At 44.0% G+C, this 57,671-nt stretch carries 61 protein-coding genes and 1 tRNA gene (2 of these 62 cut by a window edge); 6 read left to right on the forward strand and 56 right to left on the reverse strand.

Annotated features, from left to right (window positions below; translation table 11 throughout):
• Both ESE_RS0108045 and ESE_RS0108050 read right to left on the reverse strand, forming a co-directional pair.
• A protein-coding gene (locus ESE_RS0108045; protein ID WP_010373710.1) for an ABC transporter permease/substrate binding protein crosses the window boundary here: on the reverse strand, positions 1-1,104 show its 5' portion. It extends 615 nt beyond the left edge of the window; only the first 1,104 of its 1,719 coding nucleotides appear in the window; its start codon is at positions 1,102-1,104; the stop codon falls past the left edge of the window.
• Between the two features lie 3 nt (positions 1,105-1,107).
• Positions 1,108-2,295 (reverse strand): quaternary amine ABC transporter ATP-binding protein, encoded by a 1,188-nt coding sequence (locus ESE_RS0108050; RefSeq protein ID WP_010373711.1) that lies wholly within the window; start codon positions 2,293-2,295, stop codon positions 1,108-1,110.
• A 301-nt stretch (positions 2,296-2,596) separates the two neighbouring features.
• Between ESE_RS0108050 and ESE_RS0108055 the strand changes: the two genes are divergently transcribed.
• The gene (locus tag ESE_RS0108055) at positions 2,597-3,217 is read left to right on the forward strand and encodes a GntR family transcriptional regulator (protein WP_010373712.1); all 621 of its coding nucleotides are present in this window, start codon (positions 2,597-2,599) and stop codon (positions 3,215-3,217) included.
• A 66-nt stretch (positions 3,218-3,283) separates the two neighbouring features.
• On the forward strand, positions 3,284-3,844 hold the full coding sequence (locus ESE_RS0108060; protein ID WP_010373713.1) for a hypothetical protein: 561 nt from the start codon (positions 3,284-3,286) through the stop codon (positions 3,842-3,844).
• Positions 3,845-3,896: 52 nt separating this feature from the next.
• Here the strand turns inward: ESE_RS0108060 and ESE_RS0108065 are convergent, their stop codons facing one another.
• Positions 3,897-4,823 (reverse strand): manganese-dependent inorganic pyrophosphatase, encoded by a 927-nt coding sequence (locus tag ESE_RS0108065; protein WP_010373714.1) that lies wholly within the window; start codon positions 4,821-4,823, stop codon positions 3,897-3,899.
• A gap of 265 nt (positions 4,824-5,088) precedes the next feature.
• Between ESE_RS0108065 and plsY the strand changes: the two genes are divergently transcribed.
• Positions 5,089-5,718 (forward strand): glycerol-3-phosphate 1-O-acyltransferase PlsY, encoded by a 630-nt coding sequence (gene plsY, locus ESE_RS0108070; protein ID WP_010373715.1) that lies wholly within the window; start codon positions 5,089-5,091, stop codon positions 5,716-5,718.
• A 40-nt stretch (positions 5,719-5,758) separates the two neighbouring features.
• Here plsY and ESE_RS0108075 read toward each other — a convergent pair whose 3' ends face one another.
• The 26 genes from ESE_RS0108075 to rimP form a co-directional block, all read right to left on the reverse strand.
• Positions 5,759-6,640, reverse strand: a complete 882-nt coding sequence (locus tag ESE_RS0108075) for an aldose 1-epimerase family protein (protein ID WP_010373716.1) — start codon at positions 6,638-6,640, stop codon at positions 5,759-5,761.
• A 164-nt stretch (positions 6,641-6,804) separates the two neighbouring features.
• On the reverse strand, positions 6,805-7,722 hold the full coding sequence (gene xerC, locus ESE_RS0108080) for a tyrosine recombinase XerC (protein ID WP_010373717.1): 918 nt from the start codon (positions 7,720-7,722) through the stop codon (positions 6,805-6,807).
• A 2-nt stretch (positions 7,723-7,724) separates the two neighbouring features.
• Complete coding sequence (topA, locus tag ESE_RS0108085; protein ID WP_010373718.1) at positions 7,725-9,854, reverse strand: type I DNA topoisomerase; 2,130 nt, start codon at positions 9,852-9,854, stop codon at positions 7,725-7,727.
• Between the two features lie 130 nt (positions 9,855-9,984).
• Complete coding sequence (dprA, locus tag ESE_RS0108090) at positions 9,985-10,854, reverse strand: DNA-processing protein DprA (protein WP_029237497.1); 870 nt, start codon at positions 10,852-10,854, stop codon at positions 9,985-9,987.
• A gap of 68 nt (positions 10,855-10,922) precedes the next feature.
• Complete coding sequence (locus ESE_RS0108095; protein WP_010373720.1) at positions 10,923-11,687, reverse strand: ribonuclease HII; 765 nt, start codon at positions 11,685-11,687, stop codon at positions 10,923-10,925.
• Positions 11,680-12,552, reverse strand: coding sequence for a ribosome biogenesis GTPase YlqF (gene ylqF, locus ESE_RS0108100; protein ID WP_010373721.1), 873 nt, complete (start codon positions 12,550-12,552; stop codon positions 11,680-11,682). Before ylqF ends, ESE_RS0108095 begins: the two co-directional genes overlap by 8 nt.
• A 43-nt stretch (positions 12,553-12,595) precedes the next feature.
• Positions 12,596-12,817: a YozE family protein gene (locus ESE_RS0108105; RefSeq protein WP_010373722.1), complete on the reverse strand. Its 222-nt coding sequence runs from the start codon at positions 12,815-12,817 to the stop codon at positions 12,596-12,598.
• The gene (locus ESE_RS0108110; protein WP_010373723.1) at positions 12,817-13,431 is read right to left on the reverse strand and encodes a YpmS family protein; all 615 of its coding nucleotides are present in this window, start codon (positions 13,429-13,431) and stop codon (positions 12,817-12,819) included. Before ESE_RS0108110 ends, ESE_RS0108105 begins: the two co-directional genes overlap by 1 nt.
• On the reverse strand, positions 13,432-14,319 hold the full coding sequence (locus ESE_RS0108115) for a GDSL-type esterase/lipase family protein (RefSeq protein WP_010373724.1): 888 nt from the start codon (positions 14,317-14,319) through the stop codon (positions 13,432-13,434).
• 112 nt (positions 14,320-14,431) lie between these two features.
• The gene (locus ESE_RS0108120; protein ID WP_010373725.1) at positions 14,432-15,283 is read right to left on the reverse strand and encodes a DegV family protein; all 852 of its coding nucleotides are present in this window, start codon (positions 15,281-15,283) and stop codon (positions 14,432-14,434) included.
• Between the two features lie 176 nt (positions 15,284-15,459).
• Positions 15,460-16,326: a DegV family protein gene (locus ESE_RS0108125; RefSeq protein ID WP_010373726.1), complete on the reverse strand. Its 867-nt coding sequence runs from the start codon at positions 16,324-16,326 to the stop codon at positions 15,460-15,462.
• 24 nt (positions 16,327-16,350) lie between these two features.
• A complete protein-coding gene (locus tag ESE_RS0108130) occupies positions 16,351-17,583 on the reverse strand; it encodes an MFS transporter (RefSeq protein ID WP_010373727.1) in 1,233 nt (410 codons plus the stop codon).
• Between the two features lie 3 nt (positions 17,584-17,586).
• Positions 17,587-18,882, reverse strand: a complete 1,296-nt coding sequence (locus tag ESE_RS0108135) for an alkaline phosphatase family protein (RefSeq protein WP_010373728.1) — start codon at positions 18,880-18,882, stop codon at positions 17,587-17,589.
• Positions 18,883-18,895: 13 nt separating this feature from the next.
• Positions 18,896-19,312, reverse strand: coding sequence for a MarR family winged helix-turn-helix transcriptional regulator (locus ESE_RS0108140; RefSeq protein ID WP_010373729.1), 417 nt, complete (start codon positions 19,310-19,312; stop codon positions 18,896-18,898).
• Between the two features lie 76 nt (positions 19,313-19,388).
• Complete coding sequence (locus ESE_RS0108145; protein ID WP_010373730.1) at positions 19,389-20,042, reverse strand: copper homeostasis protein CutC; 654 nt, start codon at positions 20,040-20,042, stop codon at positions 19,389-19,391.
• 167 nt (positions 20,043-20,209) lie between these two features.
• Positions 20,210-21,916 carry an NFACT RNA binding domain-containing protein gene (locus tag ESE_RS0108150; RefSeq protein ID WP_010373731.1) on the reverse strand — a complete coding sequence of 569 codons (1,707 nt, stop codon included), beginning with the start codon at positions 21,914-21,916 and terminating at the stop codon, positions 20,210-20,212.
• Positions 21,917-21,942: 26 nt separating this feature from the next.
• Positions 21,943-22,884 carry a riboflavin biosynthesis protein RibF gene (ribF, locus tag ESE_RS0108155; protein WP_010373733.1) on the reverse strand — a complete coding sequence of 314 codons (942 nt, stop codon included), beginning with the start codon at positions 22,882-22,884 and terminating at the stop codon, positions 21,943-21,945.
• Between the two features lie 154 nt (positions 22,885-23,038).
• A complete protein-coding gene (locus ESE_RS0108160) occupies positions 23,039-24,238 on the reverse strand; it encodes a DNA/RNA non-specific endonuclease (RefSeq protein WP_010373735.1) in 1,200 nt (399 codons plus the stop codon).
• A gap of 76 nt (positions 24,239-24,314) precedes the next feature.
• Positions 24,315-25,538: an NAD(P)/FAD-dependent oxidoreductase gene (locus ESE_RS0108165; RefSeq protein WP_010373737.1), complete on the reverse strand. Its 1,224-nt coding sequence runs from the start codon at positions 25,536-25,538 to the stop codon at positions 24,315-24,317.
• A gap of 182 nt (positions 25,539-25,720) precedes the next feature.
• Positions 25,721-26,632, reverse strand: a complete 912-nt coding sequence (gene truB / locus ESE_RS0108170) for a tRNA pseudouridine(55) synthase TruB (RefSeq protein WP_010373739.1) — start codon at positions 26,630-26,632, stop codon at positions 25,721-25,723.
• A 73-nt stretch (positions 26,633-26,705) separates the two neighbouring features.
• Positions 26,706-27,062: a 30S ribosome-binding factor RbfA gene (gene rbfA / locus ESE_RS0108175; protein ID WP_010373741.1), complete on the reverse strand. Its 357-nt coding sequence runs from the start codon at positions 27,060-27,062 to the stop codon at positions 26,706-26,708.
• A gap of 25 nt (positions 27,063-27,087) precedes the next feature.
• On the reverse strand, positions 27,088-29,331 hold the full coding sequence (gene infB / locus ESE_RS0108180; RefSeq protein WP_010373743.1) for a translation initiation factor IF-2: 2,244 nt from the start codon (positions 29,329-29,331) through the stop codon (positions 27,088-27,090).
• A 12-nt stretch (positions 29,332-29,343) separates the two neighbouring features.
• On the reverse strand, positions 29,344-29,649 hold the full coding sequence (locus ESE_RS0108185; RefSeq protein ID WP_010373745.1) for a YlxQ-related RNA-binding protein: 306 nt from the start codon (positions 29,647-29,649) through the stop codon (positions 29,344-29,346).
• Positions 29,639-29,938: an RNase P modulator RnpM gene (rnpM, locus tag ESE_RS0108190; protein WP_010373747.1), complete on the reverse strand. Its 300-nt coding sequence runs from the start codon at positions 29,936-29,938 to the stop codon at positions 29,639-29,641. Before rnpM ends, ESE_RS0108185 begins: the two co-directional genes overlap by 11 nt.
• A 12-nt stretch (positions 29,939-29,950) precedes the next feature.
• Positions 29,951-31,090: a transcription termination factor NusA gene (gene nusA / locus ESE_RS0108195; protein ID WP_010373748.1), complete on the reverse strand. Its 1,140-nt coding sequence runs from the start codon at positions 31,088-31,090 to the stop codon at positions 29,951-29,953.
• A 19-nt stretch (positions 31,091-31,109) separates the two neighbouring features.
• A complete protein-coding gene (gene rimP, locus ESE_RS0108200) occupies positions 31,110-31,796 on the reverse strand; it encodes a ribosome maturation factor RimP (protein WP_010373750.1) in 687 nt (228 codons plus the stop codon).
• Positions 31,797-32,052: 256 nt separating this feature from the next.
• On the opposite strand from rimP, the gene ESE_RS0108205 reads away from it, so the two are divergent.
• Entirely contained in the window at positions 32,053-32,421 is a 369-nt protein-coding gene (locus tag ESE_RS0108205) for a hypothetical protein (protein WP_010373752.1), read from the forward strand.
• A gap of 48 nt (positions 32,422-32,469) precedes the next feature.
• Here ESE_RS0108205 and ESE_RS0108210 read toward each other — a convergent pair whose 3' ends face one another.
• The 3 genes from ESE_RS0108210 to ESE_RS0108220 form a co-directional block, all read right to left on the reverse strand.
• Positions 32,470-32,865, reverse strand: a complete 396-nt coding sequence (locus ESE_RS0108210; protein ID WP_010373754.1) for a GNAT family N-acetyltransferase — start codon at positions 32,863-32,865, stop codon at positions 32,470-32,472.
• 8 nt (positions 32,866-32,873) lie between these two features.
• Positions 32,874-33,980, reverse strand: a complete 1,107-nt coding sequence (locus ESE_RS0108215; protein WP_010373755.1) for an alpha-hydroxy-acid oxidizing protein — start codon at positions 33,978-33,980, stop codon at positions 32,874-32,876.
• A 147-nt stretch (positions 33,981-34,127) separates the two neighbouring features.
• On the reverse strand, positions 34,128-35,336 hold the full coding sequence (locus ESE_RS0108220) for an MFS transporter (protein WP_010373756.1): 1,209 nt from the start codon (positions 35,334-35,336) through the stop codon (positions 34,128-34,130).
• A gap of 156 nt (positions 35,337-35,492) precedes the next feature.
• Between ESE_RS0108220 and ESE_RS12280 the strand changes: the two genes are divergently transcribed.
• Both ESE_RS12280 and ESE_RS0108230 read left to right on the forward strand, forming a co-directional pair.
• A complete protein-coding gene (locus tag ESE_RS12280) occupies positions 35,493-35,663 on the forward strand; it encodes a hypothetical protein (RefSeq protein ID WP_010373759.1) in 171 nt (56 codons plus the stop codon).
• 72 nt (positions 35,664-35,735) lie between these two features.
• Positions 35,736-37,241, forward strand: a complete 1,506-nt coding sequence (locus ESE_RS0108230; protein ID WP_010373761.1) for a helix-turn-helix domain-containing protein — start codon at positions 35,736-35,738, stop codon at positions 37,239-37,241.
• A 188-nt stretch (positions 37,242-37,429) separates the two neighbouring features.
• On the opposite strand, the gene ESE_RS0108235 is transcribed toward ESE_RS0108230, so the two are convergent.
• The 24 genes from ESE_RS0108235 to ESE_RS0108350 form a co-directional block, all read right to left on the reverse strand.
• A complete protein-coding gene (locus tag ESE_RS0108235; protein WP_010373763.1) occupies positions 37,430-37,903 on the reverse strand; it encodes a hypothetical protein in 474 nt (157 codons plus the stop codon).
• A gap of 294 nt (positions 37,904-38,197) precedes the next feature.
• On the reverse strand, positions 38,198-38,347 hold the full coding sequence (locus ESE_RS12375) for a hypothetical protein (protein ID WP_010373766.1): 150 nt from the start codon (positions 38,345-38,347) through the stop codon (positions 38,198-38,200).
• Between the two features lie 149 nt (positions 38,348-38,496).
• Positions 38,497-39,675, reverse strand: coding sequence for a chorismate synthase (aroC, locus tag ESE_RS0108245; RefSeq protein ID WP_010373769.1), 1,179 nt, complete (start codon positions 39,673-39,675; stop codon positions 38,497-38,499).
• Position 39,676: 1 nt separating this feature from the next.
• On the reverse strand, positions 39,677-40,870 hold the full coding sequence (locus tag ESE_RS0108250) for an MFS transporter (protein ID WP_010373771.1): 1,194 nt from the start codon (positions 40,868-40,870) through the stop codon (positions 39,677-39,679).
• Complete coding sequence (locus ESE_RS0108255) at positions 40,867-41,637, reverse strand: shikimate kinase (protein ID WP_010373773.1); 771 nt, start codon at positions 41,635-41,637, stop codon at positions 40,867-40,869. The genes ESE_RS0108250 and ESE_RS0108255 overlap by 4 nt, the downstream gene beginning before the upstream one ends.
• Position 41,638: 1 nt before the next feature.
• Positions 41,639-42,442: a prephenate dehydrogenase gene (locus tag ESE_RS0108260; RefSeq protein WP_010373775.1), complete on the reverse strand. Its 804-nt coding sequence runs from the start codon at positions 42,440-42,442 to the stop codon at positions 41,639-41,641.
• Entirely contained in the window at positions 42,435-43,730 is a 1,296-nt protein-coding gene (gene aroA / locus ESE_RS0108265; protein ID WP_010373777.1) for a 3-phosphoshikimate 1-carboxyvinyltransferase, read from the reverse strand. Before aroA ends, ESE_RS0108260 begins: the two co-directional genes overlap by 8 nt.
• Before the next feature lie 387 nt (positions 43,731-44,117).
• Positions 44,118-44,339, reverse strand: a complete 222-nt coding sequence (locus ESE_RS11570) for a hypothetical protein (protein WP_010373780.1) — start codon at positions 44,337-44,339, stop codon at positions 44,118-44,120.
• Positions 44,340-44,461: 122 nt separating this feature from the next.
• Positions 44,462-45,700 carry a glycoside hydrolase family 32 protein gene (locus ESE_RS0108275; RefSeq protein ID WP_010373782.1) on the reverse strand — a complete coding sequence of 413 codons (1,239 nt, stop codon included), beginning with the start codon at positions 45,698-45,700 and terminating at the stop codon, positions 44,462-44,464.
• Entirely contained in the window at positions 45,697-47,634 is a 1,938-nt protein-coding gene (locus tag ESE_RS0108280; RefSeq protein ID WP_010373784.1) for a sucrose-specific PTS transporter subunit IIBC, read from the reverse strand. The genes ESE_RS0108275 and ESE_RS0108280 overlap by 4 nt, the downstream gene beginning before the upstream one ends.
• A 226-nt stretch (positions 47,635-47,860) precedes the next feature.
• Positions 47,861-48,706: a PhzF family phenazine biosynthesis protein gene (locus tag ESE_RS0108285; protein WP_010373785.1), complete on the reverse strand. Its 846-nt coding sequence runs from the start codon at positions 48,704-48,706 to the stop codon at positions 47,861-47,863.
• Positions 48,707-49,672: 966 nt separating this feature from the next.
• Entirely contained in the window at positions 49,673-50,293 is a 621-nt protein-coding gene (locus ESE_RS0108290; RefSeq protein ID WP_010373787.1) for a LysE/ArgO family amino acid transporter, read from the reverse strand.
• A gap of 419 nt (positions 50,294-50,712) precedes the next feature.
• A tRNA-Arg gene (locus ESE_RS0108295) sits at positions 50,713-50,785 on the reverse strand.
• A 129-nt stretch (positions 50,786-50,914) separates the two neighbouring features.
• Positions 50,915-51,679, reverse strand: a complete 765-nt coding sequence (locus tag ESE_RS0108300; protein ID WP_010373789.1) for a CPBP family intramembrane glutamic endopeptidase — start codon at positions 51,677-51,679, stop codon at positions 50,915-50,917.
• Between the two features lie 8 nt (positions 51,680-51,687).
• On the reverse strand, positions 51,688-52,419 hold the full coding sequence (locus tag ESE_RS11915; protein ID WP_010373791.1) for a DUF975 family protein: 732 nt from the start codon (positions 52,417-52,419) through the stop codon (positions 51,688-51,690).
• A 192-nt stretch (positions 52,420-52,611) separates the two neighbouring features.
• On the reverse strand, positions 52,612-53,046 hold the full coding sequence (locus ESE_RS0108310; protein ID WP_010373793.1) for an iron chaperone: 435 nt from the start codon (positions 53,044-53,046) through the stop codon (positions 52,612-52,614).
• A 106-nt stretch (positions 53,047-53,152) separates the two neighbouring features.
• Entirely contained in the window at positions 53,153-53,461 is a 309-nt protein-coding gene (locus tag ESE_RS0108315) for an ArsR/SmtB family transcription factor (protein WP_010373795.1), read from the reverse strand.
• A 15-nt stretch (positions 53,462-53,476) separates the two neighbouring features.
• Positions 53,477-54,370 (reverse strand): cation diffusion facilitator family transporter, encoded by an 894-nt coding sequence (locus tag ESE_RS0108320; RefSeq protein ID WP_010373797.1) that lies wholly within the window; start codon positions 54,368-54,370, stop codon positions 53,477-53,479.
• A gap of 101 nt (positions 54,371-54,471) precedes the next feature.
• Positions 54,472-54,879, reverse strand: coding sequence for a type II toxin-antitoxin system death-on-curing family toxin (locus tag ESE_RS0108325; protein WP_010373799.1), 408 nt, complete (start codon positions 54,877-54,879; stop codon positions 54,472-54,474).
• 67 nt (positions 54,880-54,946) lie between these two features.
• Positions 54,947-56,107, reverse strand: coding sequence for a DUF2075 domain-containing protein (locus ESE_RS0108330; protein WP_010373802.1), 1,161 nt, complete (start codon positions 56,105-56,107; stop codon positions 54,947-54,949).
• Between the two features lie 36 nt (positions 56,108-56,143).
• The gene (locus ESE_RS0108335) at positions 56,144-56,671 is read right to left on the reverse strand and encodes a GNAT family N-acetyltransferase (protein WP_010373803.1); all 528 of its coding nucleotides are present in this window, start codon (positions 56,669-56,671) and stop codon (positions 56,144-56,146) included.
• A 17-nt stretch (positions 56,672-56,688) separates the two neighbouring features.
• Complete coding sequence (locus ESE_RS0108340; protein ID WP_010373804.1) at positions 56,689-57,141, reverse strand: MarR family winged helix-turn-helix transcriptional regulator; 453 nt, start codon at positions 57,139-57,141, stop codon at positions 56,689-56,691.
• A gap of 93 nt (positions 57,142-57,234) precedes the next feature.
• Positions 57,235-57,642 carry a cupin domain-containing protein gene (locus ESE_RS0108345; protein ID WP_010373805.1) on the reverse strand — a complete coding sequence of 136 codons (408 nt, stop codon included), beginning with the start codon at positions 57,640-57,642 and terminating at the stop codon, positions 57,235-57,237.
• A protein-coding gene (locus tag ESE_RS0108350; RefSeq protein ID WP_010373806.1) for a carboxymuconolactone decarboxylase family protein crosses the window boundary here: on the reverse strand, positions 57,642-57,671 show its end. 294 nt of this gene lie beyond the right edge of the window; the window shows 30 of its 324 coding nt (coding positions 295-324); the start codon falls outside the window, past its right edge — the gene reads right to left on this strand; the stop codon is at positions 57,642-57,644. The genes ESE_RS0108345 and ESE_RS0108350 overlap by 1 nt, the downstream gene beginning before the upstream one ends.

Raw genomic sequence — 57,671 nt, forward strand, 5'->3', positions numbered from 1 at the left:
CGCTTGTCCATTAGCCACAGATTGCCACATAATCGAATTATCAAGTGGCGTTAACTTAACGTTATAGCCATGTTCACGCATTGCCTCGGCTAAAACATTGCTTGAGGCAACTTCCGAATCCCATTGTACATAAACCAAATTAACAGATTCTTTGGCTGACTTAGTTGAAGTAACTGCATTGATAACGCCGGTTCCAACCATAGCCACAGCAACTGCTAATGCTGTCCACATCTTCCAACGACCCTTTGACGCTTGTTGTTTAGCCGCTGGGTCAACATTCAACTTCTGTGTAAAGCGATCAATAATAATGGCCAGAATAACTAAGGCTAGCCCATTAACGAATCCCTTACCAATATCAGCGTTTTGAACCGCTGACAATACACCACGACCAAGTCCTGGTGCACCAATCATTGAGGCAATCACAACCATTGACAATGCCAACATAATCGTTTGATTAATACCAGCTAAAATCGTACCAGTCGCCAAAGGTAACTCTAACTTAAATAATTTTTGCTTAGGTGTTGAACCGTAAGAATCGGCCGCTTCAACCAAGTCTTTCGGTACCTGTCGGATACCCAAATTTGACATTCGCACTGTTGGTGGTAATGCGAAAATAACTGACGCAAATACACCAGGCACTACCCCAATTCCAAAGAAGGCAACTGCCGGAATTAGGTACACAAATCCAGGCATGGTTTGCATAAAGTCCAAGACCGGTTGCACAATCTTAGCAACTGTTTCCTTTTTAGCCATCCAGATTCCCAATGGCACACCGATAACAATTGATACTAAACTTGATACCACAACCAAAGTCAATGTGTTCATCAAATCAGACCACAAATTTTGATTGGCAATAAACAATAACCCTAGGAATGTAAAGGCCGCAAAGCCCCACTTTTTCCCAGAAGATAAAATGGCAAATATGGTAACGCCAATAATAACTGCCCAAGATGGCATAGCAATCAAGCCATTTGTCATCCCGTTCATCAAATGATTACCACCGGTTTGAATGGCGTCAAAGAAGCCACTCAGGTTTGACGTTAACCAATTAACGGCCGACTCGACCCAACCCGCGACGGGAATTTTTCCAATTAATAATGTCATAAATTAGTTGTCCTCCGTTTCCGATGTCTCTGCCAGCGCTTCAAGCACTCGACCACGGATGATAACGCCTCGTAGACGTCCTTCATCAACCACCGCTAATGGGGTTGGTGAATCATAAATAAGTGGCATAATATCTGCCACAACCATGTCCTTCGCAACCGTTGGCATTTCAGTCGCCACTTCAGATAATGGCAAACCTTCCGCACGAGCACGCAAGGCATCTTCACTGGTAACAAAGCCACGGAAATGACGGCCACGATCAATGGCAACTAAGCCACTGACTTCTTCAACACGCATCTTCTTAAGCGCCACGTTTGGACCATCAACTTCGATGTTCGTATAAATTGGTGGAATCATAATGTTTTCAGCCGTCAAAACCTTTGAACGGTCAACATCTTCAATAAACTCACGCACGTAATCGTTCGCTGGGTTCGTCAGAATTTCTTCTCCCGTACCAACTTGTTGGACTTGTCCGTCCTTCATAATCGCAATGCGATCACCAATACGAAGCGCTTCATTCAAATCGTGGGAAATAAAAATAATTGTCTTTTGAAACTTTGCTTGTAAATCAAGCAATTCATCTTGCATATCACGACGAATCAACGGATCCAAAGCCGAAAACGCTTCGTCCATCAGCAAAATTTCAGGGTCGTTTGCCAAAGCGCGGGCCAATCCAACACGTTGTTGCATCCCACCTGATAGTTGCTTAGGATATTGATCCTTGAAGGCCAACAAATTTGCGTTGTCCAGCGCTTTCTCAGCGCGTTCACGACGTTCGGCCTTTGGCACGCCCTGCACTTCTAGACCATACTCAGTATTTTCTAGAATCGTTCGATGCGGGAATAACCCGAAACTTTGGAAGACCATGCTCATCTTCTTGCGACGAACATCCAATAATTGTTCCTTGTTTAGTTTAGAGACATCTTGTCCATCAAGGAAAATTGAACCTGAAGTTGGTTCAATCAAACGGTTTAATAAGCGGATTAACGTTGACTTACCAGACCCTGAAAGTCCCATAATCACGAAAATTTCACCTTCCTCAATTGACAAGTTAGCATCATAAACACCAACTGTCGCACCAGTACGCTTTAATATTTCTGTTTTTGGTACTTGTTTTTCTACCAACTGCAATGCTGGTTTGATTCGCTTACCAAAAATCTTGGTTAAGTGCTCTATTTCTACCTTAGCCATAACTCTCCTCCTACTTGATCGAATACTCTCACTTTCGCTAAGTGACAACTCTATTGTAAACATAAAGTTGTCACTTAGGTCAAATTTAAACGCCTGTACCGCCGTGTTGCATATACGGTACAAATGCTATCATTAAGCTAACGCTTTGATGGTATACCAATTTTATTTATCGCACGGGAAAAGTTGTCCAATAGAAAACAAGTGTGCTATTCTGAAAGGGCGAAGGCAACATATAAATGGTAAAGGTTCTAGATCTTCGCCAATTGTTGCAGTGATAAACAGTTAAATTCGAGGTAAATCCATGGCAGCAATTAAACAACCGCGATATCGCGTTATTGCATTACGAATTGCAGAAAAAATCAGCACCAATCAATTGAAGGTGGGTGATAAAATTCATGCTCGCTCAACTCTGGCCACAACTTTTGGTGTGTCAGCTGAAACGGCTCGACGTGCGATTAGCGTATTAGTGGATTTGGGCATTGTTGAAACACGTCATGGTAGCGGCGTGGTTGTGACATCCCGTCAAAAAGCCCAAGACTACGTCAATACTGAACAAGAAGTGAACGGCTTACAATCGCTACAACAAGACCTCAAAAATCAAATTAAAGCCCAACAAGCAGCGCTAGCTACTTTAGGCACTTCCCTACAATCATTTATCGATCAGTCACAACATTATCAACAGCACAATCCCTTAACACCTTTTGAATTGGCTTTAACCGTACCATCGGCCATGTTTGAAAAAGAGCTACGTGAACTAAATTTTTGGCACAAAACGGGCACAACCTTAGTGGGAATTATGCATGAAGATAAATTAACAATCTCACCCGGTCCTTATGCGAAAGTATTCCAGGGAGATACACTCTACTTCGTCGGTGATCAAAACAGTGTTCAGAGTGTTTCAAACTTCTTTTATCAAAACTAAAATAGCTGGCTCGAATTTAGGAATCCTTGAACGAGCCAGCTATTTCTTATCTAGGAGAACAATGTGATGCGAATATTAGTCAGGTTAGCCGTTATTGGACTATTACTATTTGGCACTTTTCTGTTCAGTTACGAGGCAGAAAAACCAGTGACAACCAAAAAAACAACAACCACCGTACCCAAATCAACACAGTCCCACCGCACCCCGCTTACAACCAAGCAACTACACGATAACCAGTTGCTTTACTTTGCCGCAATCATCAACTATGCAACGTCAAACATTACCGATGGCCGTTGGCAAGAAGTCAAGCACCCGTCAAACGGTTGGCAAATTGAACCGCACCTCGTTTCTGGCACAACACGCTACTTTGTTTGGCCAGATAAGCAAGCAACTGCCGATCAAAAAATGGTCATGCCGAATTGGTTTAGTGTGTCTGACAACGTTGTGACACTACACTCATTCATCATTCATTCCGGGGGCCAAGATGTCGTGCATGAAATCTCCGTCCAAGAGATTATCCACTGGCACAACCAAAGCCAGGTACGTCTCCAACATCTCGAGAAAATCCAAGCAAACAGTCGCTTATTAACTGAAATGACAAAAAAGACCTCATCGACAAACCGATGAGGTCTTTTTAGGCAAACTATCAACGCAACAATTTGCCATACTATCATTCATATTAAGCGTTAAAAGCGTCAGTCAATGGTGGTACCACTTGCTTCTTACGTGATACAACACCAGGCAATGATGCACGACCGTCTGCCAACTTAACGTCAAAGGCAGCTTCAACCTTATCCAGGTTATCACCCAAAACCAAAATATCTGAATCTGAGTCCAAAATGTTCGTCACAACGAAAACAAAAGTGTTATAACCATCTTCAGCCAACTCAGCTTCCATCGCCGCAACCACTTCATCACGACGTGAGAAGACATCCTCAACATCAACTGTGTTTACTTGACCGATGCGAACCGTTGAACCATTCAACTCAAATGACTTTGCATCGCCATCAATCAATTCCTTGGCTGAACGTGATGACAAGTCAGTACCTGCCTTCAACATCTCCAAACCGTAAGCCTCATAATCTGCCAAACCAGCAATCTTAGCCAAGGCTTCCAAAGCAGGCTTGTCCATTGGCGTTGTCGTTGGGCTCTTCAACAACAACGTGTCAGAAATGATAGCTGATGCCATCAAACCAGCAATTTCAGCAGGAATCTCAACGTTGGCTGTTTGGAACTCATAGTACAAAACAGTTGCAACAGAACCCCATGGCTTGTTGATGAAGTACAAAGGAGCAGCTGATGAGAAGTTAATCTTGTGGTGATCGTACACACCGTAAACAGTTACGTCTGCAATGTTCGCAACTGATTGCGCAGCTTCATTGTGGTCAACCAAGAAAACTTCTTCTGTGTCAGCACTTTCAATTACACGAGGTGCGTCAACCTTAAAGTAATTCAATGCAAATTGCGTTTCTGCATTTGGTGTTCCCAAAGCCACAGCCTCAGTATCTTGGTTGTATGCCTTGTTCAAAAAGTATGATGCAGCGAATGCTGAAGCAATCGTGTCTGTATCAGGGTTTTGGTGTCCGAAAACCAACATCTTAGCCATCAGATAAATCTCCAATTTCTTTGTTTTTTCAATGATTTAATCATACACCATTTCCGACAGTTAGGCACGCAAATTAGTCAAAATTCCAACCGGCTAGTATCGACTTAATCATGAATAATTAGTGCCATACCAAGAATCTGCACGGATTTAGTTAAAAATTATTAAAGGCCGGCCGACTAAAATCATGCTAAAATTGAAACTGTTCTGTTTTTCAGAACATGCACTTATTCACTTTTTAAAATTGCATATCAAAGGAGTGTTAATCGTGACGATTACGCATTTTATTATTAGTTTCATTTTAGCCTATGTTTTCGGTTCAATGCCGTTTGGCTACTGGATTGGACGTCTTTTTTTTAAAAAGAACATCTTGCAACTCGGCTCTGGTAATATCGGAACCACCAACACCTTTCGTGTCCTAGGTACAAAAGCCGGTGTGGCAGTCCTTATTCTGGATATCTTGAAGGGATCTGTGGGTGCGTCAATGGCAATGATTTGGGGACCGGCTCCTGCTTGGACCCACATGGTAGTTGGCCTTGGTGCCATTCTCGGTCACACTTTCTCAATGTGGATTGGGTTCAAAGGTGGCAAAGCAGTTGCCACTTCAATGGGTGTTTTATTGACTTATAACCCACTGCTATTCGTCGTTGCCTTTGCTATCTTTTTGACAGTTATCCTGTTAACGTCGATGGTTTCAATGGCCTCAATGATCGGCTTCACGCTCGTCAGCTTGATTTCAATCTTCTGGCTCCATGATTGGCTGCTATCTGTTATTGCGGTTGCCCTGACCATTTTCGTGTTCTATCGGCATCGTGAAAATATTGTCCGTATCAAAAATGGTACAGAATCATTGGTTCATTTTGGTTTTGGCTATTGGCGTCAGCAAAATAATAAGTAAACAAAAAGGAGAGCCGTTTGGCTCTCCTTTTTGTTGTTCGTTAGAAAAATGTCAGTGAATATGAACCGGTAAATGTTTGAGCTGGTGCTAGTGTGTTGATGCCATACTTGTGGTGCAACTCACCATCTGCGTCAACTGTGTCGGCGATTCCCCACCAAGGTTCAATTGCCACAAATGGTGCCTCTTTAGCATATGGCGTCCAAATACCAACGTACTTCGCGTTTTGGATATGCATGGTAACACCGTGTGACTCACTCAACTTGGCCAAAACAATCGACACTGGATTTTGGTCCAATCGCAGAATGATTGCATCGTCCTTATAATCATCTCGACGAAGACGCAATGGAATGCGCGTGTCAAACGTTGATTCTAAATTATTGTCCAAGTACGGACCGACTAACTTGGCACGATTGTACTTACGTTGTGGTTCAACGTTGATGTAGTAATCCGTAAACTTTTCGCCCGCTTCTAGTGGCGCACGGAACCCTGGGTGACCACCAACGGAGAAATAAATGTCATGCGTGTCGGTGTTTGTCACCACATAGGCAATGCCCAACGTATCTTGCTCTGTCAGACGGTACAACACGTCAAATTGGAAATGAAAGGGATAAATCGAAAACGATTCATCATTATCAACCAAACGGAAGCGTGCTGTATTAGCAGTCTTCTCAACTAAATCAAATTCATTATCTCGTGCGAAACCGTGTTGGGCCATAAAGTACGTCTTATCACGATACTTGTAACGATCACCCTTTAAACGCCCAACAATGGGGAAAAGGTTCGGTGCGTGGCGGCCCCAAAAATTAGGATCGGCTTCCCACATATATTCTAGGCCACTTTCTTTATTAGTCACACTGACTAATTCAGCACCCATTTCTGAAATGACGACGGTGATACTGTCATTTTCTAGCTTGACTGACATGCTCTTCTTCCCCCAGTCCGTTCTGTAAACGTTTTCTTCAATATTTTTATCATAGCAAATTTTTTACATAAAATCTATGCACGAATTGTAAATGATTTTCATAAATAATCGACAGGTTTATGAAAAAAAGAGGTCCATGCCAAGTAACATGAACCTCAAAGTAATTATTCTGTTGCTCGTGGAAAAAAATCACGGTAACTTTTTTGTAAAGCATCCGTTGTCACGTGCGTATAAATCTGAGTTGTACTTAAACTGCTGTGGCCCAATAGTTGTTGCACCGTTCGCAAATCAGCACCGTTATTCAGCATATCCGTTGCATATGTGTGGCGGAACATGTGCGCGGAAATCATCTGCGTCAAGCCAGCCTTCTTGGCCAATTGCTTCAGAATGTATTCAATCCCGCTAGCCGTTAATGCCTGACCACGTTGATTAACGAATAGTTTGTCATGCATAACCGGACTTTTGGCAAGCAACTGTGGGCGGGCATCACGTAAATAACTCGCTAGCGCATCAGCCGCATATTGACCATATGGTACAATGCGCGTCTTATTCCCCTTACCAGTTATCGTGATTACTCGGGCAGCTTGATCTAGCATGCCTAACGTTAAGCCTGCTGCTTCCGATACACGGGCCCCCGTGCCATATAAAATCTCGAGTAACAATCGATTGCGCAATCCGAGCAGGCTCGTATCAGCCATGACGACGTCAAAAAGTTTGTTCAATTCTTTCTCATAAAAGTATCGTGGCAAATGTTGCCCAGCCTTTTTGAGTTGTACACCTGCAAACGGGTTTGTCGTAACAACTGCGTTGCGCTCTAAAAATCGATAAAACGCCCGTAAAGAGCTCACTTTGCGCGCAATCGTCCGGCTGACGTCACCTTTTTCGTAAAGCATCGACAGAAACACACGTGCATCATACTGATCGATGGTAGTTAAATCAACTGGTTTACCATCCCCAGAATCCGTCAAGAATGCAACAAATTCAGTAATATCCGATTGATATGCTTTTTGGGTATCCTCAGAATATTGCCGCTCAACCCGCAAATAGTCCAAAAACAAGCCCGTCAACGTTGCCGTATCCATCTTTATTTTGCCTGCTCTGTTTCTTTTTCAGCCTTAGTATCTGCAACTTCTTCGTCGTCCTTTGGTGTCGTACCATCAGCACGCGTCTTCTCAGTTGGCTTGTCCCATGAGACAAAATCACAATCTGGGTAACGTGAGCAACCATAAAATGTGCGACCACGCTTCGTCTTTCGCTCAACAATTTGTCCGATACCACACTTTGGGCAACCAAGTCCAATTTCTTCAACAATCGTTTGTGTGTTACGACAATCAGGGAATCGAGAACAAGCGTAGAACTTACCATAGCGTCCCATCTTTTCAAGCATCGGTGCCCCACAGACGTCACAATTGAAGCCAGCCAAACGGTCCTTTAATACAATCTTTTCCATTTCCGTTTCGGCTTTCGTTAACTCCTTAGAAAACGGCTTGAAGAAATCGTCTATCACTTTGACCCAATTTTCTTTGCCTGCCTCAACGTTATCTAAGCTCGTTTCAACTTCAGCTGTAAATTTAATGTTTGTCACATCTGGGAAAAATTCTTGCACTGTATTTTGGACCAACTCACCTAGTTCGGTTGGCACAAATTTCTTCGCATCAATTCGGACGTAGCCACGCTTCTGAATCGTTTCAATCGTCGCAGCATACGTTGATGGTCGACCAACGCCATTCTCTTCAAGTGCCTTAACTAAGGCCGCTTCAGTATAGCGGGCAGGCGGTTGGGTAAAGTGCTGTTCAGGTGACATTTTAGCCAACTGAACCAAGTCGCCAACCGTTAACGTTGGTAGCTTGTTATCCTTTTCCTTCGCAGCCGGATACGCCTTCGTAAATCCAGCAAACTTCGTCTTTGAACCATTGGCACGGAACATCACCCCGTTTTGCTCAATCGTAACTGCCATGGTATCCAAAATTTCAGGCGTCATTTGACTTGCCACAAAACGTGACCAGATGAGTTGATACAACTTAAACTGGTCATTCGTCAACTTATCCTTAATCGACGCTGGTGTCCGGAAAACCGACGTTGGTCGAATTGCTTCGTGGGCATCTTGGGCACCTTCTTGTTGCTTACCTTGGACTGGCTTAGTTGCTGCGTACTCAGCACCATATTCTTCATGAATAAACGTTGACGCATCAGCCTTGGCGATTTCAGAAATTCGCGTTGAATCGGTACGCATGTAGGTAATTAATCCAACACTACCCTCTTTACCCCCTAAGTTGATACCTTCATACAACTGTTGTGCCGCCATCATTGTTTTCCGGGTGCGGAAGTTTAACTGGGTGTTCGCAGTTTGTTGCAAAGTTGATGTCGTAAAGGCCGGCTGTGGATTACGCTTGCGTTCCTTAGCTTCAACCTTGGTAATATCAAAATCACTCTTTTGATTAAGGCGTCGTAAGATATCTTGAACAGCTTCATTATCGGGCAATTCCAATTTCTTACCGTCAACGCCATAAAAAGTGGCTTTAAAGGTCGTTTTGTCCTTCTTGAACTCTGAGTCCATTGTCCAATACTCATCCGGTTGGAAGGCCTGAATTTCATTTTCACGTGCAATAACGAGCCCTAGTGCGACAGATTGCACACGGCCAGCAGACAAGCCTTTTTTAACCTTCTTCCACAAAATTGGTGAAATTGAGTAACCAACCAAACGATCCAAGACACGTCGAGCCTGTTGGGCATCTACAAGATCCATATCAATCTTACGTGGCTGCTTAAAAGCGTCCTTAACCGCATCTTTGGTGATTTCGTTGAACACAACTCGGTTTTCACCAGACTCTAAATCCAAATCTAAAATGTGTGACAAATGCCAAGCAATGGCCTCCCCTTCACGATCCGGGTCGGATGCCAAGTAAACATGTTTAGCGGCCTTTGCATCTTTCTTTAGCCCCTTGATCACATCTCCTTTACCACGAATATTAATGTACTTTGGTGCGTAATCATTCTCGATATCAACACCCATGGTTGACTTTGGCAAATCACGAATGTGGCCAATACTAGCAACCACCTTATATGTGCTACCTAGATACTTTTCAATCGTTTTCGCTTTCGATGGAGACTCAACGATTACCAAGTTTTTCTTTGGCTTCGCCTTAGACTTTGTTTTGGCTTTCGTAGTCGTCGCACGCTTTTTAGCTGGCTTTTTTTCTGTTTCTGTTGCCATGGCGTGGACCTCTTTTCTGTTAGTTTTTTGTTTTCTTCTATATATAGCAGTTAAAATGCTCTATCACTAAAGTACTATACACTACCTGTCTAGAATTTGACAAATGCTAACTAGGTCATCTGTGAAACATTTACCAAGCGTTAACGTACTCTGCCAAAATCTGGGCTGGCGAAATAAGCGGTATTGCGCCTGCTACAATTAATGCGTTAGTCCCTGCCGAAAGTGGGTTAGTCACTGGACCTGGCACCGCCATCACAACCCGATTTTCATCAAGAGCTACATTGGCCGTAATTAACGATCCCGATTTTTGGCGTGCTTCAACGATAACAGTTGCTTGGGCTAACCCGGCAATAATGCGGTTTCGTTCCGGAAAGTGATGCTTTGCCGGGGGCTCCCATGGTAAATACTCACTTAAGATGAGTCCCTGCTGACTGATTTGGGTTTGCAAATTATCACGCCGCTTTGGATAAGCCACGTCAACGCCGGTTCCAATCACAGCGATTGTTTGCCCACCATGCGCCAGGGTGCCCCGATGGACAGCTTCGTCTGTACCTCGTGCTAAACCTGATACGGTGACCAATTGCGCGCTAACCAAGTGCGGTAGCCATGTCGCCAATACTTGCTGACCATACGGCGTCAATTCACGTGCCCCCACAATGGCCACACATGCCCGATTTACCAAGGTAAAATCACCTTGAAAGAAAAGACAAAGTGGTGGTTGGGCAATTTCTCTTAGTAGTTCTGGATAGGCATCATCAGCCAAGGTGACCACTGAGTATTGTTTGACCAAATTGTAAACACGACGTAGTTCTCCCGACCGTATCGCGTCTCTAATTTTAGTTTGGGCATCAGCAGACAATTCCGTCAATGTAAATATTTCTTGCAACGTCAATCGCTGGCGCTGTGTTTCTTGCAAAAATTGCCAAATTTTATGACGCCCCATTAAACCAATTCCCGGTAATAATCGAACCCATAATAAAAAATCACGTCGTGTCATCATATCCCTCCTAACCAGGAAAGACGTTACACAACGTGATTTTTCTTTTTTACAACGGTTTCTAAGTCCGTTTATGCCAAGTATTGTTTCACCGGCGCAAACGTTCGTCGGTGGATTGGTGTGACACCGTAGGCAGCTAGACCTGCCAAATGCTCAGCTGTACCATAACCAGCATTGTGATCAAAGCCATATCCAGGATAGTCAACCGCATACGCCGCCATTAAGTCATCACGGAAATTTTTAGCCAAAATTGACGCTGCTCCGATTGAAATGCTCCGATCGTCACCTTTAATTAGCTTCTCTTGTGGCAACGGTAAATCAACCGTCATCGCGTCAATCAGTAAACCATCGACCTGAACGGATAAATTCTCAATGGCCTGTTTCATCGCCACCCGTGACGCCTCATAAATATTCAATGTGTCGATAGCAGCAGCATCAACAACACCAAACGCGAAGGCAACTACTTCTTCTTTAATTGCCGCATCCAAGGCCAATCGGGCTTTCTCGGACAATTGCTTTGAATCATGAACTGCCAACAAATCAAATTGATCATCAATTACAACCGCTGCCGCCACCACTGGACCAGCTAACGGGCCGCGACCAACTTCATCAACCCCAGCTAAGACAAGGCCCTCCGACCAAGCATCTCGTTCAAACGAAAGTCGGGCCTGAAAGGCTGCCAACTTTTCAGCTTGTTTCTGTTGCTGCTTTTCGTAACGATCAAGTAATTTTTGCACACCGATTCGGTCATCCTGTCGCCAGCGTACTAAATCAGCTGCCGTTGGCTGCGCTGCCAGGGCTAGCTTAATGGCCGAAATCGTCTCAGCTTTAGTCATCAACCACTTCTCCGATGTGATCTTCTGGCATTTCAACCGTGTATGTGCCTAACTTACCACGACGCAAATCAAGCAACATCCGTTCAGCTGCGCGATCATAATCATCCTTAAAGCCTAACTTTTGGGTAATCAGTAATAACAGTTCAACGTCGGTGTTCGTTTCCCAAGCGTCGTCTGCCAAATGATAACGTGCCACGATAGCATCTGGATTATATGTCCGCATAAACTTTAAAGTCGCCAACGCAATATCATCTTGGTTAATCAATTGGTCCTTAATTGCCCCAGTCATCGCCAGGTGCTCACCAACGCGTTGATCTTCAAACTTTGGCCATAACACTCCCGGCGTGTCCAAAAGCTCCAAGTTGGTCGGTGTCTTCAACCATTGCAACTTCTTTGTTACACCAGGACGATCACCTGTAATCGCAACATTCTTCGTGACCAAGTGATTCAACAACGTCGACTTACCAACGTTCGGAATTCCTGCAACAAGGGCACGAATTGGCTTATCTTTGACGCCTTTTTCTTCAAGGGCGGCCCACTTATCGGCTAATACCTTGCGCGCAGCCTTCGTCATAATTTGTGGCGTTTTGTGACCACGAGTGTCTAATGCAACGACTTCAAGGCCTTGATCCACGAAATACTTAGTCCAAGCCTTAGTTCGCTCAGGATCAGCCAAGTCTGTCTTCGTCATCACCAACAAACGCGGCTTGTTCCCCAACACCTCATCCAGTTCAGGGTTACGTGATGAAACTGGGATACGAGCATCCACCAATTCAAACACAATATCAACGTACTTTAAATTCTCACGCATTAAGCGGAAGGCTTTGGCCATGTGACCAGGGAACCATTGAATAATTTGGGCCATAATAGACTCCTTTCTATGTATGGTGGTAACCCACCAATTCGTCCTATTCTTCTGATGCCAAGTAACGAGACCAAGCTTCATCAAAAATCGACATACTATGCAAGTAACTTGCATTTTCTTCTAAATAACGAGACAAGCTTTCAAAATCTTCCGCTTGTTTTGGAAATTGATGGTCGTAAAACGCGGCATTGGCAAACGTTTGCACTTCGTCAAACGTTACCGGATTGCGTTGCGTCATCAACCATGAAAAAAATGGACGTCGCATTATCGTGTAAATCCTCCGCGGAAAACAAATTTGTTCTGGGCCGGCTCGATTGTCACCGCTTTAAACCGCATATCATTAACCTTCGGCGTCTTACCGAGATCGATGAGAATGGTTTGCTTTGACGTGTTAATGTTTAGCCAGTCTGGCAAGTTCATCATGTTGCCGATATAGCCCATAACGTACTTAACAGGCAATGGTAGTTGTCCAACGGCGACCGAATCAGCATGCAATAGAATGCCACCGTGTTTTGTTACTTCTGGCGTCATCTTCATACCAAAATCGACATTTTGACCCAAGAGCTTGTATGTACCATACACCATCATGCCAGTTTTTGTCATTTCAAAACGGAATTTATTTTTTAATGACGGATCATCATTTAAGTATTTTTCAACAATCGCATTAAGCTCAGTGCGATCGACGCTGACTTCAAAAGCCGCCTGACTGAGTTGTGGTTGCGTATCTACCGCTTGTTGTCGGTCCTGTGGTAATAAAAGCAAGCCAATCACAATCAATACCATCACAACAATCGTGGCACCTACACCTGTAATGATACCTTGTACGCGATCACGACTAGGCATAACAAAACCGAATCGTGTTACCTTACGTCGTTGCATCTACTTCACCAGCCATTCTGATTCTTTTTCTGCCATTCGCTTCACAAGCAATTTACTCATTTTGTCATACCCTTTATTATTCGGGTGATAGTGATCAAGTGTTGTAATATAAGCATTTAATTCCTTATCACTTTTACCATTCAACGTATCCTGCACCATTTTGTTGTTAAGCGAGCCCCGGTTTGCCTGTTCTGATTCCTTAACTAATTGCTGTCGCGCAGCACGCGTTTGGTACTGCCCATAAGTCAATGTTTTAAATGTTGACACATAGTACACCTGCGAATCAGTGGCCGCAATATTCGCATTGATGCCGTTGTAAATTTTAACATCCGCATTTAAGTCTTGGCGGTTTGCCAAATAGACATAGAGAGGATTGTAATTACCAAACAAAAAAATGGGTGCATCTGGATTCTTTTGCTGGATGAACTTCATGAGTTTCATAAGTTTTTCAGTGTAGGTCGGCATGCTCTTAACAACTTCTTTCGTCACAGCCGTATCTGATTTTGCAAAAATCGCTTTAAACAGCGTTTGTTGTAAGTCGTTGCCCCCCACAGTCATGACAATCATATCGGCCTTTTTTATATCACGGACCGCTTTTTTATCAGACTTTACCCGCCGCAAAATCTGATCAGACCGATCACCAGCCTTACCATAATTAGCCGTTTTTACCCGAACGCCGTAAGCTTTGGTTAATAACTTTGCTGTGCGTTTTGTATAGCCTTGCTGTTTTGTCGTATCGCCAATCCCCTCGGTTAGGGAATCGCCAACTGCAACCAACCGAATATTTGATTTCTCAGCCGCGTTGACCTGGCCAACGTTTAGGAGACTCGTCGCAACCGATACCACCAAAAGTCCTAAAATAAACCGTCGATGTTTTGATTGTTTCAACTTGGTTCGCCTCCTCGATATCATTATTCTGACTTACTATTCTACCATATTTCGTGACACAAAAAATGAGTGAACCCACAAAAACGTGAAATCACTCATTTTAAACACTATATTACTTTAATAAATAACTGAAACCAATTGCACCTGCACCAGTGTGCGTTGAGACAGTTGGTGAAGTTTGCTGAACCACAATCTTAACGTCTGGGAAAACTTCATTAACCTTGTCGGCTAGCTCCTGTGCTTCAACTGGGATACCTGCGTGTGAGATACCAATTGCTGCAACCCCATTAGGGGCTGCTTGCATTTGCTCAACAATCTTTTTCAGATAAGCTTTAGTTGACTTCGCCCCACGTCCCTTAACCTCAACGTTGATATTACCTTGCTCAATGTGAGCACCAACCTTGATATTTAAGACACCGGCAATAAACCCAGCTGTCTTCGATAGACGACCACCAGCTACTAAATTATCTAAATTAGAAACTGTCAGATACAGTTGCGTGTTATCACGAACGCGTTGTATTTCAGCCAAAACCGCTTCTTTCGAAGCGCCGGCCGCAGCCAACTTCGCAGCTGCCAAAACTTGGAATCCTTCCGCACGGTCGATAAATTCAGAATCTAGCGTTGTAATATCACCTTCAACCATTAATGCAGCTTGGCGTGCCGCGTCGGCTGTACCAGACAACCCCTTAGTCAAATGAATTGAAATAATCTGGGTCTCTGGATCGGCCGCCATAATTGACTCATACACTTCAGTAAAGTAACCAAGCGCTGGTTGTGATGTTTGTGGCAAATTCTTTGCCTCCGCCATCTTATCCATAAATTCGACACGAGATAGCGTCACACCATCCTGGTAAGACGTGCCATCAATTGTAATGCTCAATGGTACGATTTTAACATCAAATTCTGCGGCTTCTTCAGGTGTCAACATTGCTGTTGAGTCAGTAACAATTTTTACTTGGGCCATGTGATATAATCCCCGTTTATTTTTTATTAAGTACTTCCATTATGCCATTTTTATGGCTTTAGTTCAAGTTAATAAGGTTTAATAACCTGACAACTAGTATTTAAAACCATATATTTTAGTGTATAAAACAAAGGAGCATCAAATGATGCCCCTTCTTAATAAATGCAAAATATAAATTAGAGTGAATCTGGTTCACGAATCCAAGCCAGAGCCAATGCCCCAGCTCCCAGGTGAGTACCAATCACCGGTCCAAAATAAGTTAATTCAAATGGCATATCAGGGTGACGTTGTTGTAACTCATCGCGCCACTTTGCACCTGCTTCAGGTGCATTCGCATGAATTACCATGGCACGCAAGGGATATTTTGCCTCCGCGCGAGCCTGGTCAAACAACTCTTCTGCGCGGGCCATGGCTTTCTTCATTGAGCGTACCTTCTCAAAGGGCACAATATAATTTGAATCGTTATCAAACGTTAAAATTGGCTTGACCTTCAACATCGTTCCGATGATAGCAGAAGCATTTGACAAGCGACCACCACGTACCAAATTCTGTAGGTCATCCACAATAAAGTATTCATCCATTGTGGTAGCCATTTCATCCATCGTCGCAATGATGTCTGCAGGTTCAGCACCATTTTGAGCCATCTGAGCTGCCTTCATCACCAAGTGCCCCATTAAGCGCACTGTGATCTTTGAGTCATAACCAAACACTTGGAAGCCTGGCACAGCATCCGTTAGTCCAGCAACCGTATTCACAGTTCCTGAAATCGTTGCAGCTAGGTTAACAACGATTGCACCGTCATAACCATCCGCTTGCAACGACTCAAATAACGTAATCCATTCACCAACCGCTGGTTGTGATGTTGATGGGAAACTTGCGGACGTGGCTAGTTTCTCATAAAATTCGTCAGTCGTTAAATCGATACCTTCACGATAAACCGTTCCATCAATAATAACTGGAATAGGCATTACCTTGATATCAAGTGCAGCGACCTCGTCGTGGCTCAAATAAGCCGTCGAGTCCGTTACAATCGCAATTTTCATCTCAATAATCCTCTCAATTGTGTTTTAATCTGTTGTCTTCTTAGGCAATCGTAGGAAAATAACCAATCCAATCAAGAAAAGGATTGATAATGATCCAGCCGCGTATTGGACGCGACCCGTCGTTTGTGACACGATTCCAAAAATAGCAGGTCCGATAATCGCCGAGAACTTACCAAAAATATTGAAAAAGCCAAAAAATTCGCTACTTCGTTCCTTAGGTACAAGCTGACCAAGATATGACCGTGATAACGCCTGCATACCACCTTGTGATGAACCAACACCAAAGGCGAGTAACCAGAATTGATTAGGGTGATTAATAAAAATAGCAAATAATGTAATTCCGATGTAAATCAGCATCCCCATAATCAAAACATTTCGGTTACCAAACCGATTTGCCAACCATCCGTAGACAATTGAGAATGGAAAGGCAATTAGTTGTACAACTAGCAATACCACAATCAACTGGCCACTTGGAATTCCGATAGCCAAAGCAAAAGATGAGGCCATCGTAAAGATTGTATTAACTCCGTCGATATAAAAGAAGTAAGCAATCAGGAAGCCTGCTAACGCTGGATACTTTGGCAAAACGCGTAAGGTATGCCAAAGTCGCTTAAGTGACGCTTTAACCTGATGTTCAACCCGTGGCAACGCATAGGTTTGGCGCACATTTTTCATAAACGGTATTGTAAACACCGCCCACCAAATCGCTGATAGCACAAATGCGAACTCAACTGAGCCATAGCTCGAGAAAAAGCTACGTCCAAACATAAAAATGATGAACGGTACTAAGCCACCTAAATAGCCAAAGCCATACCCAGCTGAACTCACCATATCCATGCGTTTATCGGTCGTTACATCGGTAATGTAGCTATCGTAGAAAACATTTGCAGATGAGTACCCGATAAATGATACCACAAAGACAGCTAGCAAGAGAAACAGATTGTCACTCGGAACTGCTGTCAAAGCGAACGTGCCAAGCACACCCAAAGCCGTAAAGAAGTAGAACAACCGTCCCTTCATTCCTTGGAAATCTGCCAACGCACCTAATATTGGTGCCAACACCGCGCCAGCTAAGGTTGCGATGGAATTGGCATAGCCCCAATACGCCGTCGCGTGTGTCGCCGAAATACCGTTGTTGGCAGCCACCGATGTTAACCAAATCGGCAAAACCGCCGTTATCACGATAATGCCATAACCTGAATTCGCCCAATCATAAAAGATCCAGCTCCATTCAGTCTTACTAAATAATTTGCGCATCCATTACTCCTTAAACGCTTGATCGATTGTGTGACCAGCAATTGGGGTTTGGAACCGCAGATTTAGCAAGTGCGCCATTGTTGGCCCTTCGTCTGTTAAATCAACATCCAAGTCCAAAACTTGACCAGCCTTGATATCTGGCCCGTTTAAAATCAACGTCGTCGTATAGTCATCATTGTCTGGGTGGTAGCCATGTGTTCCCTTATAACGATCCACTTCGCCACGTTCCAACATCTCGTTTGTCACTTCTTCGACAACAGCCGGGCGACGCGTTTCATCGGTAAAGTAGTAACCCTTCTCACCTTCAATCATCAGCGCTGCCGCTGGATCGGCACCAAATGTCACAATATCATGATGGTCATAAATTGCTTTAACACCCGGTACGTCTTTCACAACATCCTTCACTTGATCAAGCAAAGTGCTATCCTTCAAATAAATGTAAGTCGCACCATCAGTGTGCTTCGCAATAACCTGCCAATTGCGGGCAACACGACCATTCCGTGTTGCCTTCAACCAACCACGATTAGCAAATAACATGTTTAAGTGAATCATCTTTGAGACGTTCTGTTGATAGTGATCACCAAGAATCATGAAGTCTGTCTCTTCAAAAATGCCCGCATCTTTAGTTGCTTGAATCAAGTCACCAACGTGCTTGTCCAAGCAATCTAAGGCATCCCACGCTTGTTGCGTCCGAACCCCATAACGGTGCCGGTGTGAATCCATGTCAACCAAGTGAACCAACGTAAGATTTGGTTTCTTGGTCCGAATAGTATCAGCCGCCGCTGCCGTAATAAAGTTATCCAACTCTGGCTGTTGAATACCATTGCGTAAATGACCAAACTTACGGTCCATTTGTAGTAAGAACAATGGCGAACTTGCTCGCAATGACGTTGTGTACTGATTAGTCCAAATGCGGTTTGGGAAAATCTCAGCAATATTCCAGTTGATATGTGCACCAGCGGTGACAGGCCACAAGAAAGCAGCTGTCGTCATACCAGCTTCGCGTGCCAAGTCATACACCGTCGGTACCTTAATATGCTTTGCATACCAATACCAATCTGGTGAGACTCGTTCAGGTTGCATAAGGGTCGCATTCACAACGCCGTGCGTTTTTGGATAGGTTCCCGTGATAATTGACGTGTGTGATGGATAAGTAATTGACGGATAAACGCCTTTTACGTCACGCACCCATGTTCCTCCAGCGACCAATGCTGATAGGTTTGGCAAAAATTGTAAGCGCGCCTTCAAATCGGCGCTACCCATTGCATCTAACGAGATAACAACTGCGTGCTTTGCCATTAAACTAATCCTCCTATATTTGCTTACTTAATGACTTTTCAAGACGGTTAAGTAAGATTTGAACCATGCTTTTTTCTTCAGCGGACCATAACTTAAATGCAGTCTCTTCATAGATCATATGCTGTTCGTTAACAGCCGTCAGTACGTCATTACCCTTGACTGTGAGCTCATAGATTAATTGGCGTCGATCGCGACCAACGGCAATATTTGAAACCATTTCTTTCTTGAGTAATGAACTTAGCTGCCGTGACAATGTCGAATTATCAAGGCCCGTTTCATCGGATAACTTATCTTGAGTATCAAACCCAGCGGCAACATGACTCAACAACTGCCACTCGGCAATTGTCAGTCCGTTGCTTTTTGTCATCTTCGTCAGCACGGTCTTGTACTGTTTTTCAGTATCGCGTAACGCTTCTAAGACGGTTTTCATCCCAACCTCCTGACATAACTTATAGATTATACGCTTTTTGTATTACACAATTAGGACAAAAAGGTTTTCCTTACCATTACAAAGCATTATTAACCGGTAATGGGACAATTTTTGATCCATGTAATTCACTAACATGGAGTTGTTGTGCTAACCACCCTGCATTCTCAAATGTCACCCCACCGCCTGGCAGAATCGTGAGACCCGTTGGTGCCATTTGGACAATCTCTTGTAAATGAGACACTGTTTCTGTGATTGGCACAGTTAACTTACCACCGTGCGTCAACACACGTATCACCCCGTAATTCGCCAACCAGCGTAAAGCTTGTTGTTGGCAACGCTCTGCAATATCATCAAAAGCCATGTGATAAACCACTTGCATGGGCTTTGCAGCTTCTAGCAACTTGGTCATGCGATCCCGAGCTAGATGCTTTTTGACGTCGACCACCCCAAACGTCACCGTCTTTACCCCTAAAGCCCGCATGCGGCGTAACGAACGGCGCATATCTTCAATTTCAGCCTCAGAATAGTCGAAGTCACCACCCCGTGGGCGAATCATCACGACCAAATCAATTTGCGCTTCAGCCGCCAACGCCACAGCTTCGGCAACTGTCTGGTCGTCTGGGGTTAGTCCTCCCAAATCCAAACGACTATTTAATTCCACGCGATCGACGCCATTACGAATCGCAGCACGCATTGTGTCGATGTCAGCCAGTGCAATTTCCTTGATCATGATGAACCCCCTAAAATTTCTAATTTAAGCTTATTTTACTAAATTTCAGACACGGGCTGTTAATTGAACCATTTTGGTTAATGAGACTTTAATATTTTAACCACGGCAAAACAAAAAACGACCAGCAACACCACGTTGGTACCGCTAGTCGTTTTAACGATTTGTTATTACTGTTGTGCTGGCTTATTTTGACGTAACCGTTGCACCAGTGCAAAATCAGGCGTCACTGCCATGGTCGTTTGTCCCTCGAAAATTACGAAACCAGGTTTAGAACCGTTTGGCTTTCGCAACCGACGGACTGGCAAATAGTCCACTGGCACATTCGCTGAATCTCGAGCCTTCGAAAAGTACGCTGCTAACATCGCCCCTTCAAGTAACGTGTCATCAGATGGATTGGCATCGTGAATAATAACGTGCGACCCAGGAATATCCTTGGTGTGTAGCCAGATATCTGATTTAGCAGCCGTCTTCATTGACAGTCGCTCATTTTGCAAATTGTTCTTACCCACTTCAATCAACGTGCCATCAGTTGCGTAGAACTTTTCTGGCTGGCTGACCTGAGGCTTTTGCTTCTTCTTACTCTGCACCCGCATGTAACCTTCTTGAATCAATTCTTGACGAATTTCTTCAATATCCTTTGGCGAGGCAATATCAATTTGCGCAAGCAAGTTTTCAAAATAATCGACTTCCTCTTGCGCCATTGCAATTTGCTCATTCAAATACTTCACAGACGTCTTCAATTTGTTGTACTTCGTGAAATACTTCTGGGCATTTTGTGATGGGCCGATTTGGTTAGACAACGCAATTTTGAGTGGCTTATTATCGTCATAATAATTTGGCAACTCAATTTCAGTCATACCACGCTCCACTTGGTGCATGTATGTCGTCAACAACTCACCTTTAACCTTAAATTCATCCGCATTATCAGCTGCATCTAGTTCAGCTTGTTGCTTCTTAATCTTAGTTTTATTCTTCTTTAATTCATTTCGAACAACACGCAAAACAATGGCCGCCTGTTGTTGCACACGATCACGTTCTGATTTTTCAGCAAAATACGCGTCCAACATTTCACTGAGCGTTGGATAGGTTAGCACATTCCCCTGTACTGTTAACCACTCAAATGGGGTGAAATTAACACCCTTCTCAGTGGAAATCAAGCGTGGATCTGGCTGGTCAAAGCGATCGAACCAATCTTGTGCTAACTTCATCGCATCACCGGATTGTTGCAACACCGCTGCTAGTTCTTGCGCTGAATCACGGGCAAACCCTTGGAACGTGGTTTGAATACCCTTCGCCAAATCGTTCACATCTGGGTTATCCAAAATCAAGTTAGCTAGTCCGTCAAGTGACTCATACGGATTAATCACATCTTGCTTCGGTGGCATAACATAAGTACCACCGGGCATTAGCGTCCGTACACGATTTTGGTCAGCAGGAACGTGCTTAATCAAATCCAAAATACGTTGTGTCGGTTCGTCAATCAAAAACAGATTAGAGTGACGTCCCATCATCTCCAGGATAAGCGACGTCTTCTCTTCGTCACCAAGCTCATTACGGCCAGAAGTGGTGAACTTAATCATACGATCATTTGCCACCTGCTCAACGCGCAGCAATTGGGCGCCTTCTAGATGCTTACGAAGCATCATGGCAAAATTAGGTGCCGTTTGCGGGTTCGCATACTTAATGCGAGAAATCTGTGCCCGCGCAAACGAAGGATGCGCACTCAATAACACTGGATAATTCGTACGATTATTACGAATCACCAGGAAAATTTCATTAGGGTATGGCTGGTGAATCTTCATGATTCGGCCACCAGCCAATGTTTCATTCAACTCACGCACCATTGCGTGCGTAAAGAGACCATCAAAAGACATGATTTGTCTCCTTTCTTTTTCTTAGACTACACTTCTGCTAAAAAGCGTCGTGACACAGATTCATCTTCTTGGAGCTTTGCAATCAAAGCATCCATACCAGTGAATTTTTCTTCACCACGAATGTAATGATGCCAACGAACGTTCACACGCTCGCCGTAAATTTCTTGTGCAAAATCAAACAGGTTAATTTCAACTGTCTTTGGCCGGTTTTCACCAAAGGTCACATTGTAACCAATCGATGCCATCCCACCGTACCATTTACCAGCGATTTCTAATTCGACCACGTACACCCCAACTCCTGGTAACCGCTCACCTGGCGTAGTTTCAATGTTGGCTGTTGGGTAACCCATTTCACGCCCACGGGCCTCACCGTGCACAACTACGCCACTAGTTTGGTAGGGCTGCGTTAACAACTCATTCAACGCATCAACCTGACCGGCATCAACCAGTTGACGTGCACGTGTTGACGCACTCTCTTCTCCGTCAACATCAACACGTGAAACTTCGATGACGTCAAAGCGACCAGCCGCGTAGCCGGGCAAGTGTGACATATCGGCTTGGGCGTCGCTAGCACCATAGGTGTGATCAAAACCAGCTACAACGGCTGTTGCACGTAAACCAATCATATACTGTTCAACAAAGTCAGCTGGCGCAAGTTTCGCCAAAGCAGACGTAAAGTTAACGACGTAAGCCACGTCAACCCCCATCTCTGCAAGCAACGTTAATTTACGTGGTAATGTCGTGAGATACGTCAAAGGGTGTTGGTGTGCAGTAAATACAACCGACGCATGTTGATCATACGTAAGCACTGCCAATTTCACACTTCGTGCCGTCGCTTCAGCTTTCGCACGATTAATCACAGCGCGATGTCCTGCGTGAACTCCGTCAAAAAAGCCCATGGCTAACACAACTGGCTCGTCGGCAATTGTGGCAGCGTCAAAAGGATGATGTAATGTGATGACTTCCATTGTCAGCGCCTCTCGTTTCAAAAATTCAATGCTTTCATAATAACATAAAACCCCGCGCAAGGCGGGGTTTAGTCAGAATATTCGCGATATAACAGCTTTTAAAAAAGAATGAGCGTTCATTTATTAAACGTGTTAGCACCCGTGTTCATCTGGTTTACCTTTCAGTCATACTGTGACGCTTACCCTGTTGAATGGCCTGACTCTCAGGCATTTGTACCAAATTTGCCTTATTTGTATTGGCTGGCATACTATCCGTACCATACCAATACACAGCGCTCGATCCACCACCCGTTACGTACACAGTGGGGTCATTCGTTGTCGCTGGTGCTTGTGCGGCAGGTGCCACACTTGATTCAGATGATGCGACAGGCGCACTACTACTTGCGGCCGGGGCTGATGCCACCGGGGCCGCTGGTGCAGCATTTACTGTATTTGTAGCTGTGCCATCGGCATAGTTGATTGTGGCATTTGGGCTTGTATTGTCAAGATATACGACCGTTGCATCATCATCCCCAGATTCTTCGCGTCCACCACCAACTTTAATCTGGATTCGCTTACCGGCGTCGTCATAGCCAACATACGCTAATCGCACTTTGCGGGGAATTAACTCGTCTTGTGCATAAAGTGGTGTCACTTGATAATCCAACCGGAAATTAGGATGTGTCGCTAACCAACTATCCAAATGGTTCTCATAGTAAAGCATGCTGGCGGTATTGCCTTCATCCATACCACTATAATTTCCTGAGTTCATCCAGGCTGTCTCAGGAACCAAGTTTCGTGCTTCATCATTTAATCCTGAGAACTGATAACCTACCAAGTGTCCACGTGCCATTAACCAAGCTTGTTTCGACCCTGTTTGTTCACCAGACTCTGAGTACCAAAACTTAAAATTGTGCCAACCAACTGGATCATACGTCAGTCGTTCGGAACGTTTCGCAGTTGGTTCTTCTGCGTTTGATAATTGAATATGACTATCACGCGCCCGGCCCAAATGATCTAGGCTAGCCATAACCATTTGTCGCTGACTAGCATAAGGCAGTGGCTTTTGCACCGTCCCGTTTAGCCCTTGAACTTGAGTTTCTGGATTTCCTGTCGCAGCGGTAGAACTCGAGGCTGCAACCGCTTTAGACGATGCACTTGATGACGTTACAGAAGTGGCCGCTTTCTTTTCACTCGAAGTCTGACTACTTGCAGCATGACTAGTTGCCTGTGATGAGGCCTTTTTTTCAACATGTGAACTAACCTGTGATGATTGGTTCTTTGCATCATCGTGTGACCCACCAGATGCGCCAACACCGACAAACAACAATAAGACCAGGCCAACCAAGCCGGTCGCTTTTAATTTATTACTCATAACGTACCTACTAAGAATTTTTTCTTAGTTTAGTATACAGAAAAACACCAGTTTTAGCTGGTGTTTTTACAAGTTCTTAATGATACAAATCAAAGCGTCCCTTAGCCATGACTTGCTTAATCCCGCCAGTTTCTAATAACGATTTATTCATAATGACCTTCTTGAGCATCGATGCCGGATAGCCACGGACTTCATGTTCGTCGCCAACCACCCCAATTGCACTCGTATTACCAATTGAACAAACTGTACCGAGTGATTTATAAGTAAATGGTGTTAATTCATAGCCCGTGACTGCAGCCAAGACGTTTTTGCCCGCAATTTCCCCCATGACTAACGCTAATTGTGCAGTCGTTGGTAAAATTTGGCCGGTTTCCGAATCCGTGGCCGCTGCAACATCACCCACAATATAAATGCGATCATCTGCTGGATCTTGCAGATATGGTGTAACACTCATGCGGTTTCGCTTTGCTTGATACCCCGACGCCGCCATAACGCTTGACCCACGTACACCGGTGGTCCAGATAATCGTGCCAGCAATCACCTCACCACTTTCGCCAGTCTCACGGTCGGCATAGTGCATCACATCTGGCTCAATCGCATTAATGCCTTTCCCTGATTCAATAACTGCCCCACGCCCTCGCAAAACCGCCAAACCATAGTCAACTAGATGCTGAGAAAAAACACTTAGTGGCCGTTTAGCGCCATCAACTGACATAATTTGAATTTGGTTAGGTGCCACGCCTGCCATTTCAGCATAGCGCTCACGGTTTTCAGAAAGTGCCCCCAACAATTCAACCCCCGTAAAACCAGCTCCTGCCACCACGATATGCAAATGGCGCGGATCATTATCTTGGCGATACGCAAACATCTCATCCGTGATGTGTTGTTGAATTCGTTCTGCTGAATCAACGGAATCCATCGGCAACGCATATTCTTGAACACCTGGAATCCCAAAATCTTCAGATTCAAATCCCAACCCAATAATTAGATAGTCAAACCCGATTGATTCATGATTAGCTAGTTCAACCCGATGCTGGGCACGATCCACCTTCGTTACCCGATCTTCAATAAATTCCGTCATCTCTGGATTTACGACATCTGCAATCGGATAAGTAATGCGATCAGCCGTCAACGCACCCGATGCCACTTCATGTAAATCCGTGGCTTCGTAGTGATAAGGATTTTGATCGACCAGCGTGATGCTCATGAATGACGCATCTGCCCGCTTTTGTAAGACCTTCAGCGCCATTAGGCCCGCATAGCCAGCACCTAAAATTACCACGTTTGTTTTCTCTGCCATATCTATTGTCTCCTTTTACACGATTTCTTAGCATGTTCCCAATCATGCCAGACTGCTTTAGTCTGTATTGTAGGTGGTGAATTTGAAGATTTTTAGGTACGACACTTACACAGTACTTAATCTAACGAAAAAAGGCGTCGAATTACCGATCAAAACTGGTAATTCGACGCCTTAAACAAGACCTATTCAATTGAAAATGTTCGATAAGGCCGGTACTGATTACGATCTGCCCGCCATTCAAAGACTGATTTCACATCACCCTGGTAGGTAATAACAATCTTATCCGCCACAGGAATCAAGGCCGTTTTAGGCAAACCAATCCCGTTCTTCACTTTTGCCCATTGCTCGTCAGTTAATGCAACATGTGGATATTGGGCCACAGCGCTATCTAGCGGTTGCAACCAAGCGTCCACATTCCCGTTAGTTGTCATCATTTCAGCAATATCAGCCAACGAATGAGCTTGACTTAAGTCATAACCGCCAGCCTTTTGGCGCGTAAGTTGACTCATGACCGCTGGTACGCCAAGCTGTTTACCCAAGTCAACAGCTAGTGTGCGAATGTAAGTCCCCTTGGAAACCTCCGCAACAAATGTAAACTTTTGCGTTCCAGTTGTTTCATCAAATATTGGCTCAGACGTACGTTCAAATCGATAAATAGTCGCTTGGCGCTCAGGTCGCTCGACAGTTTCGCCAGCTCGAGCGTATTCATATAAACGACGGCCATTGACTTTAACTGCCGAAAACATCGGTGGAATTTGGGTAATGTCACCCGTCAAGGCCTTCATGGCAACCGCAATTTCGTCAGTCGTAAATGGCCGTGACAATGGTTGAGATTCGACTATCTCGCCATCCAAATCCTCAGTTGTTGTGGCAAACCCAAATGTTACTTCACCCGTGTAAATCTTACCGGATTCTTGTAAAAATTCAATTGTCTTGGTCGCTTTTCCAAGCGCCACTGGCAGAACCCCGTCAACTGATGGATCTAACGTCCCAGCGTGACCAATCTTTTTCATGTGTAAAATTTTACGTAATTTGAACACAACGTCGTGTGACGTCATGCCTGCTTCTTTGTATACCGGTAAAATACCATCCATGATGTAATCCTCTTATCATTTTTAGCTATGTATGAAAATAGCGACCCAAAGCAGGTCGCCATTCTCTAAATTATTAGTCGTTTTGGTGTAGTTGACGAATCAAATCATCAATCTTGTTACCATATTGGACAGATTCATCCTTAACGAACTTCAATTCTGGCGTCTTGTAAATTGCCAAACGTGATCCCAATTCCTTGCGAATCAAACCAGTGGCGGCTTCCAAACCAGCAGCTGCCTTTTGATTAACAGATGCCAATTCTGACAAGACACTGTAGTAAATCTTAGCTTGTTGCAAATCACCAGTAACTTCAACACCGGTAACCGTTACACCTTCGACCCGAGGATCGCGGATGCGTTTTAGCAACAAATCGTTGACTTCACGTTGGATTTCTTGTTCAAGACGTCCAACACGGAAATTTTGTTGTGCCATTTTAGCTCTCCATTTCCTTTGTTAATTAGCGAGGAATCTCAACCATTTCGTAGGCTTCGATTACATCACCAATCTTTTCATCATTGTAGTTTTCAATCGTCAAACCGAAGTCGTAACCGTTCTTAACTTCCTTAACGTCATCCTTAAAGCGACGCAAAGAAGCAAGCTTACCGTCAAAGATAACGATACCATCACGAATCAAGCGAACTGAAGAGTTACGCGTAATCTTACCTGATGTCACCATACCACCGACAATCGTTCCAATCTTAGAAACCTTGAACAACTCACGAACGTCAGCTGTACCAACAATTTCTTCCTTGAACTCAGGATCCAATTGACCCTTCATCGCAGCTTCAATTTCATCGATTGCGTTATAGATAACGTTGTGCAAACGAATATCAACCTTGTCTGAGTCCGCTTGTTGACGGGCTTGTGGCGTAGGACGCACGTTAAATCCGACGATAATCGCACCAGAAGCTTCAGCCAAAGTGACGTCCGATTCGTTAATTGCACCAACGGCCGTGTGCAAGATATCAACCTTAACACCGTCAACGTCAATCTTACGGAATGAACCAGCCAATGCTTCAACAGAACCTTGCACGTCAGCCTTGATGATAACTGGCACAGACTTCATTTGCTTTTCAGCCATCTTGTTAAACAAGTCTGAAACAGAAACGACGTTGTTACGGTTACGATCAGCAATCAAAGCACGCTTAGCACGCTCTTCACCAGCTGCACGGGCAGTCTTTTCATCTTCAAAGACGACGAAACGGTCACCAGCAGATGGCACATCATTCAACCCAGTAATCTCAACTGGTGTTGAAGGAACAGCTTCCTTAACACGACGACCACGATCGTTCGTCATCGTACGAACACGTCCGTATGTGTTACCCACAACAATTGGGTCTCCAACGTGCATCGTTCCTTGTTGAACCAAGACCGTCGCAATCGTTCCACGACCCTTGTCCAAACGAGCTTCGATAACAGAACCAGCCGCACGTTGATCAGGATTTGCCTTCAACTCCAACACGTCAGCCGTCAACAAAATCATCTCCAACAATTCTTCGATGTTTTGACCAAACTTGGCTGAAATGTTGACGAAGATTGTGTCTCCACCATACTCTTCTGGGATCAATTCGTATTGCATCAATTGGTTGATAACGTTTTCTGGGTTTGCACCAGGCTTATCAATCTTGTTAACTGCAACGATAATTGGCGTCCCAGCTGCCTTGGCGTGGTTAATCGCTTCAATTGTTTGTGGCATAACACCGTCATCGGCAGCCACAACCAAAATCGTGATATCCGTGATATCAGCTCCACGGGCACGCATCGCCGTAAAGGCCGCGTGTCCAGGCGTGTCCAAGAACGTAATCACACGACCTTCATCAGTCTTAACTTGGTAAGCACCGATGTGTTGCGTGATTCCACCAGCTTCACCTTCCGTAACGTGTGAGTTACGCAAGTAGTCAAGCAAAGTCGTCTTACCGTGGTCAACGTGTCCCATGATCGTAACGACTGGGGCGCGAGGAGCCAAGTTTTCTGTATTTTCTTGCTCTGCTTCAAAGAACTTGTCGATGTCGGCAATGTCGACTTCAACCTTTTGCTCAGCTTCAATACCGTAATCGGCAGCCAAGATTTCGATTGTGTCAGCATCCAATGATTGGTTTTGATTAACCATCACACCCAACATGAACAACTTCTTGATGATTTCCGTGGCATCACGGTGAATCAACTTGGCAATATCTTGCACGTTCATACCAACTGAGTAAACCAGAGTTTCTGGTAATGGTTGGTCCTTACGTACTGTTGGTGCTGGTCGGTTTTCGTTGTTACGGTTACGACCAGGCCCCTTCTTACCCTTCTTGTTGTTACGGTTATTACCGTTCCAGTTGTTGTTTGGGCGACCGTTGTTTCCACCGCGGTTGTTCTTGCGGTTGTTGTTACGGTTACCACCTTGGTTACCGTTACCATTGTTTGAACGGTTTTGGTTACCTTGGTTGTTGTTACGGTTTTGGTTATTACCACCGTTGTTTTGGGCTGCCTTAGGAGCGTTGTTTTGGGCAGGCTTCTTAGGTGCCTCGGCCTTCTTTTCGGCCTTTGGTGCTGTCTTAGCAGCTGGTTTTACGGCATTCGTCAACGTCTTCACCGCCTTATCGTCAATTGTTGACATGTGGTTCTTAACGTCCAAACCAGCCTTTTCAGCTGCTGACACTAAGTCCTTTGATGAAACATCTAATTCCTTCGCCAATTCGTAAATGCGCTTGGTCATGTGTCATCCTCCCTAGATTTCTAAGTATTCCCGCATCTTTTTCGCAAATCCTCGGTCAGCTACTGCAATGACAGTACGCGCTAATCCGGTTGCGTCAGCTAATTCTTGTCGTGTCAAAGCGGTTGTAAATGGCACGTTATAGCTGGTTGTCTTATCTGTAAATTTTTTCATACTACTTGCACCGCCATCGTTAGCAAAGAAAACTAAACTTGCTTTACTGTTTCGAATTGAGCCAAGTACCATATCCTCACCGGTCACTAGTTTGCCAGCACGGCGCGCTAATCCCAATAAGTTTAAAAGTTTTTGCTTATTTTGCATCGCCAAACAATTCCTTCCGTGCAGCTTGGTGATCGACGTAGGCCATCAACTCATCATAGAAGTTATCGTCAAGCTTCGTTTCGAAAACACGATCAAACGTGCGCTTCTTCTTCGCCATCTCGGCAACTTCAACTGATAATGAGATATATGCCCCACGACCGTTTGCACGGTTGGTTGGATCAAGTTCAACGTTACCTTCGGGGGTACGTACGATGCGCACGAGTTCCTTCTTCGGTACCATTTCACCGGTTACGATGTCTTTTCGCATTGGAATCTTACGTGGCTTCATGAGCACACCTCCTTAGGCTTCTTCTGATGCCTCGAAATCGTCGGCCACATCAGCTTCGATAACTGGTGCGTTAGCGGATTCGTTTTCCTTGTTTGCCATGTCAGCAACAACAGCGTCACGTTCGCTTTCAGGCTTAATATCAATCTTGAAGCCTGTCAAACGAGCAGCCAAACGAGCGTTTTGTCCACGCTTACCGATAGCCAATGACAATTGGTAATCAGGAACCAACACCGTTACAGCACGGTCGTTTGTTGGATCAAAGATAACATCCACGACTTCAGCAGGGTTCAAAGCATTCTTGATAAATTGGGCTGGATCTTCTGTCCATTCCACAATATCCATGTTTTCGCCTGACAATTCAGTCACAACGGCTTGCACACGGGCACCGCGTTGACCAACCATCGTTCCAACGGCATCCAAGTTGCTGTTATGTGAATAAACCGCAATCTTTGAACGATCACCAGCTTCACGAGCGATTGACTTAATTTCCACCGTACCATCAAATACTTCAGGTACTTCGGCTTCGAACAAACGCTTAACCAACTCAGGGTGCGTACGTGAAACGAACACTTGAGGTCCCTTTTGTTCGTTTTGAACTTGTGACACCAATACCTTAATTTTGTCACCCATTCGGTATGACTCATTTGGCATTTGATCACCTTGCTTCATGGCAGCCTCTTGGTTACCGGGCAAGATAATGTACAAGAAACGTGAATCTTGACGTTCAACTTCTCCCGTAATGACTTCGTTCTCATAACCGATAAACTTGTCATAAACAACGCCACGCTCAGCTTCGCGCACCTTTTGCATAATGATTTGCTTAGCTGTTTGAGCAGCCAAACGGCCAAAGTCAGCTGGTGTTACTTCGAAACGGATTTCATCCCCAATTTCGTAAGCCTTGTTCAATTCCAAAGCTTCTTCCAAAGTGATTTGCTCATAAGGCTCGTCGATTTCTTCAACAACCGTCTTAACTGAGTAAACCTTGATGTTACCCTTCTTTTGATCGAATTGAACCTCAACGTTTTCTGATTCGTCGTAGTTCTTTTCGTAAGCCTTCTTCAACGCTTCTTCGATCGCTTCTACCAAGACTTCAGCCTTGATACCCTTTTCTTGCTCCAAAGCGTCAAGGGCGTTTACTAATTCCTTACTCATTTGGATTCTCCATATAAAATTAGAAGTTATTTGCTTGACGAGCTTGCGCAATTGCGTCACGTGGGACATCAACTGCAGTTTCATCTTCCAAAGTGATTGTCAACGCTTCATCAGAAACCGCCGTCAACTCACCCGCAAAGTCTTTCTTACCATCGATTTTTTGATATGTTGACACACGAACCATCTTGTTCATCGCCCAGTCGAAATCTTCCGGTGTCGTTAAGATGCGTTCCTGGCTAATCGTCAAGTTTGCTTGCTTAATCGCTGTACGTGGTACATCAATACGCTTACGCTTACCCTTGACTGTAATTGCCAATGTCAACATATCGTCAGTGACGGCAAGTAATTCACCGTCAAATTCATTTTCTCCGTCCACCTCTTGGTTTAAGGCAACGTGAATATATTTTTCGAGCGCCCACTCGTAATCTTGTGGTCGCTTTAATTCACGTTCTGCCCCAGGAGATGAGACATCCATCAAGTATGCCTCAGGGAATGGATCTGGTTCGATCTGGTCCATACGCTCACCAATTGTTTCAGTTAGCATAACCAAATCGTCCATGTTAATTGCACCGTCAAGACGATCAACTAACACACGGAGCACCATATCTGATCCTTGTTTCTCGTAAATCACATCCCAGAGATCAAACCCTTGGTCTGCCAACTCAGGCGCTAGGACAGCTTGCACTGTTTCTACAACGTTTGCCATATTATTCCCTCCCTTCGTTCCGTAAAATCATCTATGTCAGAGGTAAAACCCTAAAAAAATGAGCGGCCAAGGAATTTCGTTCCTGGCCACTCAATTAAGAGCTTATTCATTAACAGTTATTATAGTAACACCATTCTGGTGGAATAGCAACTTATATCACACTGTATATGTGTTGGCACCCTATTTCAAATCTTTCTAACAATTCGTCTGTATAATGATGGTATCTATCCGAGGAACACAGTACAGGAGGCTACCCATGCAAACAGAACAACTTATTTTAACGGCCATCAACACCGTTCGCCAGGCGTTTGGTCACGGTCGCTTCATCGACCCTACCGATTTGTCTACACCGGCGGCCGTAGCAGCCATCCAAAAATATCTTGCGGCTGCACCAAGCATTAACGACGACACAGTTGCTATTGATGTCTATCAAGGTGCCGAACTGCCATTGGTCGTCTTTTCATATAATCATGACGGTCAAATCATCGCTGGCGAGACTTGGACCTGGATTATGTTAGACGAAGCCTTGGTGGCAAATGGTACCGCCTTTCGTCTGATGAGTACTGATACTGTCGAACGCCTAAATATGTCACTTGGCCAATCAATTGTTCACTATGCAAAATAACGCAAAACGTCTGGTAAGTTCACATTACTTACCAGACGTTTTTTACTATTATAAGCGACGTTGCAAGTAAACACGCGTTCGTCCCATTACAGGCACGTCAGCTAGTTCACCAAATACCGTAAACCCGTTCGCTTCATAGAATGCTTGCACCGCATCGTTGTCGGCATATGCCGTTGCCACCTTTGCACCACGCTGGCCACTACGCATAAAGACTTCACGCAATAGCGCCGCATCAACGCCAACCGCCTGCAGACCTTCCGATAACACAAGCTGCTTAATGTGCACCTCTGCACCCATAAATTCAGCGATTATCCCACCAACTGGCATTTTTTGATCGTTTAACACAGCAACCGCAATGTCAGCGTCTTGCGTCGTTATTTCACGACCCAGAATTCGATTCAGGTGGGCGTACAGTTCAGTTACGGTCGTCTCTTTTAATTCCATGGTTATCCTCAAAATTTTGCATTGATAATTTTGGCACGTTGCAACTCAGCTACCGTGTGGGCGCCCGTCAATTGCATCACACTCCTTAATTCCGTTGCCAAATGCTCATACACTGATTGTACACCAGCCGCCCCACCTTGGTTCAACCCCCAAAGCATTGGGCGACCAAGTGCGACAACATCTGCTCCTAGTGCAAGGGCCTTCGCAACATCCTCACCGCGTCGAATACCAGAATCAAAAATAACCGGTACACGGCGGTTAACAGCCTTTGCAATCGCCGCCAAAGTATCAATAGATGCTGGTGCCCCATTTAGTTCACGGCCACCGTGATTAGAGACCCAAATACCGTCAGCGCCAGCCGCGATGGCAGCTAGCGCATCATCAGGATCTTGAATCCCCTTTACAATTACCGGCAAGCCATGGGCCATTTCTTTAACCTTGTTAATATCGCGCAATGACAAATCTTGCTTTGCCCGTGCATAAATATCAGCAATCCCCAATCCTTCACCAGAACCAGCAGCATTTGAAAACGCCGCCAAGTTCTCCATTGGCAATGGGAACGTAAAGTTATTAATAATATCGGCCTCACGATACCCACCTAACGTGGCGTCAGCGGTCAAAATAATGGCCTTATAACCATTATTAACTGCTTCGTCTAGCAAATACTGATTAAAATCATCATCACGGGACATATACAACTGGAAAAACTTGGGTGTATCCGGCGCCGCGCTTGCTACATCCGCAATACGTGAATTGCCGTACGTTGACAGACTGAAAATCGATCCTGCAGCACCAACTCCCTTGACGGTAACTTGTTCACCGTCTTGGTGCATTAACCCATGCGCTGCAATTGGTGCCGCAATCACGGGCATCGTAAGTGGAATATCAAATAAGGTTGTACTCAAATCAGGCGCCGCAATATCTTGCAACATACGCGGAATTAATTGATAGTGACGAAACGCTTGTTCGTTATCTCGCAACACTTGTTCGTCTGAAGATCCACCATCCACGTAGCCAAACGCTCCCGCTTCGGTGTCACGTTTTACAGCGTCACGCAACCTTGGCAAGTCAATAATGTTTAGTTTTTCTTCTTTTGTACTGCCTTGATAAGTCATCAGAATTACCTTCTTTTCTTGTTAAATAAATTGCAGAACACTTTTTACAACTTTTAGTTTAGCCCGCTAACAAAATTATGGCAGAAAAAAGGTGTAACCGTTTGCAGAAAAAAGCACCTAACAGGATTGTTAGGTGCCAAAATCTAATTAGTGCGCATCAACTTGTGGTGCCGCATCATGTTCGTGATTGTAAAACTTGTAGTATAAGAGACCCGCAATTACCGGAACGATAGCTGCTAGCAAGTACAATTCACGGAAATTCATCAACTTTTCAATGTCACCCAAGACAAATGGGCCAACACCAATTCCCAGATCCAATCCAATGAAGTACGTTGACAACGACACCCCAACTCGTAAGGCATTTGGTGCCATCTTCAACGCCACGGCCTGTCCATTTGACATAAAAGTTCCGTAGCCCAATCCGATAAATGCACCAGCAACCAATAATGTAAAGCCAGAATGTGTCAAGCCTAAGATAACTAACCCAATAGCAAGTGAGATATATGATGGGTACATCACATAATCTTCACCCTTCACATCGAAGATTCGACCAGCCATGGGACGTGTAATGGTAATGACCAGGGCGTACACCACAAAGAAGAAAGAACTAATCCCCACAAGGTGAATCGTCTTTGCATAAGATGAAAGGAATGACAATACTGATGAGTAAGAGAAGCCCATCAAGAAGCCAATGCTGGCAATGAAAATTGTATTGCGTTCAATCAAATTATCAAATGTCATATGACGCAAATCGGCTTTTCGTTCAGGGGTCAAAACCAAATTACGAACTGGCAAAATCAGTGTCGCAATCGTGGTCAACAAAATCAATGCAGATGACACTTCCACAATAAAACGGAAATTCGTCAAGTTAAGCAAGATCATCCCCACAAACGGCCCAATAGCTGCAGCGAGCGACGTACTCAACCCATAGAAGTTGATGCCAAGTCCCTTTTTATCTTCTGGAATGTAGTCTGTCACAATGGCATTGGTGGCAGTCGAAGCCATACCATAGGCGAAACCATTGACCAAACGAACAACAAACATCACCCCAATATTAGGGATAACGAGATACGCAAGCGTCGAAATCAAATATAGAATCGCACCATAGCGTAGTGACTGCTTACGACCAATGATATCAAGTTGCTGCCCGATAAATAAACGAGCAAGCAATGTGCCAATAACATAAATTCCCGATGCTAGTCCCGCTTGCGCTAAACTAGCGTGCAAATTCGTGTGTACCACGACGGCAATAATCACCATTAATAGGTAGTACACTAAGTAAATGACGAAATTAATCGCCGTAATGCTGACAAACCCGGCATTCATAATACTGGTGACCGGTTTTGAATCATTCATAATCAACAACTCTCGCTTTCATAACGTAATGTCCTTAATCATAGCGAAGCTGGCCTCGTTTCCCAAAAACCATTTTTTCAAAATTTAAAAACTCATTTTTGTTCCGGTCACGTGTTCTTCCTATAATAAAGTCATTCAGTAACAGGAAGGATGTCAATGATGACCCAATCTAATGAACAAATCGCACACGATCTAGCCGTTGCAATCGCTAGCCAACATTATTTAAAGAGTTCTGTGCGTAGCTTTCACAACGCCATTACAGACTACGATGAAATTTACGACGAACTACTTGCCGAACTTGCCAAGACAGCGCACGTTGCGGTATAACAAAAACATAACAGCGCTTATGAAAAGGCAGTGCGTGCACTGCCTTTTTGTGTGTTAATTGGGAGATTTTCAATGGAATGGCTATTACATAAAAAAGAGTTAGATAAACTAACCCTAAAAAAATACTTACTGGAACAACCATATACCTTAGTACCAGTCAAGCAAGTTATTAATCAACTCGGTTGGTCAAAATATTTGGTCATGCATTATGGGCAAGAATTGATTGACGACATCGAGCGACTTTCACCAAACGCGCAATCGTACATCACCTTTGACGCTAGCAACCAACACTTCATCGTCCAATCGGGTCATACAATTAGTCTCCATGACCTCACCTTAGATTATTTGAACCGATCGCCAAAATATCATATGCTACTCGCCTTATTTTTGGAAAATTTCCAATCTGTCGAAGATTTCGCCGCGCAACATGACTTTTCAACGCCCTATGTTCGTGACGAATTGCGCGAACTAGCTGAGCATCTGGCACAACAGCATATTTTGGTGACAGATAGTTTCACTTTAAATGGCAATGAAAAGGATATTCGCTATTTTTTCTTTCGAATTTTATTTGACTACTATTACCAACAAGCCAACCCACTTACCCCAGATGCCCAAAATTGGGCAGCCCAACTTTTTGACACACTCTCTCGTGTAACTGGGTCAACCATTACACCGGCTATGCGTGTTGTCATGCAATTTCAACTCGGTTTGTGGTATACCCGAATGAAGCATGGTCATATCATTTCATTGACCGACTCGACGCCAGTGCTCCGTGATTTGGCCGATTTGCCTAGCGAGAATGCCGCCTTTCCCATTACCCTGATGAACACGCTTAAAACAATGCTCGGTCTAGATATTGTCGCGGCCCACGATGAGACACGCTTCGCCCTCAGTGCCTTATACGCCTTTGGCTTTGCCCGCAAGCATGATTTCATGCAACTCATGCCCACACAAGCCGTTGCCCTATTCTCGGTCATCAACGACTGTATTCGCGTCTGCTTGCCTCGTTTCTTAGGTAATCCTGGTTTGCTAACACCTGAACTAATGGCTGATTTAGTGGATGATTTGTACACATCTAACTTACGCTTAGTTTACTTCCACAGTGAGCTACGGCCAGAGCCCAACATTACAGATGCCTTCCATCAATTCCCAATTTATGCGGAATTGACGATGACAATCATTAAAGAAATTGTGAATCAAACCAAGTTACCGTTCGAAACCGTTCGAAACACATTATTTGAGGATTATTTCAATACGTTCATTACCCGAATCCCACGTGAAGATGCGCTGCCACTCGTCACAATTGCGTTAGATTTTGTAGACAACGAAGCTTTAAAGCGTCGCCTAATTCAGCGATTGCAAGGTTTTCTCAGCATCAATATTTTTATTACGGACACACAAATTACAACTGCTGACCTCGTCATTTCAAACATTCATTTGAATTACGAAGAGCAACAAACCATCGTCTTACGGCATAGTCCAACATTGGCCGAGCTTAATGAGATCCGGCGAACAGTCAAAGAAATTACAATCGCAAAGTTTGAACGATTTACCGGACAAACCATTTCAATCCTTTGAAACAGCTTTTTAAAAATTGAAAATATCGTTTTTGGTGCCCTCGTTACTTTCAGTTATGCTATATCACGTGGTTGATAAGGCGTGATGCCATAATTCTTCTTAATATAAGTGACAGCGAACAAACACGCCTTGCATCCATGATTATTCAAAAAACGCGCCGACTAACCACCGGCGCGTTTTTTTGACAGCTAAATCAACGTAAACTTTTCAATCATTAATTCAGGGTGCACGATAATCATCGTGGTTGTCCCTTCGACTGCGTAACCCGCATCCTCAAAAGCAACTTGTACCTGGCGCTTGTATGCAAACCACGACCGCATATCAGCTTGTATTAAGTCATCAATTTGATTTAAGACCTCACGGGCATTCTCGACTGCTGCATCGGCCCGGATTGTTTCACGAATTTGATCAACATATTCTTGCGAAAAATAGTGTGGCATCTTAAGCTCACTAACCACTTCAGATAATAAGTGATCAACTTGCACATTTTCTGCCCGCACCATCATTTTCTTAACGGCCAGTTCAATGGCTAATTCCGTTAAGTATGTATTGGTTAAGTGCAGCGCCACTTTACACAGCGGTGATGTTTCATGTTGCCGTCGGCGTTGTTCTAATGCGTCCCGGACAGCATTAGGTGTTGGAATTTGATAGGTTATAGGCAATATCCCCCTCATCAGTTTTCTTAATCGTACTGAATAGGTTTGAATATGTCGCGTCAAACGTATTATTGAAATTTGACACCTTCATGACTAGACATTCCGATATCAGATTGCTATAGTTATGCTAATGCATGGAATAAGCCATGTAATACACGACTCTAAAAGACACCGCTGATCAGCAATGATTAGCGGTGTCTTTTGTCTACCAACAAAAAAAGAAAAGGCAACACCCAATCGGATGCTACCTTAGCAGTCATTATTCAGTTTTTTGTACGACTTTTAATCATGAAGCGTCTGTTAGTTCAAACCACGACGATTGATTTCACGATATAGTGCCGTCATTGAGGCGTTTGCCAAGCGTGTGCTACGCTTTGCCACCATCACATGCTTGATGCCAGCAGTCTTTAGAACAGACTTTGCCCATGCCTTAGTACCAGTTAAAACCATTGTTGTTTCCTCCTTTGATTTTCTCTATATTCACGTACGAGCACAGCTTAACATATTCAAAAACCAACATGCAAAGAGACCTAAAAGTCATTTTAAAATCCTGAATGTTCTCTTGCATCCAAACATAACGGGAACGTTTGTTGGGGTACTCAGAATAACCGCACCTCTTCGCGGTACACGGCAACCTGCTCTTTTAATCGATCGAGATTGTCAGCATCAAATTTATCTAGAACCGCTTTGGCCAATTCAATCGCGACCATCGCTTCCGCAATGACGACCGCTGCCGTTACCGCCGTTGTATCAGATCGCTCAATCGACGCACGGTGATTCTCGTGCGTATCAATATCCACACTTTGCATTGGTCGATAGAGCGTTGGGATTGGCTTAACTACCCCACGTACAACAATCACACCCCCAGTTGTCATACCGCCTTCAAAGCCACCTAGGTTGTTACTGCCACGCGTAAACCCCTTGTCAGCATCCCAAAAAATTTCATCCATCACCTGATCGCCAAATTTTTCAGCATTTTCAAAGCCACCGCCAAAATCAACGCCTTTGAACGCATTAATACTAATAATGGCCCGCGCAATTTTTGCATCTAACTTTTCAGTCGCCGCAACGTAAGACCCCAACCCAGCTGGCATCCCCGTCGCCATTACTTGCACCGTACCGCCGACTGTATTTGCATCTCGTTTCGTCCGGTCGATAACAGCTTGCATCGCTTGATCGCCCTTTTCATCCAGGGCCCGCGTTGGGAAACTTTCCGTTACAGCCCTTAATTCCGCAAAATCTTGGAACGTCGTTAAGCGTTCAAGATCACTAAACGCCGGCCCAATATTTCGCACAAAACCATGTACATCAACACCAATTTCTCGCAATAGCGCTTTAGCAACGGCACCTACCGCAACACGCATTACCGTCTCACGCGCAGATGAACGTTCCAACACATTTCGTAAATCAGACTGATGGCGATATTTAATGCCCCCGACTAAATCAGCATGTCCTGGGCGTGGTCGCATGACCTTACGCATCGAATTTTCTGCATCTGCTGGCGTATTTGGATCCATAATCTTACGCCAATGATTGTGATCATCATTATGAACGTTAAGGGTGATTGGCGAACCAAGCGTGACCTGATGACGAACACCCGACAGAATGGTCACGGTATCTGTTTCAATCACTTGACGTTGCCCACGGCCGTACGCATGTTGACGTCGTGCTAATTCATGATTAATCATATCGGTTGTCACGTTTAACCCCGAAGGAATCCCCTCGATAATTGCCATTTCTTCTGGTCCATGGCTTTCACCTGCTGTCATGTATCGCATGCTATTTTTCTCCGATTTCTGTTCGATTTCTATCCACTACGCGCATAGCGTGTGTCCCAACTAAAATGACATTAATGACGCTCACGACTAGCAAACTCTGCATAACCTGTGCCAAGTGCTGTGTCGCAAATTGTCCGGTGATGATTGGCATCAACAACACCGCAAAGCTACCTGCAAAAAAGTACCAACCAGTCGCGCGACCGTTAAACCCTGGATTGTGTGCAATCAATTGCGCAACACCAAGTTGTAACGCGCCACCAGCGGCCGACATACCAAACAAACCTGTTGCTAGACCAACTAAGACCACTGCGTTGGTTTTAACAATTAGCAAAAAGAGTAAGCTCATCAACGCCACACAATTTAGCATCACTAGCAACCACTTTTCAGGTATTAACCGGCGACCAGTTAACACAAAGACAATGCCAACACCTAGTAATGACCCAACACTGTAGCAAGTCATCAATAAATGTGCGTTTGACGCGCTGAAGCCGCGAACCAGTTGGAAATAGCGTGTTACCCACTGTGTAAAATGAATCATCAGCCACATCGCAGTAAAGCCATACGTCAAGAATGTCACTTGCACAATATCCCATTGCCAGCGCGGTGCCCGTGTCACCCTTTCAGTCACCACAACCGTTGCATCTGGCATATTAGTGTCAAGCAACACAACCAATGCCACCGCTAAAATCACGGCAGCCACCCAAAATACCCAACCGAACCAAAGTTGGTAATGATTTAAATTGATAATGATGATTGGCAAAATCCCTTCCCCTAACGAAATCATCGCCTTGATCAAAACATTACCGCTGGAACGACCATGATGAAGCAGCAGTAGCATTGGGTAGGCTACTGCATCTAACATGGCGTTCGCAATACCGGCAAAGCTTGTTAAGATAAGGCCTTGCCAAATGTGCGTTGAAATTGGCACACAGATAAAAAATAATCCATACGCTAAAATTGCCAGCAATAACAATGTTTTCCGCTGCCAGCGATCAGCCAATTCGCCCAAAAACGGATAAGCAATCAATTTACCAAGCCCAATCGCCGATACAACCGCTGTTGCGCCAGCTAAATCAGTATGCCAAATCGTGGTTAATGCGCTCATGGTCTGTGCGAGTATAATCAATGCAAAACCTTGCACAACGTACATGAGATAAACAATCGCCTGCATGCGAATCGCAAGTGCCTTGTTCATATTTGCGCCTCCTCTCGTTGAATCGCCGTTTCAGTCATCAACTTCAGATAATCGGAAACAAGTTGTGACGGTAACATTGACGCAAAACGCGCTTGTAACCGTTCTTGCATGGCTGCCATACGACCTGGCTGTACCACTGCTAAATGATGCTTCGCTTTAATATTGGCAACTTTATCCACCAGTGCTAGCCGCGCGACCATTGCTTGCAAGATTTGGCGATCAATCGCATCAATTTGACTTCGTGTGGTGTCTAAAACTGTTGCGTCCGCAACGTGGCGAACAATTTCATCACAAATTTCTGCCGGTGTTTTAAAATCAGTCGCGACCATTAAATCAGCCGTTCGTGTGTATTTTGTTTGCCGCTCCTGCCACAGTGTAAAAAAAGAGGCTAGTGAGTGTCGCAACATCAACGGCCGTACCTCGCCAGTCGCTAACAGACGATCGGTCACTGTACTAAATTCACTATTGAGCCAAATCGTGTAAACATCTGCCCTGTTTAACAAGGTGACACAACTTGGCGTTTCAATTACGCCACCCCCAGTGCTGATAACAACATCTTCTTGTTCAAGTGCTCTTTCTAGCAGGTTTGCTTCGATTTCACGAAAAGTTGGTTCACCAACTTGCGTAAAAAACGATGGGATGGGTTGCCCGACATGCGCAACGATCGCCTGGTCTAAATCAATAAAACGCTGGCCTAAAGCATGAGCCAACTTTTGACCCACTGTCGTTTTACCGACTCCCATAAAGCCAATTAATAATATTTTCATGCTAATATTCCCTTCGTATTTGTTGAATAGCCGTCAAAGCGGCTAATAATTCGGCTGCATTATTATCTACAAGTAACTCCCACAATCGTTGCAGTTCTATCATGAAATTCGTTACTGCTTCAGTAGTCGCAACTCGGTTCGCCAATAATATTTGTGTCCATAGTTCAGGGTTGGCGGCTGCAATCCGTGTCGTATCACGGAAGCCTGGACCGATAAATGGCCGTGCCTCTCCGCTCGCATTTACGGCCAAAGTTGCTACTAATGCTTGTGCAATTAAATGCGTCGCATCACTTGTTAACGCAATCAAGGCATCGTGTTCGGTAGCATCAACCGTTTCGAAGCGACTATCTAAAGGCGAGAGTAGCGTCATAATACGACGACAATCCGCGTCATTACCAACCAAGAAAAATGACGCTTGATTAAACCTAACCTTTTTGCGACCAAGAAATCCTGTTTCATCTGTACCGGCCATTGGATGTCCGCCAACGAAATGCGGTAGATGATTCGCCGCCTGCATAATCGGCTGTTTAATAGAGGCCACGTCAACGACTAGATTATTTGTCTGCAAATCACGTAACACCGCCATTGTTTCCTTCGGTGGCACAGCGACCACTAATAAGTCGATTGGCAAGGCATTGATTTCCGCCGGATTAAACGCGCCCCGGATGACACCAGCCGCCAGAGCTTCACGAATTGTCACCGGATTAATGTCAAAACCCAATACTTCATAACCCTCAGTCCGACTCAGTTGTTCTGCCATCGCTGCACCAATGGCCCCCAAACCCCAAATTGCAATTCTAGTCATCAATCAGCACCGCCAAATCTTTGTAGAAGTCCGGGTACGAGACAGCAATTGTCCCAATTTCTTCCCGCAGCTTAACGTTGCTGGTTAGCAATTTTGCAACCGCTTGAAGCATGGCAATTCGGTGGTCATCATAATCTACCAAGGGTTGATTTGGAACCTGCAAATGGTCAACACCCGCTATCAAAAAGCCATCGGGCGTCTCATTGATTTGGGCACCAAATGCCTGCAATGTCTTAGTAACGGTCACAATCCGATTACTTTCTTTTATGCGGAGTTCACTAGCATCGAGCACACGACTATCTCTCTGGGATAATGCCAGGGCCAACGCCAAAATGGGCAATTCATCAATCATCGTCGGTACTTCCATCCCGGCAATCGTCGTACCAATGAGCATTTCAGCACTTGTGACCTGGATGTCAGCAATCGGCTCGCCATTTTGTGTGCGTTCGTGCGTCAATGTAATGTTAGCCCCCATCCGACGCAACACTGTCAGAACGCCCGAGCGTGTTTCATTCACATTTACATCTGTCAAGACGACGTCACTATTTGGTTGAAGCGTTGCGCCAACTAACCAAAAGGCTGCCGCAGACATATCAGCTGGCACTGTGACCGTTGTTGCTACTAATTGTTGATTTCCCGCGACAAAAATCATCTCCGCCTGACAATCAACGGCTACCCCAAAACTAGATAACATGTTTTCCGTGTGATTACGTGTTTTAAAATCATCAAAGATAACGACTGAAATTCCCGCGCTAAGGCCCGCCAACATTAAGCTGGTTTTAACTTGTGCAGATGGCACTGCCAGCGTTTCGTTAATCGCGTCAGCCGTAATTCCTGAATGAATTGTCACTGGTAAATGGCCATCCGTCGTTTGAATCTCAGCACCGTAATTTGCTAACAATGCAACAATTCGATTCATTGGACGCCGCGTTAGACTCGCATCCCCTGTAATCGTTGCTGGTATCCCTAGTCCTGCTAGCACACCAATCATCAACCGCGTGGTCGTACCTGAGTTACCAAAATCAAATTGCAAAGGTTGTTGAAAATGATTGCTACGAATAGCCAAAGCCCCCGGACTTGTAATGATAAGTGCCTGGTCTTCGGTAACCTCAACGCTAACGCCTAACTGTTCAACTGCGTGAATCGTTTGCCAAGTGTCAGCGGACAACAACGGGTGGTTAATGCGCGTCACGCCAACTGCTAGTGCCCCTAAAATGATGGCCCGATGTGTGATGCTTTTATCACTCGCTACACGTAATTGACCATTTAGGCCATTTTGAATCGTCATAATATTTCCTCCAGATAACAAAAAAACGAACCGTGCGCCATGAAAGCACCGATTCGTTTAGAAAAATATCCAGCTGGTCATATTTTTTCTATTCCAAATCAAGCGCTTTTATGCTTTCGCCCGATTCGTAATAGAAAATGCTTCTATTTCGGGCACGTCGTGATTGACGTGCCCAGCACATTAATCACAATGTTCAGAAATAGAAGTAATAAGCATTATTAAATTGTGAGTCCTTAAACAACATAGTTTTTCACCTGTTTCTCATAATTTATTAACAAAACACACTATACGGACTTATTTTTTATTCGTCAACCCTAAATTTTACTAAAACAAACGAAGGAGTTGACGATCCAAGTGAATCACCAACTCCTTCGTTACTGTCATAGCTTACCAATGGCGCCGATTTAAGTAGCTCATGATAGGCGTCGCAATGACGCCTACCAAAATGGCCGAAACAATAATTTCGACAATGCCATTGACCCCTGCAACTGATAAAATCAACCAGCCTAACAAATGATTATTCGGAATGCCAGTGAACGTCGTGTGCATGACGGTGAATCCGAGCCACGTAAATAACAGAACAAACGCTGTATTAATAAATGCAGCCAATCCACCCAATCCTATAAAAACAATCGGCTTTATTCGCTCAGAACTATCCTTGAAAAAACGCCAATATAAGAACCCGATTATTAACCCAACTAACTGAAGAATTTGGTAGCACGGAATACTTATTAATCAAAATATCGTGCTGTCATCACTGCATCACCAGACGTCGTATATAGTTCAACAACATCATTATCGACAACCAGTAACACATCCCCAGAAACCTTTGCCTGCCTAATTTCAGTTTCGCCCGACTCCCACGCAATTCGTTTAATCGTAACGGTATCCCGCTCCCGTTGCACAATCATTGTAGCTGTTAGATTAACCTGCCATGTATCGGCAGTTACGCGCCAAAGTCCCGGTCCGGTAATTTTGTCAGGTGTTGCTTGACGAAACTCGCCTAATTCTGCAATGGCATACTGGCGCAGCCTACCGCCAACAAGGCGCAGTTCACGTGGCAGCGACAAAACATGCGCCCAACCAGCTTGCCTGGTTGGCAACGTTTTTTCTCGGTCAGACGGCATCATACCAGCCCAGCCCCACAATAAATGACGGCCAGCATGCTGCAAGGTTTGCGAGGCATAAAATTCAAATCCCTGATCCAACTCTTCGAAATCCGACGTCACTTCAAATGAACCAGATGTACTGTCAAACTTTCCCAGAACATAACCTGTGTTGTGAATGTTTTGTAACCGGTCGCCTTGGGCAGGTAGTCCCTGCGGTGAGAACATCAGCACATCTTGGCCATCAATTGTCAAAATATCTGGACATTCCATCATGTAGCCGCGATACGCCGTTACCTGTTCGCCTAAAATTGACCCCAGAAATGTCCAATTGCATAAATCTGTTGATTCATATGCAATAATATCGCCAGTCAAATCAAGTTTTTGGGCGCCAAGCAACATGAAAAAATGACCATCACGTTCAAAAACTTTCGGATCGCGCACATGACGCGTATAACCACTCGGCTGATCAAATAACTTACCGAGTTTTTCAAAATGAATACCATCATTCGACACAGCTGCCATTTGGAAAGAGGCCACACTTTCGCCCGCATCATTCCGTACATTGCCTGTATAAAAAGCGTACAGACGGCCATCCTTCACCAGCGTTGTACCGGAATAAACGCCCGACCGGTCCTCTGGCAGACTTGGCGCAATCGCAATTGGCATACGTCGCCAATTTACCAAATCATCACTAACCACGTGGGCCCAAACTTTATACGTATGATCCAGTGCGTTAGGATTCCACTGATAAAAAACATGATATTGTTTGTTAAAAAAAATAAGGCCATTTGGATCGTTAATTAAACCATATTCTGGATAAATGTGATATTGTTCAAATTTTTCTGTGTCTCCAATAATCAAACGTTCGTCTCCTTTTGGGCTGCCAAAAGCGGTTCACCCGCCATAACTGTTTGGTTTGCAATCTGTTTAACATCCAGATACTGCCCTGTATTCGTCACGATGACCATGACGTGTTCGTCTAAACCGGCTGTTTTAATCTTATCCGCATTAAATGTCCCTAATGCTTCACCAGCTCGAACGTGTTGGTTTTGCTTCACAATGGTTTCAAAGCCATCCCCATTTAGTGATACTGTGTCCACCCCAATATGAATCAGGATTTCAACGCCGTCGTCACCCAATAATCCGTAGGCATGGCCCGTTGGGTACACAACGGTGACTGTCCCGTTAATTGGGGCAAACACTTGACCGTCGGCAGGCAGTACTGCGACACCTTTACCCATTGCACCACTCGAGAAGACCGGATCATCAACTGCACTAAGCCGGTCAACCCGACCTGCTACCGGAGACGCCACCACGATATCATCGGGTGCCGGTTCATAGCGCGTTGGCACATCAGTTCGTGGACCAGTTTCACCAAAATGGCGTCGCTTGCCATAACCATAGGTCACCGAAAAGGCCAAAACAAACGCCAACGCGATACTGATGAAGAAGCCAACCCACTTGGCGGCTGGAATGGCGATAAAGCCAATCACACCTGCTGGGCCTAATGAAGATGACAACACATGGAACAAGCCAATTACTAAACCGGCAATCCCAGCTGAGCCAAGCGCAATGAAGAATGGAAATTTATATTTCAAATTAACACCAAACATCGCCGGTTCTGTAATACCAAGCATTGCTGAAGCCCCGGCAGATGATGATAATGCACGCAGTTTCTCGTCCTTTTTCGCCAAGAAGAATACTGCAAACGCTGCGGCTCCCTGAGCAACGTTAGAAACAGCCGCAATTGGGAAAATAAAATCACCACCCGTTTTTGTAATATCAGCTAATAACGTGGTTTCAATTGCCGGAAAACTTTGGTGCAACCCCGTCACAACGATGGCCGAATACACTGATCCAAAAATCCCCATGCCGACAAAGCCTAACGTTTGATACAGAGTTACTAATCCATCAGTCAAGCCATTAGACAACGTCCGTAGTACTGGGCCAACCACCATAAACGTCAAGAAACCCGTGATAATAATGGCAAACATTGGTGTGAACGTAAAATCAATCGCACCCTTTAAATGTTTATGGAAAAACTTTTCAACGTTAGCTAAAATAAATGCCACCCCAATGACTGGCAATACCTGACCTTGATACCCAGCTTGCGCAATATGCAGACCAAAGATATCCCATGACGGCATCTTTCCAGCGGCCATGACCGATGCCACGTCATTTCCGTTAATCAGCGCAGGCATCACCAAAATCATGCCGGCCACGGCTCCCAAGATTTCACTCCCGCCAAAGCGTTTAGTGGCTGTATAACCAATTAAAATTGGCAGAAATGCGAAGGGCGCCGACGACATTAGGTTAATCATGTCAGCTGCATCTTTGATTTGTGGAAACATTTGCACCAATGATTGGGGTCCAAACAAATCTTTTCCCGTCAGGATATTATTCAGCGCCATCAATAGACCACCAGCTGTCATTGCCGGAATCAGTGGCACAAAGATATCCGACAATACTTGGACCATAGCCATAATCGGATTCTTTTTCTTACCCTGTTGCGCTGCAAGTTCCTTCAGTTCTTCAGGCGTTGCCGTCTGGACCCCTGTCTGGCGAACATAGTGATCATATACTTTATTGACATCACCCGGCCCAACAATAATTTGGAACTGCCCGTTTGAATCAAACGTCCCCTTTAGGTCTGGATCGTTATCAAGTGCTTGTTGGTCAATACTGTCACGGTCCTTCACAATTAACCGTAAACGCGTGGCACAATGCGCTGCCGTAATGACATTATCATCACCCAAAGCCTTCGCAACCCGCTTTGCTACCTCTTCGTGGTTCATATTATTCCCCCTAAAACATAATTACGGAACCGGTTCCATTTGTGTACGGGTTAATTGTAACCGTTTTCAAAATAGTAAACAAGTTCAAATTTAGCTTATCCTGGGTGAACAGACAGCAAAAAATGCCCGATGATTACGAAACATCATCAGGCATATACATGTTCAAGCGAATTTTGAGTAACTAACTGCATCAGTTCTTCGCACGATCATTGAAAAAATTTTCGTATCAGATAACTTCTAAGGACTTTACATCGTCAACATAACCAGCGCCCCCAACATTAACACCTATTATTTCATCCTGCTGATTAACAGAAAGCTTTACAACGATTTCTGAAGGACTTCCCAAATTAGCGCCTTGCTGAAAAATGTACTCTTTTTGGCGCCGAATATTTTTCGTGAATAGATAGCACGCCAAGGCACCGCTTGACGTGCCAGTTGCAGATTCTTCGTTAATGCCATACAACGGTGCAAAATTGCGGCAGACAATATCCGTTTCTGACAAGCCAAATACGTGCATGCCGATGACGCCATATTGCTCACTAAGTGTTGCTATTGCTTGCCAATTAGGATTTAGCGCGTTGAGTTCATTGATATTAACCGGTACCAAAATATCTTTCCCACCTTTGGATACCACTTGAATATCGAAGTTGTCATTAACTGCTGAAATATCAATGGCCTCGCTCAATTCAGGCTTCTCAATCTTTTCAAAAAATTCTGAGGGCTGCTGGTTCATAAATATTCTTTTCGGCTGGACTTCGATCGGAATAATCCCCGCCTTGGTTTCAATTGTGTATTGGTTCGGTACAACCTTTCCAAGTTCTCGCATGAGGGTAAAGGAGGCGATCGTCGCATGGCCACATAAATCCACTTCGCTCGTTGGCGTATAATACTCAAATTTGAAATCTGCTTGATCGGAACCGGAAATAAAGGCCGATTCAGAAAAACCCAGTTCTTTAGCAATGGCTATTTTCTGAGTCACTGATAACGGTTGTTGTAGAAAAATTATCCCCGCTTGGTTCCCTCCGGTATTGTCCTTGCTAAAAGCACTTGCAATGTACGCTTTCACTTTCATTCTTACATCCCCCTCAATAATCATCGCTAATATTTCAAGCGTATCACCTCGTTCATAAACCCCAAAGTAGTCTACCGACTCGAGGCGAAATCTAAACAAAATTTTAGTATCATTTTGCAAACGTTTTTTATGTTTGGTATCGTTTTTAAGTATTCAAACTAACACAAAATATATAACAGGAGGACTCTTATTTTGATAAACAAAAAGTCACTCGCTACTTCACTTATGGTAACAACTTTTCCACAAGAGGCGCTCTTGTTTCATGGTATCAACAATGAAATTGTCAACTAAGTCAAAAAAAGCTCCTATTTTTGGCGGTTAACAACACTTGTAGCATTAATTCTTAGTGTACTATTCCCAAAAGTAAGTATAACTATTTTAGTTATTTGGTTAATAGTGTTCATTATTGGTGTGTCAAAAATTTCTAATTCAACGCCTAAAAACTAAATAATTTTTGTCTCTATGAGACATCACTGAAAGTTTTGATTGCCAACATGAAATGATACAGTCAATGTGGCGTACCCCGAAATTTAAAATAACTTTCGGGGGTTTCTGCTTTATTAATATCTAATTTACTTTAGTTCGGAAGGCCACTCCAAACGCTAATGTCCCAATCGTTGTGTCGTCCGAACGGACCATGTTCAGAATCTAAACACTAATCTTTGCACCGTTACAGCAAATAATTGATTATTATTTGTTTGTGTAATTACACGTACAAATACACAAAATCACCCCGATGCAATCTACTAGGTAGTAGGTTGCATCGGGGTGATTTTAATGAAAGACAGAACTAATCATATTGCAGGTACGTACATACTCAATTATCGGCCACTTCATAACAAAAGAAGAGTACAAGAATACTCAAATCGGTACTCAAATGGCTGACGTGATCAACACGAATTATCTGAACGAATTAATATGAATCAAATGTTAACCAACTAAAGTCCCGGTGCTCATCCGAAGTAACTAAAACGTGGACATCACGTTAACACCCACCTCATACAGTAAGTGTACACCGTATAGTAACAGCACAATACCTGAAATCACATTGATCCAAATTAGGAACTTCTTTGACAATCTATCTTTTAAACTATTGATAACAAGCGTCATCCCCATAATCCAAATAAATGTCGCCATAACAATTCCGGTAATAAACATGCCAACCGCAGAATCCGCTAATGTTCCACGAATTGCACTAAGTGTAATAGATGAATCAATAACAGCTTGCGGATTCGCCCAGATGACTACAATGGCTGTCAATATTGCTTTTTTAACCGGTATTTGATTGACTTGTTCATTTAAGTCTACACTTCTCGCTGACTTCAATACATTCCACGCAAGCCAAACAACTAATACTCCACCAACAAACATCACAACTTGTTTGACAGTCTCATTGGCATTTAAAATGACGCCAAAACCAAAATAGCCCACCGATGCCAAGGCAGTATTAGAGATCCACACGAATAAAGAATATAGCATCGATCTTTTCAGCGAGTGATTAAACGCATTGTTAAACACATATATATTTTGCATTCCGATTGGCGCTACTAATGCAAACCGTAACAACAGTCCTTTTAACAAAAACATAGCCTCTCCCCCTAACAAGGTAACGTTTAAACAATTAAAAGAAAAGACTACACCCAAAAAGAAAGTACAAGCACGCCATTTACGTAATGATGTCAAAAATTACGCTGTACAATGTCATTTTTTAATATCATAATTCGTACACAGTATCCATTAGTTTTTACAAGGTCACTCCCTGTATAGTTAAGCCATCTTTTTTAATGAGAGCACAAATAAATCAGACCAAAACTTGGCTAATTGTTTTGTACATTGTTCAAATCGTTTAATAGATGAGCACCAGAATTATTCCATGTTGCCAAAAATAATCAACTGGATAACTAGGGGCTCTCGTTCACAACGAACTCAAAAAATGATAGTCCTAAAACTAGTCACGAATGCAAAATAAAAGCACCGGGAGAATCATCTCTCGGTGCTTTCTTGTATGGGCCTAGCAGGACTCGAACCTGCAATACCCGGTTCGTAGCCGGGGTGTTTATCCAATTAGCATATAAGCCCAAAACATTTAATTCGTTGCCTCAACAACATAATTAATAATATCAATTCACTTCCCGTTTGTAAAGGATTTTTTATCGAATTTTTTTAAGAAAGCAAAAACCCACACCTTCAGATGCGGGCTTTTTAAAATTATTGACCTAATAGCTTACTATTACGTGCCACTTTTCGGTTTGGAAAAACACCAAATATCATGATGATCAGTACCATCACTAAAACAACCCCTTGCGCGGCCACTGCTTCAACTGGAACTGACATCACAGTCGTCCCCATCTGCGCCATGCTATTGAAGTCAATCGCAAAGTGCAAGATAATCCCGTACCAAATTGAGCCTGTCCGTGCATAAATTGCCGTAAAGATTAGACCAACCCACGTTGCGAACAATACTTGTGACAGTGTGGACGTTAAATCTTGACCAGAGGCCATATTTGTTAAATGTAATAAACCAAAAAAGACAGATGAATAAATTGCTGCCTGAAACGGTGCATTCTGACGCTTTTGTAAGACACGTAGCAGAATATAGAAAATGCCGGCTCGTAAAATTACTTCTTCAAGAATACCAGCTTCAAGTGCTCGTAATGTTAGCGACGCCGCTTGTTCAAAGCGATAATGTACGATGTTAGATGCACCAAAAATTAACCTTAGCGCAACGATAATCACATAGCAAACCAACGGCACCCAACTAGCAAACTTCGTAAATTTTAGACCGATATCATGTTGCAACAATTGGCGCATAATGCGTACGATAATGAACAACGTCAAGATGGCATAAGCAATCGTCGCAATCGCATCAATAAAATTGGGCACATGAAACAGCATCATACCATGCTCTAAAACAAAGTAACCTAGTAACAAACCGAGTACCGTAATGAGCGCTCTTTTTTCATTTTTAGTCATAACAAAGCCTACTTTACTGGTGCATCTTGTTCACGAATAAAGTCACGTGAAAAGACGGTCTGACGAACAATAATCGTTGGTATCGCAATCAACGAAGGTATAATCGTTATCAGCGTTGACCCATAAGCTGAGATGAAGGTATTGTCCGTGAAGTAAATACCAACTGATTGATGCGTCAAGACGACATACCCTAGGTAAATCAAGATGATTAAAGCGAACATGATTACATACCATGTCAAAGTTAACATGAAGAGTTGTCCTTTATATCCCTTCATTTGATCATCAGACCAACCAATGTACGCCAACGCACCTTGCAATGGACGTCCTTTTTCAAAATCATCAACAGCTTTAGGAATTGCTTGCGTATAAGCGTAGGCCTTCACAATACCCGGAATCAGGAGTAATATGCTCCACAACATTGTGAAAATCGCCTGTAATACACTGATTTTTATTAATACCCAAAGCAACCGGCCATTTTTGAAGTAATCGAAAACGCCACGTTCAGACCGATTAAAGATAATCAATTGGTAAAGTGTACCCAACATTACCGCCCCAAATATAGTTGCAACTAAAGCTAAAATCAGGCTACCGCCATAGAACTCACCAATTTTATCATCAATGACGTCCCCAACCAAAGTAAAGAAAAGATCCCCAACAACCGCAATTAGGGCAACCAGCAACACCCGCTTAATCGCTAAAAAGCCACGACTATCCCGAATAATATCCGTATTTCTACTCATAAATAAATCCTCCAAAAACCAAACATTACAAATACGTTACCATTTATTTTCAGTAAGAACAATTGACCAAAAATATACCATTTCATTGAAATATTAGTCGATTGTGTTTTTGTGGCGTTATGTAAAATTATTTATGACCTATACCGTTTTAAAAAAGCAACTGTCAAAATGACAGTTGCTTTCATGTTTTATTTATTTTTTCATTGCGCGTTGAATTAATGTACTGACTTGATCAGCTACGTCTTCCTGCCATGCCGTTACTGCAAACGACGTTGGCCACATCACCCCATCATCCAATTGGGCAGCATCATTAAACCCAATTGTGTTATACCGGCTTTGAAATTTCGTAGCCGGTTGGAAAAAGAGTACTACTTTACCGTCCGCATTTGCATACGCTGGCATACTGTACCATGTTTTGGGTTGCAACTCTGGCGCAATCTCTCGCACTAAGTCATGCAATTTCGCCGCGATAAACGCCTCATCATCCGGCATTTCAGCAATTTTCTCCAGCAAATCGGCCTCTGGATTTTTCTTACTGCGCTTATTTGCCTGTTCTCGTCGTAATTCAGCTGCTCGTTCTTTCATCGCCTGTTTTTCAAAATCTGAAAATCCGCTTTGTTCAACCATTTGTTCACCATTTTCTTTCAAACTTTCTTGGCCTAAGTATAGCAAAATGCCACTGGCATGACAGCAAAAAATATGGCAACCAAACAAAGCTGGTCGCCATATCCATCTAATTTGAAATGTCCATATGCTCTAAGTGAGTAAACGTCGCTTCCAGGGTTTGTTTCAGGTGCTGATCATAAATTTCATAATAGACCCGATTACCTGACGTTTCGCGCGTCACCACGTGATTCTGATACAAAATTGCCAAATGTTTCGACACCGTCGGTTGCGCAATTCCAGTTTGCGCAACCAATTCACTCACATAAACGGGGCCTGGGTGCATCACCATATAATGCAAAATCGCTAATCGGCTCTCATTACCTAAAACTTTGTAAAAGCCGGCAACCGCCTGTAATAGCGCTTGTTCCTGTGCCATCTTATCACCCAACCTTTAAATTGTGTTGCAGTTAACTTCTAAGTGCGTTTCTGCCTGAATCGTTGTGTGGGCAATGCCAAACTCATGTTTCAGCGTTTCCGTAATATCATCAAGGTCAGCATCGTTAAATGTCGGTGTAACGGCTAAGTGCGCTGTTAACGCCGCCTCAGTCGTCGAAATCCCCCAAATATGAAGATCATGGACTGACTTTACGGCCGCATGGTTTGCCAAGTAGTCCGCGATACCCGCCTCATCAATCCCCGCTGGGACCCCATTGAGTAGCAAATTCAGCGACTGCTTAAATACATCCCATGAACTGACCACAATCACAATCCCAATTAAGGCTGACACCAACGGGTCAATCCAGTTCCAACCAGTCAGGGCAATCAATACACCTGAAATCACGACGCCGACCGAAACGCCGGCATCGGCCAACAAGTGAATATAAGCGCCACGTGCGTTCAAATCATGTTCTTGCTGACCACTTTTGGCAAAGAAATGTGCTGCCAGGAAATTAACTAAAATCCCAACTAACGCCACCCAAATCACGATGTCGCCGTCAACATGTGCCTTACCATTTATTAATTTATCAATGGCTTCAAACCAGATAATTCCAACGGCAATTAATAGCAAAATGGCATTGATCGCACTGGCAAGAATGGTCGTGTTATGAAAGCCGTATGTCCGTCGACGTGTTGCTTTCAACCCAAAAACTAATACTGCTAGCCAAGACAAAATTAACGACGCGACGTCACTCACACTGTGCAGTGCGTCCGCAAACAAGGCTGTCGAACCGGCCAATTTTGCGAAAATCATTTCCCCAATGATAAAAGCCAAATTTAGTCCAATACCGATCAAATACGGCGTCTGATTATTCTGTTCAATTTCATGATGATGCGTGTGTGCCATCTTCATCCCCTCCGTTTCCAATATGTCACTTATGGTATATGCCAATTATGGCATATTAAAAAGTAGAGTTCAAATGATACCTGTCATTTTCTGGCCTATGCTTATCTTTCAGTAAATACACTAGCCAACCAGTCGGCAATCGTCGCCATGACTACTTCAGTATTCGCTGTTTGTGTCACTTCAATCGTAAACGCCTGTACATCTTCAAAAAAATCTGGCGTGGGGTCATAGCCATTGGCAGTCAGAAAGGTTTGCACAACCAGCATGGCCGTTCGCTTGCTACCATCCACAAATACTGGTGTTTTGACAATTTGTTGCATCATGTAGGCCGCTTTCAGCCAAATTGTTGGGTACATTTCCTGTCCGAACACAATTTGCTGTGGTTGCGTAATCACAACATCAAACGCTCGTGGCGACTGCACACCTGCATTACCACCACCGAGGGTTGCAATTGCCGTTTCATTTAGATGCAACACCTCAGCAGCTGTTAAATACTTTACCTGACTCATGGATCATCCACCATTTTCTATAAAAAATGACGCTTGGGCATTAATACCAAACGTCATGTTTCATTACTTATTTTTGAAGTTCCAACAAGCGCGCGCGCAATGCGTCATCGTATGCTGTCAAGTACAAACCGTACTTACCGCGCTTGATTAAGACGTTCAACACGTTTGCGATAAACGCCTTGAATTCATCTTCCGTAAACTTACGATCTTGTCGCTTCTTGAAAATTTCCTTGTGAGAATATTTTTCTGGAATAATTGTCACGCTATCAGTCTTTGGATCATAACCAAATGAAGGACCAATAATCATCCCCACATAATTCAAATCAAATCCTTGCAACGTATAAATCGTTCCGACCTGAGTAATTGACCCTTCCCGCTTAGCCCAGTGGGTACGCTGTGGATCCCATTCATCCCAAGGCAAGTTAAAGGTATCCATCTCGACGTTGTGACGACCATCAATTCGTGGGAAGCCAGACGTGGCGACCACGCGACTTTGACCGAACTCCTTATTCTTTTCCTTAATTGCTTCGTACAAATCGCCAGCCTTATCGAAGACCTTAAATTCAAACTCAGAATTATATGGAAATGGCTTCAAAGGCTTTTCAGCCGTCAAATCATCCAACCAGTCAACTTGTTCCTGGCTCGCTACCATTCGATATTGGAAGTCCATGTCAAATTGGTGATATGGGTTGTTACCAATCGTCTTAAACAACAAGTCCTTGTCCCAGTACATCTTTGACTGGAACACTTGCGCAAAATCGTAAACAACGACAACGACCTTGGCCAATGACATCAAATCTGCCAATTGGTTTTCACCATTGTAGTGCATGTAAGGTTCAGGCTTTGAAAGCAATAAGTGGGCCTCATCAACGAAAATGACATCGTATTGCCAGTTACGCTTTTGCGCATTGTTAATCAACGGTGTCGGACGCGTAATATCCTTATCACGCATGCCTGGAATATCAACGGCCAAATCCTTGTAGGCTTTAAACAACTCCGGGTGGTTCACAACCAACGCCGTCTTGTACCGCTTGTCCGTCATATACTTGGTAACTAAGTTCATTAAAACAACTGACTTACCAGTGCCGGCTGCACCTTGAATAATTGCAACACGGTGATCATTTTGCTTCAAGCCATCACCAATGTAGGCATTCATATTAGAAATAACAGCTTCTTGCTCCGCTGAAAGATTATCAACGAAAAATTGTTCTTTTAAAATTTTATTCATAATAAAAGACATTATACAACGTAAGTAGTCCTTGTGCTATTTCGATACCAAATTTTTCATCATTAACACATCCGTTTGTTGGTCAGTCCCCATATAGAAATCATGCGCCTCACCCGTTAACGTGAAGCCCATCTTCTCATAGAATGCGATGGCATTCGGGTTGTGTTCCCAGACCCCAAGCCAAATTTCGTGCTTATCTAGTGACTTAGCTAGTCGCTCGGCTTCACCGATAAACACACGGCCGAGGCCTTGCCGTTGGAAACTTCGGCGTACATAAATACGCTCAACTTCAAGCGCATCCTCGCCCATTTTTTCTGATTGCGCGTCATCCACATTTAGCTTGAGATACCCTGCAATTTTTTCATCCACTAAGACAAAATAAAACATTGATGCTGGATCGGCTAATTCAGCTGCTAGTTTCTCTGGTGTATACGCCGCTGCCAGGTAATCACGCATGTTTTCGGCCGTATTTTGCGCACCAAACGTATCTGAAAATGTTTCAATTGAAATATCCCGTAGTGTGTCCAAATCCTTGGTTGTCAATCGACGTAATGTCATACTCATCCTTAATCTCCTCGTCTTTAATAGTTACGGTGTTGTCCTTTTTTTACAGCGTTCCAATCGGCTGCGACATTTTCACGCATCCGCGTCAACATGGCGTTCAATTGTTGCACCTCCGCATCGGAAAAGCCTTGTAACGCCACAGCTTCCGAGTAATCATTTTCACGTTTAATCACCTGGTAAATGGCGCGCCCCTTCTCTGTTGCCCGAAGATGTTTAATTTTCAAATTATCGGGATTATCACGTTTCTCGACTAATCCATCGGTAATTAATTTCTTAACTGCCCGCGACACGGTTGTGCGGTCGACCATAATCAAATCTGACAACGCCTCTTGGATAATATCAGGCTGTTCAACAATTCGCACTAAGTACAAATATTGTCCTTTGGTTAAATTAAATTCTTTAAATTCCACATTGCTTATCGAATCTAGGGCACGCGCAATCATGCCAATTTCTCTTAAGTTAGCTGTCATATTTCCGTCCTCACGTATAGTCTATAACCTTTTTGTTGCATTTGCAACAAAAAGCGGTAATCGTCAAATCGATTACCGCTTTTATAGTGTTTATTAAACTAGTGCATCATAGTCCGCATCTGAAACTGGCTCAAGCCATTCTGGCGTTCCAGCCGTAATTGCAATGTGCTCAAACCAACTATCTTTCTTGGCACCGTGCCAATGCTTCACACCATCACGTGTCACGATAGTATCACCCTTTGTCAGTGACTGAGCAGGTTGTCCTTCTTCTTGATACCACCCTTCACCGGCGGTCACCAATAAAATCTGATAGCCATCATGGTGAATGTGCCAATTGTTTCGTGATCCTGGTTCAAACGACACTGAACCAATCCCAATCTTTTCATCCGGCGACGTCACCAAATTGGTCAAATACGTGTCCCCGACAAAAAATTCGCCATAGGGATTTAGAACACCCGCTGAAAAGATTGTACCCGTTTTAATTTCTGGAAAATTCGCCATTATGCCACCCCGTAAACTTCTTTTGCGAT

Source organism: Weissella cibaria KACC 11862, from assembly GCF_000193635.1.
In the GTDB taxonomy this organism is placed as follows: Bacteria; Bacillota; Bacilli; order Lactobacillales; family Lactobacillaceae; genus Weissella; species Weissella cibaria.

Excerpts from the sequence above, each read along its gene's own strand:
- ESE_RS0108050 (WP_010373711.1), bottom strand. The coding sequence starts at position 2,295 with ATGGCTAAGGTAGAAATAGAGCACTTAACCAAGATTTTTGGTAAGCGA.
- ESE_RS0108055 (WP_010373712.1), top strand. The coding sequence starts at position 2,597 with ATGGCAGCAATTAAACAACCGCGATATCGCGTTATTGCATTACGAATT.
- ESE_RS0108060 (WP_010373713.1), top strand. The coding sequence starts at position 3,284 with ATGCGAATATTAGTCAGGTTAGCCGTTATTGGACTATTACTATTTGGC.
- ESE_RS0108065 (WP_010373714.1), bottom strand. The coding sequence starts at position 4,823 with ATGGCTAAGATGTTGGTTTTCGGACACCAAAACCCTGATACAGACACG.
- ESE_RS0108075 (WP_010373716.1), bottom strand. The coding sequence starts at position 6,640 with ATGTCAGTCAAGCTAGAAAATGACAGTATCACCGTCGTCATTTCAGAA.
- xerC (WP_010373717.1), bottom strand. The coding sequence starts at position 7,722 with ATGGATACGGCAACGTTGACGGGCTTGTTTTTGGACTATTTGCGGGTT.
- topA (WP_010373718.1), bottom strand. The coding sequence starts at position 9,854 with ATGGCAACAGAAACAGAAAAAAAGCCAGCTAAAAAGCGTGCGACGACT.
- dprA (WP_029237497.1), bottom strand. The coding sequence starts at position 10,854 with ATGATGACACGACGTGATTTTTTATTATGGGTTCGATTATTACCGGGA.
- ESE_RS0108095 (WP_010373720.1), bottom strand. The coding sequence starts at position 11,687 with ATGACTAAAGCTGAGACGATTTCGGCCATTAAGCTAGCCCTGGCAGCG.
- ylqF (WP_010373721.1), bottom strand. The coding sequence starts at position 12,552 with ATGGCCCAAATTATTCAATGGTTCCCTGGTCACATGGCCAAAGCCTTC.
- ESE_RS0108105 (WP_010373722.1), bottom strand. The coding sequence starts at position 12,817 with ATGCGACGTCCATTTTTTTCATGGTTGATGACGCAACGCAATCCGGTA.
- ESE_RS0108110 (WP_010373723.1), bottom strand. The coding sequence starts at position 13,431 with ATGCAACGACGTAAGGTAACACGATTCGGTTTTGTTATGCCTAGTCGT.
- ESE_RS0108120 (WP_010373725.1), bottom strand. The coding sequence starts at position 15,283 with ATGGCCCAAGTAAAAATTGTTACTGACTCAACAGCAATGTTGACACCT.
- ESE_RS0108125 (WP_010373726.1), bottom strand. The coding sequence starts at position 16,326 with ATGAAAATTGCGATTGTAACGGACTCGACGGCTTATTTGAGCCACGAC.
- ESE_RS0108130 (WP_010373727.1), bottom strand. The coding sequence starts at position 17,583 with ATGCGCAAATTATTTAGTAAGACTGAATGGAGCTGGATCTTTTATGAT.
- ESE_RS0108135 (WP_010373728.1), bottom strand. The coding sequence starts at position 18,882 with ATGGCAAAGCACGCAGTTGTTATCTCGTTAGATGCAATGGGTAGCGCC.
- ESE_RS0108140 (WP_010373729.1), bottom strand. The coding sequence starts at position 19,312 with ATGAAAACCGTCTTAGAAGCGTTACGCGATACTGAAAAACAGTACAAG.
- ESE_RS0108145 (WP_010373730.1), bottom strand. The coding sequence starts at position 20,042 with ATGATCAAGGAAATTGCACTGGCTGACATCGACACAATGCGTGCTGCG.
- ESE_RS0108150 (WP_010373731.1), bottom strand. The coding sequence starts at position 21,916 with ATGTCTTTTGATGGTCTCTTTACGCACGCAATGGTGCGTGAGTTGAAT.
- ribF (WP_010373733.1), bottom strand. The coding sequence starts at position 22,884 with ATGGAAGTCATCACATTACATCATCCTTTTGACGCTGCCACAATTGCC.
- ESE_RS0108160 (WP_010373735.1), bottom strand. The coding sequence starts at position 24,238 with ATGAGTAATAAATTAAAAGCGACCGGCTTGGTTGGCCTGGTCTTATTG.
- ESE_RS0108165 (WP_010373737.1), bottom strand. The coding sequence starts at position 25,538 with ATGGCAGAGAAAACAAACGTGGTAATTTTAGGTGCTGGCTATGCGGGC.
- truB (WP_010373739.1), bottom strand. The coding sequence starts at position 26,632 with ATGGATGGTATTTTACCGGTATACAAAGAAGCAGGCATGACGTCACAC.
- rbfA (WP_010373741.1), bottom strand. The coding sequence starts at position 27,062 with ATGGCACAACAAAATTTCCGTGTTGGACGTCTTGAACAAGAAATCCAA.
- infB (WP_010373743.1), bottom strand. The coding sequence starts at position 29,331 with ATGACCAAGCGCATTTACGAATTGGCGAAGGAATTAGATGTTTCATCA.
- ESE_RS0108185 (WP_010373745.1), bottom strand. The coding sequence starts at position 29,649 with ATGCAAAATAAGCAAAAACTTTTAAACTTATTGGGATTAGCGCGCCGT.
- rnpM (WP_010373747.1), bottom strand. The coding sequence starts at position 29,938 with ATGAAGCCACGTAAGATTCCAATGCGAAAAGACATCGTAACCGGTGAA.
- nusA (WP_010373748.1), bottom strand. The coding sequence starts at position 31,090 with ATGAGTAAGGAATTAGTAAACGCCCTTGACGCTTTGGAGCAAGAAAAG.
- rimP (WP_010373750.1), bottom strand. The coding sequence starts at position 31,796 with ATGGCAAACGTTGTAGAAACAGTGCAAGCTGTCCTAGCGCCTGAGTTG.
- ESE_RS0108205 (WP_010373752.1), top strand. The coding sequence starts at position 32,053 with ATGCAAACAGAACAACTTATTTTAACGGCCATCAACACCGTTCGCCAG.
- ESE_RS0108210 (WP_010373754.1), bottom strand. The coding sequence starts at position 32,865 with ATGGAATTAAAAGAGACGACCGTAACTGAACTGTACGCCCACCTGAAT.
- ESE_RS0108215 (WP_010373755.1), bottom strand. The coding sequence starts at position 33,980 with ATGACTTATCAAGGCAGTACAAAAGAAGAAAAACTAAACATTATTGAC.
- ESE_RS0108220 (WP_010373756.1), bottom strand. The coding sequence starts at position 35,336 with ATGAATGATTCAAAACCGGTCACCAGTATTATGAATGCCGGGTTTGTC.
- ESE_RS12280 (WP_010373759.1), top strand. The coding sequence starts at position 35,493 with ATGATGACCCAATCTAATGAACAAATCGCACACGATCTAGCCGTTGCA.
- ESE_RS0108230 (WP_010373761.1), top strand. The coding sequence starts at position 35,736 with ATGGAATGGCTATTACATAAAAAAGAGTTAGATAAACTAACCCTAAAA.
- ESE_RS12375 (WP_010373766.1), bottom strand. The coding sequence starts at position 38,347 with ATGGTTTTAACTGGTACTAAGGCATGGGCAAAGTCTGTTCTAAAGACT.
- aroC (WP_010373769.1), bottom strand. The coding sequence starts at position 39,675 with ATGCGATACATGACAGCAGGTGAAAGCCATGGACCAGAAGAAATGGCA.
- ESE_RS0108250 (WP_010373771.1), bottom strand. The coding sequence starts at position 40,870 with ATGAACAAGGCACTTGCGATTCGCATGCAGGCGATTGTTTATCTCATG.
- ESE_RS0108255 (WP_010373773.1), bottom strand. The coding sequence starts at position 41,637 with ATGAAAATATTATTAATTGGCTTTATGGGAGTCGGTAAAACGACAGTG.
- ESE_RS0108260 (WP_010373775.1), bottom strand. The coding sequence starts at position 42,442 with ATGACTAGAATTGCAATTTGGGGTTTGGGGGCCATTGGTGCAGCGATG.
- aroA (WP_010373777.1), bottom strand. The coding sequence starts at position 43,730 with ATGACGATTCAAAATGGCCTAAATGGTCAATTACGTGTAGCGAGTGAT.
- ESE_RS0108280 (WP_010373784.1), bottom strand. The coding sequence starts at position 47,634 with ATGAACCACGAAGAGGTAGCAAAGCGGGTTGCGAAGGCTTTGGGTGAT.
- ESE_RS0108285 (WP_010373785.1), bottom strand. The coding sequence starts at position 48,706 with ATGAAAGTGAAAGCGTACATTGCAAGTGCTTTTAGCAAGGACAATACC.
- ESE_RS0108290 (WP_010373787.1), bottom strand. The coding sequence starts at position 50,293 with ATGTTTTTGTTAAAAGGACTGTTGTTACGGTTTGCATTAGTAGCGCCA.
- ESE_RS0108300 (WP_010373789.1), bottom strand. The coding sequence starts at position 51,679 with ATGACTAAAAATGAAAAAAGAGCGCTCATTACGGTACTCGGTTTGTTA.
- ESE_RS11915 (WP_010373791.1), bottom strand. The coding sequence starts at position 52,419 with ATGAGTAGAAATACGGATATTATTCGGGATAGTCGTGGCTTTTTAGCG.
- ESE_RS0108310 (WP_010373793.1), bottom strand. The coding sequence starts at position 53,046 with ATGGTTGAACAAAGCGGATTTTCAGATTTTGAAAAACAGGCGATGAAA.
- ESE_RS0108315 (WP_010373795.1), bottom strand. The coding sequence starts at position 53,461 with ATGGCACAGGAACAAGCGCTATTACAGGCGGTTGCCGGCTTTTACAAA.
- ESE_RS0108320 (WP_010373797.1), bottom strand. The coding sequence starts at position 54,370 with ATGGCACACACGCATCATCATGAAATTGAACAGAATAATCAGACGCCG.
- ESE_RS0108325 (WP_010373799.1), bottom strand. The coding sequence starts at position 54,879 with ATGAGTCAGGTAAAGTATTTAACAGCTGCTGAGGTGTTGCATCTAAAT.
- ESE_RS0108330 (WP_010373802.1), bottom strand. The coding sequence starts at position 56,107 with ATGAATAAAATTTTAAAAGAACAATTTTTCGTTGATAATCTTTCAGCG.
- ESE_RS0108335 (WP_010373803.1), bottom strand. The coding sequence starts at position 56,671 with ATGAGTATGACATTACGTCGATTGACAACCAAGGATTTGGACACACTA.
- ESE_RS0108340 (WP_010373804.1), bottom strand. The coding sequence starts at position 57,141 with ATGACAGCTAACTTAAGAGAAATTGGCATGATTGCGCGTGCCCTAGAT.
- ESE_RS0108345 (WP_010373805.1), bottom strand. The coding sequence starts at position 57,642 with ATGGCGAATTTTCCAGAAATTAAAACGGGTACAATCTTTTCAGCGGGT.